This is a genomic window from Limnohabitans sp. INBF003, assembly GCF_055396645.1.
On sequence record NZ_AP029222.1, the window covers coordinates 1632439 to 1690109 of the forward strand.

Sequence of the window (57671 nt, forward strand, 5' to 3'; positions counted from 1 at the left end):
GGTTGCCAGCCAGCCCGGCAATGGACGCCACGTTCAGAATGCGGCCTTTGCCACGAGGGATCATGCTGCGCTTGGCCACTTCCTGCGACAGGATGAAATAGCCCCGCACGTTCAGGTTCATCACCTTGTCCCACGCCTCGACCGGGTGCTCTTCGGCAGGCGCTCCCCAGGTGGCTCCGGCGTTGTTCACCAGAATATCGATCGGGCCCATGCGCTCCATGGTCTCAAAGGCCAGCCGGCGGATGTCCTCTTCTTTGCCGCAGTCGGCGGCGATCCAGCGGGCATCAATGCCTGCGGCCTGCAACTCGGCGGCGGCTTCTTCAAGATCAGCCGCCTTGCGCGAGCTGAGCATGATCTTGGCGCCAGCCTCGCCCAAGGCGTGGGCCATTTGCAGGCCCAGGCCGCGTGAGCCGCCAGTCACCAAGGCCACTTGCCCAGTGAGGTCAAAAAGTTGTTGAACAGTGCGTGCCATGTTGTCTCCGTTTATTTCATCAAGTGCTTGGCCACAGCCATGTAGGCGGGCAAAGATGTGGGGTCGTTGAAAGGGTTGTTGGGCATCGGGAAAGAAGCGAAACGGGCAATCACCATTTCGGCCTTGGGATCGATGTAGATGGCCTGGCCGTGGATGCCGCGTGCGGAATATGCACCATGCTCGTTGCCCGAGACCCACCACATGTTGCGATATGACCAGCCGGGCAAGGTGGGGAACGCGGCTTGTGGGAAGGCGCTCTTGTCGCCACCTTTGGCGATGTCTTGCACAACAGACACCGGAATGATCTGCTGACCATTGAAGCGACCCTGGTTGCGCATCATCTCGCCAAAGCGGGCCATGTCGCGCAGGCTGGCGTTCAGGCCGCCTCCGGCAAATTCGGTGCCCAGCGAGTCCACTGCAAAGTAAGCGTCTTGCTCCATGCCCAGCTTGCTCCAGATGCGCTCAGTCAGGTTTTGGCCCACGCTCTTGCCGGTGACCCGGCTGATGACCCAACCCAACACATCGGTGTTGATGGTCTTGTAGGCGAACTCGCCACCGTGCTCACCCTGCTTTTTGACCGTCGGCATGTAGGCGTAAAAGTTGTCCGGCCCCTGATAGCCCGGTGGGCGCGGCAAGGTGCGACCGGCAAACATGTGCGTCCAGAACTCGGATTTCGGGTCGAGGTAAGCCTCGCTGTACTGGATGCCGGTGCGCATGTCCAGCAGGTTGCGGATGGTGGCATCGCCGAAACCGCTGTCCTTGAGCTCGGGGATGTACTGCGCCACTTTGGCGTTTTCGTCCAGCCGACCTTCGGCCACAAGGATGGCACCGATCAGTCCGAAAAAGGACTTGGTCACTGACATGGACATGTGCTGTTTTTGAGGGCTCAAGGCGCCGGCGTAACGCTCGTAGACCACTTTGCCTTTGTGCATCACCAGCACACCGTCGGTGTAGTTGGCATCAAAAGCCTGAGCCCAGGTCATGGGCTCGGTTTTACCGAGCGGCGTGAAGCTCACCGCATCCAGGTCTTTGCGTTCGGCGCGGGGCAAAGCCACAGCAAGGCCTGCACCACGGTTCACAGTGGTGGTGGGCGCGAGCTGACGGTAGTTCGAGAAGCTCCAGCGAAACTGGGGGAATTTGTAAAACGAGCCGTCGTGGAACTGGACGACCTTGTTGGCAGGCGGCGGCGAGCCCACCATCCAGCCCAGAGTCACGGCGTCGGTCTGTGCGGCGGTGGGCAACACTGGCGTTTGGGCCATCAAGCCTGCGCTGAGGGCCAACAAAGACGCCGCTGTTGCGGTGTGCCGTAGAGGTGTTTTTTTCATGCGTTGTCTCCAGTGAATGGTGAGGTCTGGTGACCTTCTATTTACAAGCTGTAATCCATGCAGCGTCGTTCTTTGACGACCGACTTCATGAAGGGTTTGATGGCCAGATGATCAGGATGATTCTGGTAAGCCGCTAGCACCTGCGCGTCATCGAGCAGCATGTGGAGCACCAAATCATTCGTGCAGTCCATGCCGGGCGTCGCGGTCGCGACTTCAAAGGCCCGGATGCCGGGCACCACGCTGGCGCAAGACAGCAACAAGGCTTTGGCTTTTTGCAAGTTAGTGGCCTTGTCGGCCCCTTCGGCGTGGTCTTGCAGGTTCCACATCACGATGTGCCGGATCATCAGAAAGCCTCTTCGGGCAAATCGGCACAAGTGGCGTCGCGGCTTTTGACCACGTTGAGCCAGGCACCGATCTTGGGCAGTTCGTAGCGGAAGAAATAGCGGCAAGCGGCGCGTCGGCCTTGGGCTGCCGGGCTGGTGTCAGCGCCCAAGCTGCTGGCCACGTCGAGCCAAATCCAGGCGATCACCGTGTGGCCAAAGGCCTGCAAATAAGGCACGGCGTTGGCCAGGGCCTGTGCAGGCTCAGCACCCGCCCAAGCTTGCTGGGTGGCTTGCCCCACTTGCTGAAGGGCATCGCGCAAAGCAGCGGCCTCAGGGCCCCATGCCGACTCGGCCTTGGCAGCCGTGGCCAGCATGCGCTCGGCCAGCAGTTGCAGGCCTCGGCCGTTTTCCATCAGCACCTTGCGGCCCAGCAGGTCCATGGCTTGGATGCCATGGGTGCCCTCGTGGATCATGTTCAGGCGGTTGTCGCGCCAGTATTGCTCCACCGGGAAGTCGCGGGTGTAGCCATAGCCCCCGTGGATCTGGATCGCCAGGCTGTTGGCTTCGAGGCACCACTCGCTGGGGAAGCTCTTGACGATGGGCGTCAGCACCTCCAGCAGCAAGCGCGCCACATCAGCGTCTTCCGCCGTGCCCGTGTGTTGCTCGTCCACCAGGCGGGCGCTGTACAAAGCCAGGGCCAGTGCGCCTTCGCTATAGGCTTTTTGCGCGAGCAGCATGCGTTTGATGTCCGCGTGCTCGATGATGCGCACCTGCGGGCGGCTGGCGTCCTTGCCCCCTGCCCCGCTCGGCCGACCTTGGGGACGGTTTTTGGCGTAGTCAAGGCTGGCGTAATAACCGGCCATGCCCAGCATGGTGGCGGCCATGCCCACGCCGATGCGGGCCTCGTTCATCATGTGGAACATGCAGCGCAGGCCTTCACCGGGCTTGCCGACGAGGTAACCCACGGCGCCGCTTCCGGCGCCGTCCAGACCCCCGCCTGTATTGCCGCGCACGGGGTACTTGCCCTCGCCAAAGTTCAGCAGCGTGTTGGTCGTGCCGCGCCAGCCGCACTTGTGGTTCAGGCCCGCCAACGCCACGTCGTTGCGTTCGCCGGTCAATTGGCCCTTCGCGTCCACCAGCTTTTTCGGCACGATGAACAGCGAGATGCCTTTGACGCCGGGCACCAACTGGCCGTTCGCGTCTGGGATTTTGGCCAACACCAGGTGGATGATGTTTTCACTCAACTCGTGTTCACCCGACGAGATCCACATCTTGTTGCCTTTGAGGCGGTAACGCGCCCCCAAAGCATCGGCTTCAAAACCTTCGCCATCGGGCGTGGCGCGGGTCGTCACGTCGCTCAACGACGAGCCTGCTTGCGGCTCACTCAGGCACATGGTGCCCGAGAAGCGGCCACTGAATTCGTTGGCAGCAAACACCTGTTTTTGCAAATCGGTGCCGTGCACCATGAGCAAATTGGCGTTGCCGCTGGTCAACATGCCCGAGCCGATGCTGACCGAGGCCATGGCAAAAAAGGCGTTGGCTGCCGCCTCGACCGTGTAAGGCAGTTGCATGCCCCCAACGTCGTAGTCTTGTGCAGCACTCAGCATGCCGGACTCGGCATAGGCTTTGTACGCATCGTGCGTGGCCTGGGGCAAGATGACTTTTTCGCCGTCAAAGTGCGGCTCCTGCGTGTCCACCAAGCGGTTGAAGGGGGCGTATTTCTCGCGGGCGATGCGCTCGCAGGTGTCGAGCACGGCGTCAAAAGTCTCACGCGAGTGGTCGGCAAAACGCTCGCGGCTTTGCAAGGTCTCCACCTTCAGCCAGTCGTGGAGCAAAAAATCAACGGTGGGGCGCAGGCTCATTGATCAGTCTTTCAGAGGCGCTTGGGTCGCCGATATGTAGGCGCTTGCCCTGCAAGCGATGGGAAGAAGCAGCCATCGCCAGCAGGGCTGGCTCCCACGGAAAACAAAAAAGGGCAAGAGGCATCATGCCTCCTGCCCCTGTTCGGATCAGCCATCCAGGCGACAGCCGATGCCGTTCAGACTCACAGCACTTCAAAAATGCCGCAAGCGCCCATGCCGCCGCCAATGCACATGGTCACTGCCACGCGCTTGGCACCACGGCGTTTGCCTTCGATCAGGGCGTGGCCGGTCAGGCGCTGGCCCGACACGCCGTAGGGGTGACCCACGGCGATCGCGCCACCATTGACGTTCAAACGGTCAGCCGGAATGCCCAGCTTGTCGCGGCAGTACAGCACCTGCACCGCAAACGCTTCGTTCAGTTCCCACAGGTCGATGTCGTTGACTGTCAGGCCCAGACGCGCCAGCGCTTTGGGCACGGCGTAAACAGGGCCAATGCCCATTTCGTCAGGCTCGCAACCGGCCACGGCAAAACCCAGGAATCGGCCCAGGGGCTTCATGCCGCGTTGCTCTGCCAGCTTTTCGTCCATCAGCACGCAAGCGCCTGCACCGTCCGAGAACTGGCTGGCATTGCCCGCAGTCACCAGGCCACCAGGCAGCGCCGAACGCAGGCCGCTGATGGCTTCCACCGTGGTGCCTTCGCGCAGACCTTCGTCACGGCTCACGGTCACTTGCTTGGTGGTCATGCCCATGACCTTGTCGATCACACCTTGCGTGACGGTGATGGGGGCGATTTCGTCGTCAAACTTGCCCGCTGCTGCTGCTGCACAGGCCTTTTGCTGGCTGGCCGCACCGTAAGCATCCATCACGTCACGGCCGATTTTGTAGCGCTTGGCCACTTGCTCGGCGGTTTGCAACATGTTCCAGTAAATCTCTGGCTTTTGTTTGGCCAAAGACAGGTCTTGCAGCATATGGGTGTTCATTTCTTGCTGCACGCAAGAGATGCTTTCGACACCACCGGCCACATACACCTGGCCTTCGCCCGCGATGATGCGTTGCGCGGCCAGCGCGATGGTTTGCAGGCCCGACGAGCAAAACCGGTTCACGGTCATGCCCGACACCGAAATCGGCAGACCGGCCTTGAGGGCGATCTGGCGGGCGATGTTGGCGCCTGTGGCCCCTTCGGGTGTGGCGCAGCCCATGATCACGTCTTCGACCTCGGCGGCGTCAATGCCGGCGCGGGCCACGGCGTGTTGCACCGCGTGGCCACCCAGCGTGGCGCCGTGGGTCATGTTGAAAGCGCCCTTCCAGCTCTTGGCCAGAGGGGTGCGTGCGGTAGAAACGATGACTACATTCGTCATGATGAAAACCTTTCATGCGAGGGACGAGCCCCAGGACCCGTCCGCTCAAAAATTAAAAAATCAGTTGAATGTCTTGCCTTCGGCCACCAAGCGTGCCAACAGGGGCGCGGGTTGCCAGAACTGGGCGTCGTCGTGCGGGTTCTTGGCGAAGCGCTTCATGGCTTCGGCCACGTTGAACAGGCCCACCGTATCGGCGTAGTTCATGGGGCCACCGCGCCAGAACGGGAAGCCGTAACCGGTGATGTAGACCATGTCGATGTCGCTGGCCTTGCTGGCAATGCCCTCTTCCAGGATGTGGCAGGCCTCGTTGACCAAGGAATACACCAAACGCTGCACGATTTCTTCGTCGGAAATCTTGCGCGGGGTGATGCCCATGGCGGCGCGGTGCTTTTCGATCATCTCGACCACCACGGCGCTGGGGATCGCGTCGCGCTTGCCAGCTTGGTAGTCGTACCAGCCTGCGCCGGTTTTTTGGCCATAACGGCCCATCTCGCACAGCAAGTCAGCGGTTTTGCTGTACTTGAGGTTCGGCTTTTCGGTGTAACGGCGCTTGCGGATTGCCCAGCCAATGTCGTTGCCTGCCAAATCGCCCATGCGGAACGGGCCCATGGCAAAACCGAATTTTTCGACCGCTTTGTCCACTTGCGCGGGGGTGCAGCCTTCTTCGATCAGGAAACCAGCCTGGCGGCTGTACTGCTCGATCATGCGGTTGCCGATGAAGCCGTCGCACACGCCGGAGACCACCGAGGTTTTCTTGATCTTCTTGCCGATGGCCATCACGGTGGCCAGCACGTCCTTGCCGGTTTGGGCACCGCGCACCACTTCGAGCAGCTTCATGACGTTGGCAGGGCTGAAAAAGTGCATGCCCACCACGTCTTGCGGACGCTTGGTGAAGCTGGCGATCTTGTTCACGTCGAGCGTCGAGGTGTTGGACGCCAAAATGGCACCGGGCTTCATCACTTCGTCGAGCTTCTTGAAGACGGCTTCTTTCACGCCCATTTCTTCGAACACGGCTTCGATCACCAAATCGGCTTGGCCGATGTCGTCGTAGCTCAGCGTGGTGCTCAACAGTGCCATGCGCTCGTCGTATTTCTCTGGCTTGAGCTTGCCTTTTTTGACCTGCGCTTCGTAGTTCTTGCGGATGGTGGCCACGCCACGGTCCAGCGCGTCTTGCTTCATCTCCAGCATCTTGACGGGGATACCCGCGTTCAAGAAGTTCATCGAGATGCCGCCGCCCATGGTGCCAGCGCCAATCACGGCAATCGACTTGATGTCGCGCTTGGGCGTGTCTTCGGGCACGTCCGGAATCTTGGATGCTGCGCGGTCGGCCATGAAGATGTGACGCAGTGCACGGCACTCGGGCGTCATCATCAGGTTCATAAAAATTTCGCGCTCGAAGACCATGCCGTCTTCAAACTTTTTCTTGGTGGCCGCCTCGACCGCATCCACGCACTTGGCGGGGGCTGGCAAGTTTTTGGCCATGCCCTTGACCATGTTGCGTGCGAACTGGAAGTAGGAATCGCCTTGTGGGTGCTTGCATGGCAGGTTGCGCACCAGTGGCAGCGGGCTGCCGTCGGCGTGGGCTGCGGCCACTTTGCGGGCCAAGGCCAGGGCTTCTTCGGGCAGGCTTTCTGCCGATTTGGCCATCGCATCAAACAGCTTTTGGCCCGGCAACATGGCCAGCATCTCGCTCTTGATGGCTTCGCCGCTGACGATCATGTTGAGCGCAGCCTCGACGCCAATCGCACGGGGCAAACGCTGTGTGCCGCCAGCACCGGGGATCAAGCCCAGCTTGACTTCGGGCAGCGCAATGCTGGCACCAGGTGCAGCGATGCGGTAGTGGCAACCCAAAGCCAACTCCAGACCGCCGCCCATGGCCACAGAATGGATGGCCGCGACAACCGGCTTGGCCGAGTTTTCGCAAGTGCGGATGACGCTGAGCAAATTGGGTTCCTGGATCGCCTTGGGCGAGCCGAATTCGCGGATATCGGCACCGCCCGAAAAGGCTTTGCCACCCCCGGTGATGACGATCGCCTTGACAGCAGCATCGTTGTTGGCTTTTTCCAGGCCATCGGTGATACCGATGCGGGTCGACAGACCCAAACCATTGACGGGCGGGTTCATCAAGGTGATGACCGCGACATCACCGTGGACTTTGTATTCAGCTGTCATGCTGCACTTCCTTTGCGTGAAATAAAGCTGGATGGCAAAAAAGAACGACCGTTCTTTTTTAAGGGATTGTAGTGGCTAGAACGGCAAAAGACAGCCCAAACTGTCTCGACCGGGACGAATGTCACACTTCCAGCCATTCTTTGCGGATGTAAGTGTTCTCGCGCAGGGCTTCGGGTGTGCCTTCAAACACGATGCTGCCATGGCCCATGACCAGGGCGCGGTCCGAGATTTTCATGGCGATGGTGAGTTTTTGCTCGATCAACAAGACCGAAATACCCCGGCTTTTCAGCTGCTCCAGGTACTGCCCCACCAACTCCACAATCTTCGGGGCCAAGCCTTCGGTGGGTTCATCGATGATGATCAGGTCAGGGTCGCCCATGAGGGTGCGGCACAGCGTCAGCATTTGCTGCTCACCGCCGGACAACACACCGGCTTCGGTGTGCTCACGCTCTTTGAGGCGCGGAAACATGGCGTACATGTCCTCAAAAGACCAACGGCCATTTTTACCGCTGCGCTTTTGGCCCAGCTGCAAATTTTGGTGCACCGTGAGCTTGGGGAAAATGTCGCGGTTTTCAGGCACATAGCCAATGCCCAGGTGGGCAATTTCATAAGTCTTTTTGCCTTGAATGGGCTGACCGTTCCAGTCAATGCGGCCCTGGCAATCCACCAAACCCATGATGGCCTTGGCGGTGGTGGAACGGCCGGAGCCGTTGCGTCCCAGCAAGGCCACAATTTCCCCCTGGCCGACTTCAAAGCTCACACCATGCAACACATGGCTTTTGCCGTAATAGGCGTGAAGGTTGTCTACTTGCAACATCAATGGCCTCCCGCCTGGCTGTCTGCAACGGATGAGCCCAAATAGGCCTCCTGCACTTTGGCATTGGCCCTGACCGCCTCGGGCGTGTCAAAGGCGATCACTTCACCATAAACCACCACCGCAATCTTGTCGGCGAGCCCAAACACCACGCCCATGTCGTGTTCCACCGTCAGCAAGGTTTTGCCCACCGTGACTTCCTTGATCAGGTGAATGAAACGCGAGGTTTCGCTTTTGCTCATGCCCGCCGTGGGTTCGTCGAGCAGGATCACGTCAGCCCCACCTGCGATCGTCACACCGATTTCAAGGGCGCGTTGTTCGGCGTAGGTCAGGTTCACGGCCAGCACATCGCGTTTTTTGTCCAGGCGGATCATCTCCAGCAACTGGTCAGCGCGCTCATTGGCGTCTTTCAGCCCCGACAGGAACTTGAAGAAGGTGTACTTGTACCCAAGACTCCACAGCACCGCGCAACGCAGGTTTTCAAAAACACTCAACTTCGGGAAGATGTTGGTGATCTGAAAGCTGCGCGCCAGCCCCATGCGGTTGATCTCATAGGGCGTCTTGTGCTGAATGGCTTGGCCGTTCAACAAAATGTCGCCGCTGGTCGGGCCAAAGCGGCCGCTGATCAGGTTGAACAGGGTGGACTTGCCCGCACCGTTAGGGCCAATAACGGCCACCCGCTCACCGGGCTCAACCGCCAGATTCACACCCCGGATGATTTCGGTCTTGCCGAAATTCTTGCGAACGTCTTTCAGTTCCAATGCGTAGGTCGTACTCATACTGCAGTCTCCCGGCGCTTGATTTCTTTTTCGATCTCGGTCTGGATCTCGCCCCATTCGATCATGTACTGACGGCGAGACAACTCAAACAAGCCCAAACCGGTCAGCATGACAAAGGCACAGCCAAACCAGCTGTCCAGCCCTTTGGCATTGAGTGTGGCCCCCATGAATTTGACCGTGTCACCCAAGGCCGAATTGAGCTGCAGGTGATAAACCATTTCGATCATCGCGCCCGCGCCTGCCAACATGACAAAAGCGGTCAGGCCCAGGCCCAGGTAACTGGTCCAGATCTGGCGCAGCTTGCCAAACTTGGCCACCCGCAGGTTCATCATGATCAGGCTGGCAATGCCGCCGGGTGCATACATGACCATGAACAGGAAGATGAGACCCAGGTAAAGCAGCCAGGCCTTGGTCAGCTCTGACAACAGAACAAAGGCAATGACCATCAAGATGGCGCCAATGATCGGCCCAAAGAAGAACGTGGCCCCCCCCAGAAAAGTGAAGAGCAAATACGCGCCCGAGCGCCCTGCCCCGACCACTTCGGCCGTGACGATCTCGAAGTTGAGTGCCCCTAAACCGCCAGCGATGCCTGCAAAAAAGCCTGCAATGATGAAGGCGATGTAACGCACGCGTTGGGTGTTGTAGCCAATGAACTCCACACGTTCGGGGTTGTCGCGCACCGCATTCAAAATGCGACCCAAAGGGGTCTGGGTGAAGGCGTACATCAAGGCCACACACACAAAGGTGTAGGCCGCAATCAGGTAATAAACCTGAATTTGCGGGCCGTAGGTGATGCCAAAGAAGGCCTCGCCTGCCACCCGGTTGCCCGACACGCCCGCCTCACCCCCGAAAAATTCGGAGAACATGAGCGACATGGCAAACACCAGCTCGGCCACGCCCAGCGTGATCATGGCGAACGGTGTGCCCGATTTGCGCGTGGTCACCCAGCCCAGCAAGATGGCAAAGCCCATGCCCGCCACGCCACCCACAATGGGCAACAGGCTGACCGGGATATGCCATTTGCCCGCACTCACCGCGTTCAACGCATGGATCGCGAGGTAAGAACCCAGCCCTGTGTAGACCGCATGGCCAAAGCTGAGCATGCCGCCTTGGCCCAACAGCATGTTGTAGGACAGGCAGGCAATGATGGCGATGCCCATTTGCGCCAGCATGGTGGTCGACAGGTTGCTGGTGAACACCAGCGGCGCCATCAGCAAGACCAGTGCGAACAAGCTCCAGATGACCCAGCGGCCGACGTTGTAAGGTTTGAATTTGTAAACAGCAGCCATGTCTTAACCCTCGCGAGTGCCCAAAAGACCCTTGGGCCGGAAGATGAGGATCAGCACCAGGAACAAATAAGGCAGGATGGGCGCGACCTGCGACAGCGTGAGTTTCGCAAACGAGTTGTCTTGCGTCGCGGCAGACAAGGCCCAGCCCATGTCTTTGGCCAAAGTGAGAAACGAGTAGTCAATGGCCACGGCAAAGGTCTGGATCACGCCGATCAGCACCGACGCCAAAAAAGCCCCGGATAAGGAGCCCATGCCCCCGACGACCACCACCACAAAGATGACAGAGCCGACGGTGGCGGCCATGGCCGGTTCAGTCACAAACGTGCTGCCGCCAATCACCCCCGCCAAACCCGCCAGCCCGGTGCCAGCGCCAAACACCAGCATGAACACGCGTGGCACGTTGTGCCCGAGAGACTCGGCCATTTCCGGATGCGTCAAGGCCGCCTGAATCACCAAGCCGATGCGCGTGCGCGTGAGCAAGAGCCACAAGGACATCAGCATCAAAAGCGCCACCAGCATCATGAACGCACGGGTGGCAGGAAACGGTGAACACACCACCCGAATGGCCGCATCGGCAGCCGCGCAAGCTTCGGCAGGTGCTGCACCCCAGACCAGACTCAGGCCGTTGGCCGAGTGGTTGATCAAGGTGAATGCGGCACTGCGCAGGATTTCGGGCGGAGCGAATTCGACGGCGGTTCGGCCCCAAACCAGCTGCACCAGTTCGAGCACCACGTAAGAGAGTCCGAAAGTGACCAGCAATTCAGGCACATGGCCGAACGGGTGCACCTTGCGCAAGGTCACGCGCTCAAACAGCGCACCGCAAGCGCCCACAAACAGCGGCGCCAACACCAAGGCGGGCCAAAAGCCGATCCACCCCGACAGGGTGTAGCCGAAATAGGCGCCAATCATGTAAAAACTGGCGTGCGCAAAGTTGAGCACACCCATCATGCTGAAAATCAGCGTCAGCCCGGAGCTGAGCATGAAAAGCAACAGCCCGTAACTGAGACCGTTGAGCATGGAGATGATAAAAAACTCCATAAATACTGCCACTTTCCAGGCTCTGAACGAGCCTTACTTCGTTACCGAAAGTGGGTTGCAATGATCAACCCGAGACTGACAAGGGCCACAACGCCCAAAAAAAGGCCCGACAACTTTCATGTTCATCGGGCCACCTAACCCTTGGGTTCATAAGACCAACCCTGGGCTCGGCTGAAACCTGCCGGTCAACCAAGCTGCCTTGGTTCACCAGCGTGGCAACAGCTTAGCCAGGACGTTTCATCTGGCAGCTGGTGGGCGTGCTGGACACATACGAAGGGAACTCTTTGACGGGCGCCAAAGTCATGCCGGTGTTCTCTGGGCTATAGGGGTACTTCTTGTCCGCCTTTTGCCAAACGGTCATGTACAGCGGTTGCTGCAGTTGGTGGTCGGCCTTGCGGATTTCCACTTCGCCGTGGTAGCTCTTGTATTTGAGGCCTTCCAATGCAGCCGCCACTTTGACGGGGTCAGTCGACTTGGCCTTGGCCATGGCCTCACCCAATGCGCTGTAGATCGAGATCACAGATCCTGTGTAGAAGTCGTCGTTGAACTTGGTTTTGAACTCGGCCATCCACTTGCCAATGTCACCACCCATGTTGTAGTGGCTGTAAGCAATCTGGTAAACGCGCCCAGCGCCACCTTGACCCAGCGCCGTGGGGGTGCCCGTCACGCCGGTATAGTAGGTGTAGAACTTGCCGTTGTAACCACCTTCATTGGCGGCTTTGACCAGCAAGGCCAGATCCGAGCCCCAGTTGCCGGTGATCACGGTGTCAGCGCCCGAAGCCTTGATCTTGGCGATGTAAGGCGAGAAATCACGCACCTGGGCCAGTGGGTGCAGGTCTTCGCCCACGATCTGCACGTCAGGACGCTTGCGGGCCAGGTTTTCCTTGGCAAACTTGGCGACCTGGTGACCGTGCGAGTAGTTCTGGTTGAACAAGTAGACCTTCTTGATGGAAGTGTCATCCTTCATGAAGGTGGTCATCGCCTCGATCTTCATCGAGGTGTCGGCGTCAAAACGGAAGTGCCAGTAGCTGCACTTGCTGTTGGTGAAGTCGGGGTCCACAGCCGAGTGGTTCAGGAAAATGATTTCTTTGCCGGGGTTGCGCTCGTTGTGCTTGTTGATCGCTTCGATCAGGGCACCCGCCACCGATGAGCCATTGCCTTGTGTGATGTAGCGCACGCCTTGGTCCATGGCGGCCTTGAGCGCGTTCAGGCTTTCGGCGGGGCTCAATTTGTTGTCAATGCCGATGACTTCGAACTTGACACCTGCAGGATTGGTCTTGCTGAATTTATCGGCAAAAAACTGGAAGCTCTTGAGCTGGTTGCTGCCCACGGGCGCCATCAGGCCCGAAAGTGGATCGATCCAGGCAATCTTGACGGTCTCGCCCTTTTGAGCAAAAGCGCCCATGGAGCAAGCGGCCAAAGCGGCTGCAGCGATCAAGCGGGTGGTGGTTTTCATTCAAAGTCTCCTGCGTTATGAATCAGAACAATGTCAGCGTAACCGGTGAAAACACAAATGTGCTCGGGGTTTGCCCCTAAGCCTTATCACCCGCGCGACTTTGCAATCGCGCGGGTTTGTTTTGAATCAAAGACCCGGCAAAACGTAGTCCGCCAACTGCTCGCGCAATTTGGTCTTGAGCATCTTGCCTGTGCCCCCCAAAGGAATGGCCTCCACAAACACCACATCGTCCGGAATTTGCCATTTGGCCGTCTTGCCGTCGTAGAAAGCAATCAGTTCGTCGCGGCTGACTTCGGCGCCTGGCTTCTTGACCACGCACACAATCGGACGTTCATCCCACTTGGGGTGGCGCATGCCGATGCAGGCCGCCATGGCCACAGCCGGGTGGGCCATGGCGATGTTCTCCACATCAATCGAGCTGATCCACTCGCCGCCGGACTTGATGACGTCCTTGCTGCGATCGGTGATCTGCATGAAGCCGTCGGCATCGATGGTGGCCACATCGCCCGTGGGGAACCAGCCGTCCACCAAGGGGCTGCCGCCTTCTTGCTTGTAATAAGAGGCGATGACCCAAGGCCCTTTGACCAACAAGTCACCCGCGGCCTTGCCGTCGTGGGGCAAGGCTTTGCCGTTTTCATCGACAATTTTCATGTCGATGCCGAAGATGCAGCGGCCTTGCTTGAGTCGCAGCTTCATCTGCGCTTCGGCGGGCAAGCTCAGGTGTTTGTTTTTCAGGGTGCACACGGTGCCCAGCGGGCTGAGCTCGGTCATGCCCCAGGCGTGCAGCACGTCCACGTTGTAGTCCTGACGGAAGGCGTCGATCATGGCGGGTGGGCAAGCCGAGCCACCAATCACGGTGCGGTTGAGTTGGCTGAACTTCAGGCCCGCGGGCTTCATATGGCCCAGCAGCATTTGCCAGACGGTGGGCACACCTGCCGCAAAGGTCACGCCTTCGTTCTCGATCAGCTCGTACACCGACTTGCCATCTAACGCGGGACCGGGAAACACCAGCTTGGCCCCCGTCATGGCCGCGCTGTACGGGATGCCCCAGGCGTTGACGTGGAACATGGGCACGACCGGCAAAATCGAATCACGGGCCGAAATGCACATGGAATCGGGCAAAGCTGCCGCATAAGCGTGCAACACGGTGGAACGGTGGCTGTACAAAGCGCCCTTGGGGTTGCCGGTGGTGCCGCTGGTGTAGCACAGGCTGCAGGCCGAGTTCTCGTCCAGTTGCGGCCAGGCGTATGTTTGGGATTGCTGGCCCATCCAGGCCTCGTAGCTGACCAAGCCCGGAATGCCGGTATCGGCAGGCAGTTTGTCGGCATCGCACAATGCGACGTATTGGGTGATGGTGCTGCAATGGGCATGCACCGCCTGCACCAAAGGCAAGAACGACATGTCAAAGCACAGGATCTGGTCTTCGGCGTGGTTGGCAATCCAGGCGATCTGCTCAGGGTGCAGACGGGGGTTGATGGTGTGCAGCACACGGCCCGAGCCGCTCACGCCAAAATAAAGCTCCAGGTGCCGGTAACCGTTCCAGGCCAGCGTGGCGATGCGGGAGCCCTGCGGCAGTTTGAGCGCATCCAAGGCGTTGGCCACCTGGCGCGAGCGGCCGCCCACATCGGCCCAAGTGTAGCGGTGGATGTCCCCTTCCACCCGACGCGACACGACTTCGCTGTCACCGTGGTGCTTCTCGGCAAATTCAATCATTGAAGAAATCAGCAGCGATTGCTGTTGCATCAGTCCCAACATGGGCATCTCCTGTCAGTGGGGTTGTTCTCAAGCAAATCATTGTGCACCCGCGAGATGACGCCTCGGCTCATAAAACCGGCTTTAAAACCCGCAATTACCCGGGTACTTGTCAAGAGCGTGACAATCGGGCCCTATGCATTCAGCCCATTTGAACCCGCTCAGCCGCGCCGACGATGCGCCATCCGCGCTCGTATGGACCCACCGCCTGACGCAATTGGGCCCCCGGTTTTTCACACGCTTGCAGCCCACGCCAGTGGCCGCACCCCGCTGGGCCGCCCGCAACGAGGCCCTGCGCGCAGAGCTGGGCTGGCCGACCGAGGTGTTCAATGACGATCACTTGCAAGCCCTGGCGGGCAACGCGACCATGACCGGCTCAGACCCCTTGGCCACGGTCTACAGCGGCCACCAGTTCGGCCAATGGGCCGGGCAACTGGGTGATGGCCGTGCCATCTGGCTGGGCGAAGCCGCTTCTGCCCAAGGCCCACAAGAAATCCAGCTCAAAGGCGCGGGCCGCACCCCGTATTCGCGCGGCGGCGATGGCCGAGCCGTGCTGCGCTCCAGCATCCGCGAGTATTTGTGCAGCGAGGCCATGCACGGCCTGGGCATTGCGACCACCCGGGCGCTCAGCCTTGTCGCTTCGCCAGAGCCCGTGCGGCGCGAAGAAATTGAAAGCGCCGCCGTGGTGGCGCGTGTGGCGCCCAGCTTTTTGCGCTTCGGGCATTTTGAACATTTTTCGGCGCAGGGCGACACCGACAGCCTGCGCACCCTGGCCGACCATGCCATCGCCCACCACTTGCCGCAATGCCATGACCGTGCGGCGCTTTGGCAAGGCAACGTCTATGCGGCCCTGCTGGATGAAGTGCAAGAGCGCACCGCCAAGCTGCTGGCGCAGTGGCAGGCTGTGGGTTTTTGCCACGGCGTGATGAACACCGACAACATGAGCCTCATGGGCCTGACCATTGATTACGGCCCCTTCCAATTCATGGATGGCTTTAACCCCGGCCACATCTGCAACCACTCGGACCACCAAGGCCGCTACGCCTATGGGCGCCAGCCCAACGTGGCCTACTGGAACCTGTATTGCCTGGCCCAGGCCCTGGCCCCTTTGATCGACGACCAGGAAATGACCCTGCAGGTGCTGGAGGGCTACAAAACTTTGTTCCCACAGTATCTGGGTGACGCCATGCGGGCCAAGCTGGGGTTGACGGGCAGCCTAGCCCCCGAGTCCGAGCGTGAAGCCGACTGGACGCTGGTGGAAGACCTGATGCAGCTCATGGCGGCCGAAAAAGTGGACTTCACCCTGTTTTGGCGGCAACTGAGCCAAGCGGTTGTGCAGCAATCACAAGCCCCCCTGTTGACCGATGCAGGCTGGAGCGCCGTCACGGACCAAGTGCTGGACCGCCCTCGCCTGCTGGCCTGGCTGGAACGCTACAGCGCCCGAGCAGGTCAAAACAACTTTGCGGTCATGGGCACACAGATGCTGCGCACCAACCCCAAATTTGTGCTGCGCAACCACTTGGCAGAAACCGCCATCCGCCAAGCCAAGGCCGGGGATTTTTCAGAAATCGAGACCCTCTACAACTTGCTAAAGTCCCCCTTTGACGAGCATCCGGGCTTTGAAGCCTATGCCGACCTGCCGCCCGACTGGGCGGGCCAACTGGAAATCAGCTGTTCATCATGACTTCTTCAAACTACAAATCCATCCAAAAAACCGACGCTGAATGGCGCGAACTGCTGGCCGCCAAAGGTGCCGAGCCCGTTGCCTTTGCTGTGACCCGCCAGGCAGCCACCGAGCGCCCCTTCACCGGCAAATACGAAGGCCATTGGGCCCATGGCATTTACCGCTGCATGTGCTGCGATGCGGAACTTTTCAAATCCGACACCAAGTTTGATGCGGGCTGCGGCTGGCCCAGCTTTTCGCAAGCCTCGGCAGACGGCGCGATTGAAGAGCGCGTGGACACCAGCCACGGCATGCGCCGGGTGGAAACCGTGTGCGCCCAATGCGGTGCGCACCTCGGCCATGTGTTCGAAGACGGCCCGGCCCCCACGGGCCTGCGCTACTGCATGAATTCGGCTTCGTTAGACTTCGAGGCTTCTTGATCCCACACGGCTGCGCCCAAAAGGCTTCTCGCGGCGCAGCCAACCGGCCCCATTCATGAAATTCATCCTCGACTTTTTCCCCATCCTGCTATTCTTTGGCGCCTACAAAACGACCGACATCTACACCGCCACAGCGGTCCTGATGGCGGCCACCGTGGTGCAAACCGCGCTGATCTACAAGATGGACGGCAAACTGCAGACCATGCACAAGATCACGCTGGTGCTGGTGCTCGGCTTTGGTGCCCTCACCTTGGGCCTGCACGACGAACGCTTCATCAAGTGGAAACCCACCTTGCTTTACGCAGGTTTGGCGATTGCACTGGCCGTGGCACACGGCTTCTTGAAGAAGAACTTTTTGCACATGCTGCTGGGCCAGCAGCTGCAGCTGCCACACGCGGTCTGGAACCGGCTGAACCTTTCGTGGATGCTTTACTGCATCTTCATGGCGTCGATCAACGCCTATGTCGCGGCCTATTTCAGCACCGAAGATTGGGTGAACTTCAAGCTTTGGGGCTACGCCTTCCCCCTGGTGTTCATCCTCGGCCAAGGCCTGTACATCGCCCGCTACCTGCCCAAAGAAGGCGCTGACCAAGAATGAGCGACCTGCCCTTGCCCCTGAGCGCGCAAATCCATGCCCGCCTGACCGAACGCCTGCAGCCAACCGAGCTGAGGGTCATCGACGAAAGCGCCGCGCACGCGGGTCATGTGGGTGCCAACGACAGCGGCCAAGGCACCCACATGCGTGTGTGCGTTGCTTCACCTTTGTTTACACCGCTCAGTCGTGTCCAGCGCCATCGCCTTGTGTATGATGCGCTGCAAGATTTCATTGACCAAGGGCTGCATGCCCTGGCCATCGAGCTGATCTGAACCCGGGCCGTCACCCACTGGTGGCAGCCCCTTTTTTTGAACCCTTGATTCAACCCTGACACAACGTCATTGAGGACAACAGAATGAAAAAGCAAATGCTCAGCGCCGCCCTGGTGGCCCTGCTGGCGGTTCCCGCCCTGGCGCAAAACCTGGCCGTGGTCAACGGCAAGCCAGTGCCTTCTTCGCGCGTCAATGCGCTCAAGCAGCAAGTCGAAGCCTCTGGCCGCCCTGTGACGCCTGAAGTGCTGGCCCAGATCAAGGAAGAGTTGATCGCCCGTGAAATCTTCATGCAAGAAGCCAAAAAGCAAGGCCTGGACGCCTCTGACGAGTACAAGACCCAGATCGAACTGGCCCGTCAGACCATCCTGATCCGCCAGCTGTTTGCCGACTTCCAGAAGAAAAACCCGGTGACCGATGCTGACATCAAGGCCGAATACGACAAGTTTGCGGCTGCCAACGGTGGCAAGGAATACCGCGCCCGCCACATCTTGGTGGAAAAAGAAGACGAAGCCCTGGCCCTGATCGCCCAGATCAAAAAAGGCGGCAGCTTTGAAGACCTGGCCAAAAAAGCATCCAAAGACCCAGGCTCCGGTGCCAACGGTGGCGACTTGGACTGGGCAGCTGCTGGCAGCTATGTGCCCGAATTCTCAGGTGCCATGGTCAAGCTGGACAAAGGCCAGATGACCGAGACGCCCGTGAAGAGCCAGTTCGGCTTCCACATCATCCGTGTGGACGATGTGCGTGAAGCCCAGTTGCCCAAACTGGAAGACGTCAAACCCCAGATTGCCCAGCAACTGCAGCAGCAAAAGCTCAGCACCTTCCAGGACAACTTGCGCAGCAAAGCCAAGATCCAGTGATTTGAGCCCTGCGCTCATTGCAGAAAACGCGACTTCGGTCGCGTTTTTTATTGTTGGGCGGTTATTGCAGGGCTATGAAGACGGTTGTGGTCAAAAGAGATTGGCGCGGCCAGGGCCCGCCGCTTCAGGCTTACCCGCACATGAACGGGCAAGCTGGGATAATCCCAGCCCATGCAGCCCCACCAACTCGAACTCCTCGCCCCCGCCCGCACCTTTGACATCGGCATCGAAGCCATAAACCATGGCGCAGATGCGGTCTACATCGGTGGTCCCTCGTTTGGTGCCAGGTCCACCGCCGACAACAGCATCCAGGACATTGCCAAGCTGGTGCAATATGCCCACCGCTTTCACAGCCGCATCTTCGTCACGCTCAACACCATCTTGCGCGACGACGAACTCGAAGGGGCCCGCAAATTGGCTTGGCAGCTGTATGACGCCGGGGTGGATGCGCTGATCGTGCAGGACATGGGCCTGCTGGAGATCGACCTGCCGCCCATCCAGCTGCACGCCAGCACCCAAACCGACATCCGCACGCCCGAGAAAGCCCGCTTTTTGCAAGACGCGGGTTTGAGCCAGATCGTGCTGGCACGGGAACTCACCCTGCCCCAGATCGCAGCCATCCGCGATGCGGTGGACACCGAGCGCACCGTGATCGAATTCTTTGTGCACGGCGCTTTGTGCGTGGCCTACAGTGGCCAATGCTTCATCAGCCACGCCCACACCGGACGCAGCGCCAACCGGGGCGACTGCTCGCAGGCCTGCCGCCTGCCTTATGAGGTCAAGGACGCGCAAGGCCGCATCGTGGCGCACGACAAGCATGTGCTGAGCATGAAGGACAACAACCAGAGCGAGAACCTGCGCGCCCTGGTCGATGCGGGCATCCGCAGCTTCAAGATCGAAGGCCGTTACAAGGACATGGCCTACGTCAAAAACATCACGGCCCACTACCGCAAGCTGTTCGACGAGGTGCTCAGCGAGCGTCCCGAGCTGGCTGCCGCCTCGCACGGCCGCAGCACCTTCAGCTTCGAACCCGACCCGAACCAGAACTTCAACCGAGAATTCACCGACTACTTTGTGCAAGGCCGCAAGGAAGACATCGGTGCGTTTGACACCCCCAAAAACCCTGGCCAGCCCATCGGCTGGGTCAGCAAGGTCACGGCCGAACACGTCGAAATCACCACCGACGACGCGGCCACCGAGCTACACAACGGCGACGGCATGTGCTACTACGACCTGCAAAAAGAGCTGGTGGGCCTGCAGATCAACCGCGTGGAGGCCCAAAAAACCAAAGGGGTTTGGAAGCTCTTTCCCAAAGACCCGATGGATGGCTTCAAGGACTTGCGCAAAGGCGTGCAGGTCAACCGCAACCGCGACATGAGCTGGGTGCGCACGCTGGACAAAAAATCGGCCGAACGCCGCATGGGGGTCTGGATGCAGCTGGCCGAAAGCCCCAATGGCCAGGGTGAAGGTCTGCAACTGACGCTGACCGACGAGGCGGGCCACACCGGCACAGCGCACATGGCGATTGCTTGGCAAGCCCCCAAAGACGCCTCACAAGCCGAAGGCATTCTCAAGACCGCTTTGGGCAAATTGGGCGACACCTTGTTTGAACCGCTCGATGTGCAACTGGATCTGCCCCGCCCCTGGTTCGTTCCGCCCTCGCAACTCAATGCGCTGCGGCGCGATGCCGTGCAAGCCCTCGAAAGCGCCCGCGCTGAAGGTCTGCACCGCCTGCCGCGAGCCGTGCCTGTCGAGCCACCTGCGCAATACCCTGAAGACACCCTGACCTATCTGGCCAATGTGTTCAACCAGAAAGCCCGCGACTTTTATGCCAAGCATGGCGTCAAGGTCATCGCTGCGGCTTACGAAAGCCAAGAAGAGTTGGGCGAAGTCAGCCTGATGATCACCAAGCACTGCGTTCGGTTCAGTTTGAGCCTGTGCCCCAAGCAGGCCAAAGGCGTGACCGGCGTGCAAGGCACCGTGAAGGCCGAGCCCATGCAGCTGATCAATGGCAAGGAAAAGCTGACCCTGCGCTTTGACTGCAAACCCTGCGAAATGCATGTGGTCGGCAAGATCAAAAAATCGGTGCTGAATGCGGTGCCCGAAAGCCCGGTGCAGTTTTACAAAACACGAACCATCGTGGGCATGCACTGATGGACGCAAAAACGCGACCTGAAACCAACTCAGAAAATCAGTCCAGCCAGCGCCAATCTGCCAAGCTGTAACGGCCATCGGGCTGGCGCCAGACCTTGGCTTGTGCGGTGCGACTGATACCGTCCAGCGTCACCTGAAGGCGCAACTCCAAGTTGATTCCGGCCACCAACTGCTGTCGGGCTTGGCTCACGTCTTTGTAAAGCACTCGGGCCTTGTTCTGAACTGCAAAAGTCTGAACCGCAAAACGTGCGGCTTCCTGCACATCCGGTTTGAAAGGATCCACTTCTGACCAGCCACCGGCAAGCGGTGCAGTGCTGGCAGGTGCCGTGGGTGCGGCAGGCGAAGCCCCCTCGGGCGTACAAGCGCTCAACATGCTCAAGGCCATGCCCAACCACAAAGAAATCAAGCGCATCGGCATGGGCTCAACCCAGCGGCTTGAGCAGTTCGTTCAAGTCGGACTCGCCAAACAGCGGCTCTTTGCGTTGCACCGCGCCTTCGTACATGTCTTGCGCCAACTGGGCCTTGCGCTCTTGCAGGGCCAGCATGCGTTCTTCGATGGTGCCCTGGGCCACCAGTTTGACAACCCACACGTTTTTGGTCTGGCCAATGCGGTGGGCACGGTCGGTGGCCTGGTTTTCCACCGCCGGGTTCCACCACGGGTCGTAATGGATCACGGTGTCGGCCTGCGGCAGGTTCAGACCCACGCCACCGGCTTTCAGACTGATCAGGAACAGGGGTACTTGCCCGCTGGTGAACTTGTCGATGATCGCGTCGCGGTTTTTACTTTGCCCGGTGAGCTTGACCCAAGGGATGCCCAAATCGGGCAAGGCTTTTTCGATCAGGCCCAACATTTCGGTGAACTGCGAGAACAGCAAAATCTTGCGGCCCTCGGCCACCATCTCGGGCAGCATGTCCAGCAGTTGCGAGAGCTTGGCCGATTCCTTGACCTGGCTGGCAGCGCTGAGCTTGAGCAGGCGCGGATCGCAACACACCTGACGCAGCTTGAGCAAGGCATCGAGGATGGTGATTTGCGATTTGCCCAAGCCCTGCGTACTCAAAGCCTCGCGCACGGTTTTTTCCATGCCCAAGCGGATGGTTTCGTACAGGTCGGCCTGCTGGCCTTCCAAAGGCACCGGCATCAGGGTTTCGATCTTGGGCGGCAACTCGCTGGCCACCAGGTCTTTGGTCCGGCGCAACATGAAGGGCGTGATGCGGGCGCGCAATTGTTCCATTTTTTCGGTGCTGCCCTGACGCTCGATCGGGTTGCGAAACAACTCGGTGAAGCGCCGCTGGCTGCCCAGAAAGCCGGGCATCAAAAAGTGGAACTGGCTCCAGAGTTCACCCAGGTGGTTTTCGATGGGTGTCCCTGAGAGGCAAAGGCGGTGCAAGGCTGGAATTTCAGAGACCACCTGCGCGGCATTGGTATTGGCGTTCTTGATGTTTTGCGCTTCGTCCAGCACCAACAGGTGCCAAGGCACTTGCAGCCACATCTCGCGGTCGCGAGACAGCAGTGAGTACGCGGTGATGACCACGTCAAACTGGCAAAGCTCTTGCGCTGTTTCGTGGCGCGACAAACCGTGGTGGATGTGGGTGGTCAAACCCGGGCAAAACCGTGCGGCTTCGCGCTGCCAGTTGCCCAGCAAGCTGACCGGGGCCACGATCAATGCGGGTTGCGTCAGCCGTCCGGCCTGCTTTTCAGTCAGGATGTGGGCCAGCGTCTGCAGGGTTTTGCCCAAGCCCATGTCGTCGGCCAAAATGCCGGCCAGGCGGTGCTGGCGCAAAAACTGCAGCCAGTTCAGGCCTTGCTGCTGGTAGGGCCGCAGCGTGGCTTGCAAGCCATCGGGCAAGGGCACATCGGCCAATGCTTCCGTACCGCGCATTTGCTGCACCAGAGCCAGCAGGCTTTGCGCGCCCTGCCAGACAGCGCCCTCGCCCAGCGAAGCGGCCGTGCGCAAAGCGTCCAGGCGCGACAGCCGCAGCACATCGCCATCCCAGTCGTGTCCGCGTTCCCCGTGCAACTCCATCAGCATGGACAGCCATGGCTTGATTTGGGCGGTGGGCAGTTTCACGTAACCCGGCCCCTGCAAATCAGGCAAATACAGGTGGTCAGGCACACGGTCCGAAGGTGGGCCGCTCAGCTCGCTGGCCAATACGCCCGCACGGGCCATGGCCTTGAGGATCTCGGGCACCCAGGGCAGGATGTTGACGCGTTGACCGTCGATGTTCATGCCCAGCGACAGGTCAAACCAAGGCGATGTGTCTTCGGTGCCCGCTTCGGCGTCTTGTCCGCTCATGCGCACCTGCACATCGTCGGCCAAGCGCAGCCAATGGTCCAAACCTTCGTGGCTGAGCACGTCCAATCCGGCCTCGTGCAGAGGCGCAAAGTCGGCTTCGAGCCAGTCCAACCAGATTGCCTGGCCCTCGATGCCGGGCATGCCCAGCATGTTGTTGTCCCACAGCTGCAAACCCAGGTCATCCAGCGTTTCCCAGATGGCCAGCTCGGCCGCCAGATCCCGCACCAACATGCGCGCTTGTGCGCCCTGCCCCACCAGCACGCGGGCCTGGTGGTGTGCCCAGTAGCCTGTGCAGTCGCCGTATTGGAATTTCAGCTCGGCCTGAAACAAGCCCTGCTCGCTGCGCAAATGCGCTGGCACCGCAAACAATTGCAGCACGCCCACGGGTACAACACCTCGGATTTCGGGCATTTTTTCGATCACGGGCGGCAGAGGCAACTCGCCCATGGCGTCCATCAATTGCTGCTGAAACTTGACCGCCACACGCTCGGGCACCACCGGGGCCTGCGTCAGCAACAGCAGGTGTTCGGCGCTCATGCCCTGGGTGTCAACCAGGCCGCAGGTGCCCAGTGCCGGGTTCACGTACAAAGGCGGCTCGTTCAGGCCGTGCAGCACGCCAGCCTGCGCCGACTGCATCTGCAGCTGCCAGCCTTCGGGGCTGTTGCCTTGCGCAGGCACGGCCTGCCAGCTGCCACTGAAGGCCACCGACTGATCGCTCCACACCAGAGGCCGCAAAATTTTGCCGTCCTCCCACATCAGGCGGCCCGTGTTGCTGCACATGCGCAGCAGCAATTGAGCGGCAGCACCTTGCAGTTTGACCGCACTTTGAAAGCCGTAAGAGCTGAAGCTGTTGGTCGCCGGGCAGGCTTTCATCAGGTCAAAAATGCCTTGTTCTCCAGGCTCACAGGCGCGCCAGATCGGGTCGCTGGGCAAAGGCTGGCTGGTGACCTTTTTGGGCTTGGTCCATTCCCCATTGGGCTTGGCCACCGCTTGCTTGATGGTCAGGTGAAACACGGGCCTGTGGCCCAGGGTCGCGGCCGACAGGCAATAGAGGAAGTGCTCATGGGCTTTGCCGGGTATTGAAAAACCGGCCGGTGCATCGGCCGCTTGCAATCGGCTCAGCCAATCACGCACCTGGTATTCGGCTTGTTGCAGCGCCCGTTCCTGACGCACCTGGCTTTGCTGCTCTGAGTTGTCGGCGTCCCCCCCCTCATGGGCCAAGGGATCGCGCATGGACACGCCCTGCATGGCGACCAGAATCCCCAAGGCCGCGCCATGCTTGCACATGCGCCCCGCAGGGCAAGTGCAGGTGGTGCGCCAGCCTTGCAGGTTGCCGCCTTCGGACACGCGGACATGGGCCGTCACCCGGTAGGCGTCTTGTGAAGAGCCTTGCACCTGCGCATCGACGCGCCAATCTTCGCCCTCAGGCGTCAATTGCGCAGACAGCACCTCGTTTTTGAGGTACAGCGCCGTGCCTTTGGCCCAGGAATTCGAGTCGAAATAAAACGCCAGCTGAGAGGGTGGAAACCACTGTTCAGACATCGTGGAACGCGCGGGTCATCGTCAACCCACCCACTTGCGGGCGTTTTGCCACACGCGCAGCCAAGGGCTGGTGGCGTTGATGTCACCACTGGTCCAGCTCATCTGCACATTGCGGAACACGCGCTCGGGGTGCGGCATCATGGCTGTGAAACGGCCGTCCGCCGTGGTCACCGCCGTCAAACCGCCCGCACTGCCGTTGGGGTTGAAGGGGTACTGCTCGGAGGCCTGGCCGTGGTTGTCCACAAAGCGCATCGCGCCAATGGCCTCGGCCGCATTGCCCCGGTGCTTGAAGTTGGCATAACCCTCGCCGTGCGCCACGGCAATCGGCAGGCGGCTGCCCGCCATGCCTTGCAGGAACAAGCTGGGCGATTCCAGCACTTCGACCATGGACAAGCGGGCTTCAAAGCGCTCGCTCTGGTTGGTGGTGAAACGCGGCCAATTTTGCGCACCCGGAATGATGTCGGCCAGCTCGGCAAACATCTGGCAGCCGTTGCACACGCCCAGACCAAAGGTGTCGGCGCGGCCAAAGAAGCCCTTGAACTGCTCGGCCAAAGCCGGGTTGAAGGTGATGCTCCGCGCCCAGCCAATGCCTGCGCCCAGCGTGTCGCCGTAGCTAAAACCCCCGCAAGCAACCAGGCCCTGGAAGTCGGCCAGTTGGGCGCGGCCCGATTGCAAATCGGTCATGTGCACGTCGTGCGACTCGAACCCCGCTTTGTGGAAGGCATAGGCCATTTCCACATGCGAGTTGACGCCCTGCTCGCGCAGGATCGCCACTTTGGGGCGCGACAGATTCAGGAACGGCGCGGCCACGTTGTCTGCCGGGTCAAAGCTCAGGGCCACGTGCATGCCGGGGTCGTCGGCGCGGCCAGCGGCGGCATGCTCGGCGTCAGCACAAGCGGGGTTGTCGCGTTGCTGGCAAATCTTCCAGCTCACGCTGTCCCAGACCTGGTGCAGGTCTTCGAGTTTGGCGGCAAACACCTCTTTGGTGTCGCGCCAGATGCTGAGTTCGCCCACGCCCTTGGCAATGGTCGAGTGGTTCGGACGAGTCTTGCCGATCACATGCGTATGTTTGGACAGGCCGTGCTCGCGCAGGGTTTGCAGCACCGCGTTGCGGTCGGCCGTGCGGACCTGCAGCACCACACCCAGCTCCTCGTTGAACAAGGCTTTGAGCGTGAGTTCTTCGCGGCGGGCGCTGACCTGACCCGCCCAGTTCTTGGCGTCACCATGGTCGGCGCGGCTGTCCGAGATGCCATCGCCTTCGGTGACCAGCATGTCCACATTGAGCGCCACGCCCACATGGCCGGCAAAGGCCATTTCGGCCACTGCCGCCAACAATCCGCCATCGCTGCGGTCGTGGTAGGCCAGGATTTGGCCTTGGGCGCGCAGGCTGTTGATGGCTTTGACCAAATTGACCAGCGCTTGCGGGTCTTCGAGGTCGGGCACACAGTCGCCAAACTGGCCCAGCACCTGACCCAGCACGCTGCCACCCATGCGGTTTTGGCCTTGGCCCAGGTCGATCAACAGCAAAGTCGTGTCATCGGTTTGCGCATCGAGCTGCGGCGTGAGCGTGCCGCGCACGTCGGGCAGGCTGGCAAAGGCGGTGATGATCAGGCTGACGGGTGAAGTCACCTTATGGGTCTGACCTTGTTCGGTCCACTGCGTGCGCATCGACAAGCTGTCTTTACCCACAGGGATCGAGATGTCAAGCGCCGGGCACAGTTCCATGCCCACGGCCTTGACGGTTTCATAGAGCGCAGCATCTTCGCCGGGCTCGCCGCAAGCGGCCATCCAGTTGGCCGACATCTTGACGCGGGGCAGCTCAATCGGAGCCGCCAGCAAATTGGTGATGGCTTCGGCAACCGCCATGCGGCCAGAAGCTGCGGCATTGAGCGAGGCCAGCGGGGTGCGCTCGCCCATGCTCATGGCTTCACCGGTAAAGCCTTGGTAGTCGGCCAAAGTCACGGCCACATCGGCCACGGGCACTTGCCAGGGGCCGACCATCTGGTCGCGGTGGGTCAGGCCACCCACGGCGCGGTCGCCGATGGTGATGAGGAAACGCTTGGACGCCACCGTGGGGTGGCTCAGCACGTCGATCACGGCTTTTTGCAGCGACACGCCGGTCAGGTCCATCGCAGGCGACTGGCGCACCACGGTGGTCACGTCGCGGTGCATTTTGGGTGGTTTGCCCAGCAGCACGTCCATGGGCATGTCGACGGGTGATTCACTGCCTTTGTCTTCCAGCACCAGTTGACGCTCTTCGGTGGCCACACCAATCACCGCAAAGGGGCAACGCTCGCGGTCGCAGAAAGCGGTGAATTGGTCCAGCGATTCGGGCGCAATCGCCATCACGTAACGTTCCTGGCTCTCGTTGGACCAGATTTCTTTCGGCGACAAGCCCGATTCTTCGAGCTTCACAGCGCGCAAATCGAAGCGTGCGCCCCGCCCTGCGTCGTTGGTCAGCTCGGGGAAGGCGTTGGACAAACCGCCGGCGCCCACGTCGTGGATGGCCAGGATCGGGTTATTGGCACCTTGCGCCCAGCAGTGGTTGATGACCTCTTGCGCCCGGCGCTCGATCTCGGGGTTGCCGCGCTGCACCGAGTCAAAGTCGAGGTTGGCGGCGTTGGTGCCGGTGGCCATGGAGCTGGCTGCACTGCCGCCCATGCCGATGCGCATGCCAGGGCCACCCAGCTGGATCAGCAAGCTGCCCGCCGGGAATTCGATCTTTTTGGTTTGCTCCGCGTCGATCTGACCCAGACCGCCCGCGATCATGATGGGCTTGTGGTAGCCACGCACCACGCCGTCCACGGTCTGCTCGTATTCGCGGAAATAGCCCAGCAAATTGGGCCGGCCAAATTCGTTGTTGAAGGCCGCGCCACCCAAGGGGCCTTCGGTCATGATCTGCAAGGGGCTGGCGATGTGCTCGGGCTTGCCGCCCGGTTGGTCACTCAGGCCGCCCCAGAGCTTGGACACAGTGAAGCCCGACAAACCCGCCTTGGGCTTGGAGCCGCGACCGGTCGCGCCTTCGTCGCGGATCTCGCCGCCTGCGCCAGTCGATGCGCCGGGGAAAGGCGAAATCGCGGTCGGGTGGTTGTGGGTTTCGACCTTCATCAGCACATGGTGCAGAGCTTGTTCTTGCTCATAAGCCGCGCCTTGGGCGGAAGTTCTGGCGACGAAACGCTCCACCGTGTGGCCTTCCATCACCGAAGCATTGTCCGAATACGCCACCACCGTGTGCTGGGGGCTCAGCTGGTGCGTGTTGCGGATCATGCCGAACAGGCTCTTGGGCTGGGCCACGCCGTCGATGGTGAACTCGGCGTTGAAAATTTTGTGGCGGCAGTGCTCGCTGTTGGCCTGCGCGAACATCATCAACTCCACATCGGTGGGGTTGCGCTTCAGGCCCGTGAAGGCATTGACCAAGTAGTCGATTTCGTCTTCGGCGAGAGCCAGGCCCCAGGTCTTGTTGGCGTCTTCGAGTGCAGATCGACCGCCACCCAGCACGTCCACATGCGCCATGGGCGCAGGGTCCAGAGCGGTGAACAAGGCCGCAGCTTCACCCCGGGTGGGCATGGCCGACTCGGTCATGCGGTCGTGCAGCACAGCGGCCACCTGGCCGAGTTGTTCGGCGCTCAGTTTGGCGGTGCTGAGCAGGCCGGATTTCAATGTCAAACGGTATTCGGTCAGGCGCTCCACGCGGCGCACGTCAAAACCGCAGTTGTGGGCGATGTCGGTGGCTTTGGACGCCCAGGGCGAGACGGTGCCCAAGCGGGGGCTGACGACGATCACGGGACCATCCAGCGGGCCTGCATAGGGCTCGCCGTAGGTCAACAGCGCTGAGAGGGTTTGTTTTTGGGCCTCTGCCAAAGGGGTGGCCGTGGCCACCAAGTGCACAAAACGGGCCGCAATGCCCTGAATTTGCGGCGAAATGGCTGCCAGACGTGGCAAAAGCTGGGCAATGCGAAAGTCGCTGAGGGCGCTGGCGCCTTCGAAAGTCGTGATGTGCAGGGACACGGGGTGGCCTTGTAAAGAGACGGAAAAACCGTAGCGCCGGGGCCGCTGACTGGGGCCGATCGACAAAGGCGGTATTTTAGCCGGGGAAACCCTGATTGGAGGCCTTCCGAATGGGCGGCCAGCATGTTTTAAGCGCACGCCACAAAACCCAATACGGGGTCCACGCGACAAGCCAAACGCTTGACTCAGACCAAATTCAGGCATAAATTCAGACCCAACAAACTCGGAGTGTCCATGCAAGCCACCCAACACATCAAGTCCATCTCTTATTTGAAGAGCCATGCCGCACAAATATCTGAAGAATTGGCGATGAATGGCACGCCCTTCATCATCACCCAGAACGGCGAAGCCAGCATGGTGATCGAAAGCGTCCAGCAATACCAAGACAAGGAAAGCCTGATCGCGGTGCTCAAATTGGTGGCCTTGGGGGAAAAAGACCGACTGGCCGGAAAAGGCCATTCGGTGCAAGAGGCCCGCGCCCTGCTGGCCCAAAAAAGAGCTGAGCGCAACGCATGAGCATCGTCCTCTTGCCGGATGCGCTAGACGACATGCTGGCGCTGCAGGACTACATGCTGAACCGATGGACGGTTGAACTTTGGCTGCAGGTAGAAGACGAGATTTTCAACAAGCTGGCCGACGTGGACTCTGGCTTGATTGACGGTGCACCCGTGGCAGAGCTGGCAGCCGTGGGCATTCGGGATTACAGAACGCTCATCACATCGCACCACCGCATCTTGTACCGGACGCTCCAAGACAGCACGCCAAGCAGCACCATCGTTTATGCCGTGGCAGGACATCAGCAAAATTTTCAGACCTTGTTGCTCCAACGCTTGTTCAAACGCTGAGGGTGATTCCCGCTGCTGCCAGCGCCCCAACAAACTGACTGACCCTGAGGTGATTGGCCCTCTGGGATAATCCGACCCCATGACCATCACCCTCAAAACCGCCGAAGACATCGAAGGCATGCGCTTGGCATGCCGCCTGGCCGCCGAAGTTCTGGATTACATCGAGCCCTTCATCAAGCCGGGCATCACCACCAACGAAATCGACAAGCTCTGCCACGCCTACATGGTCGATGTGCAGGACTGCATTCCGGCCCCGCTGAACTACGCGCCGGGCGGCTACAAGCCTTACCCCAAGTCGATCTGCACCTCGATCAACCACCAGGTTTGCCACGGCATTCCCAACGACAAGCCCCTCAAAAAAGGCGACTCGCTCAACATCGACATCACCACCATCAAAAATGGCTGGCATGGCGACACCAGCCGCATGTTCCATGTGGGCGAGGCCTCGATTGCGGCCAAGCGCCTGGCCGCGCTGACCTATGACGCCATGTGGAAAGGCATCGAGCAAGTCAAGCCCGGCGCACATTTGGGCGATATTGGCCATGCCATCCAGAAATTTGCCGAAGGCCACGGCTTTTCGGTGGTGCGCGAGTTTTGCGGCCACGGCATTGGCCGGGGCTTTCACGAAGAGCCGCAGGTGCTGCATTACGGCAAGCCCGGCACCTTGGTGGAGCTGGTGCCCGGCATGATCTTCACGATCGAGCCGATGATCAACGCGGGCAAGCGCGACATCAAGGAAATGGGCGATGGCTGGACCATCGTGACCAAAGACCACTCCCTCTCGGCGCAATGGGAGCACACCGTGGTGGTGACCGAAACCGGCTACGAAGTGCTGACCCTGTCGGCGGGCAGCCCACCGATCCCCGCGTTCATCACCGACAAAGCCGCTGCCTGAGATGGACGCTCAGGCCCCATCAGCAGATCTGGCCCTGCTGCGCGAAACGTACAAGCACGACAAAGCCGCGGTGTTGAACACCCTGGCCAACAGCGGTGCGGTCGCTCGGGGCTTGAAGCAAACGCTGCGGCAACTGTCCATCTTGGCCGACGGCCTGCTGATCCAGTTGTGGCAAAACGCGGGCTTTGCGCCTGAGCTGTCTTTGGTGGCCGTGGGCGGTTTTGGCCGCGCCGAGCTGTTTCCTTATTCCGATGTGGATGTGTTGGTGCTCTTGCCCGATGGACTGTCGCCAGAAAACTCGCCCGAGCTGCAAGGCCAGCTGGAACGCTTCATTGGCAGCTGCTGGGACACAGGCTTGGAGATTGGCTCCAGCGTGCGCACCCTGAGCGAATGCCTGGCCGAATCGGCCAAAGACATCACGGTGCAAACCTCGCTGCTGGAGTCGCGGCGCGTGACAGGCAACACCCGCTTGTTCATCGAATTCCAAAAGCAGTACCAAGCGGCCATGGACCCGCAGGCTTTTTTGGTGGCCAAAACGCTGGAAATGCGCCAGCGCCACACCAAGTTTGAGGACACGCCCTACGCGTTGGAGCCCAACTGCAAAGAATCACCCGGCGGCATGCGCGACTTGCAGGTGATTTTGTGGGTGGCCAGAGCGGCCAATCTCGGGCACAGCTGGGACGAGTTGGCCCGCAAAGGCCTGGCCACGGCGCTGGAGGCGAGGCAGATCAAGCGTAACGAAGCCCTGCTCGGGCTCATCCGCGCACGCCTGCACCTGCAGGCCAAGCGGCGTGAAGACCGGCTGGTGTTTGACTTGCAAACCAATGTGGCCGAGTCGTTTGGTTACAGCTCGGACGTGACGCCCGAAGGGCGCCTCGCCCTGCGCGCCAGCGAAAAGCTGATGCGCCAATACTATTGGGCGGCCAAGGCCGTGACGCAGCTCAACCAGATTTTGCTGCTCAACATCGAAGACCGGCTCAAGAGCGACCGGGGCGAATCGGTCAGTGACTTCCGCCCCCTGAATGAGCGCTTCTTTGAAAAAGCAGGCCTGATCGAAGTGGCCAGCGATGACCTCTACCAAAAGCACCCGCACGCCATTCTGGAAACCTTTTTGCTGTACCAAGCCACGCCAGGCGTAAAAGGCTTTTCAGCCAGAACCCTGCGGGCGCTGTACAACGTGCGGGCCATCATGAACGGGCGCTTTCGGGCGGACCCGGTCAACCGCCAAACCTTTCTGCAGATCCTGCAGCAGCCCCAAGGCATCACGCATGCGATGCGCCTGATGAACGAAACCTCGGTGCTGGGGCGCTACCTGTGGGTGTTCAGGCGCATCGTCGGCCAGATGCAGCACGACCTGTTTCACGCCTACACGGTGGACCAGCACATCCTGATGGTGCTGCGCAATGCGCGGCGCTTTTTCATGGCCGAGCACACCCACGAGTACCCGTTTTGTTCGCAATTGGCGGGCGGCTGGGACAAGCCCTGGATTTTGTACACCGCAGCCTTGTTTCACGACATTGCCAAAGGCCGTGGCGGAGACCACTCCAAATTGGGCATTGCCGAAGTGCGCACCTTCTGCCGTCAACACCAGATTGACAAGGCAGACGCGCAGCTGATCGAGTTTTTGGTGGGCGAGCACCTGACCATGAGCCATGTCGCCCAAAAAGAAGACCTGAGCGACCCCGAAGTCATTGGCCGTTTTGCTGGGCGCGTGGGCAATGAGCGCCGCCTCACGGCCTTGTACCTGCTCACGGTGGCCGACATTCGCGGCACCAGCCCCAAAGTGTGGAACGCCTGGAAAGGCAAGCTGCTGGAAGACCTGTACAAATCCACCCTGCGCGTATTGGGCGGCCGCGCGCCCGACGCCAACGCCGAAGTGGAAGCGCGCAAACGCGAAGCCCTGATCGAGTTGGCCCGCCACAGCGAACCGCACGAAGGCCAAAAAGCCTTGTGGGACACCTTGGACGTGGGCTACTTCATGCGCCACGACGCGTCCGACATCGCCTGGCACGCTCGCCAACTGTCGCGCCATGTGGCCAAACCGGCCGAAGGCCAAGGCCGCCCCATCGTGCGTGCACGCATCTCACCTGTGGGCGAAGGCTTGCAGGTGCTGGTGTTCACGCCCGACCAACCCGATTTGTTTGCCCGCATTTGCGGTCACTTTGACCAATCGGGCTTCAGCATTCTGGACGCCCGCATCCACACCACCCGCACAGGCTGGGCACTGGACACCTTCCAGATCGTCACCCCCATGCTGCCCGAGCATTACCGCGAACTGCTCAGCATGGTCGAGTCCGGACTGACGCAGACCCTGGAAAAGCAAGGCCCCCTGCCCGCCCCCACGCGCGGACGCGTGTCGCGCCGCGTGAAAAGCTTCCCTGTCACGCCCCGCGTCAGCCTCAAGCCCGACGACAAAGCCCAAAGCTGGCTGCTCAGCATCTCGGCCAGCGACCGCATCGGCCTGCTTTACAGCATCGCCACCGTGCTGGCGCAACACGGCATCCACCTGCAACTGGCCAAAATCAGCACCTTGGGCGAACGCGTGGAAGACACCTTTTTGATCAGCGGGGCCGAACTGCAGCAAAACAAGGCGCAGATCGAGATCGAGACGGAATTGCTGAAGGCGTTGCAGCCGGGTTGAAGCCATGTTTATTGACTCATGCGCGAGGAGTACCGGCACACGGCAGGGTCAAACCAAGTCCTGGAAAACTCGACGATTTGGTTTTCCTTGCTCCAAGACACCCGCTCGATGTAACCGGAGCAGGCACCCGGTTTCAGTGCCACAGGTTGACAAGACCAATCGGGCGTGGGCGCAGCGCTGATTTGATCTTCCACACGCGAAATCCAAACCCCCAGGCGCTGCTGATAGAACAGGTACATCGAGTCCCCCAGCTCCTGTACCGTCAAATCGGGACACGCTGCAGCAGAAAACCAGATCTCCTCCAATGCGACGGGCACCTGGCTCAAAAAACGCCATCGGCGCACCCGCCAACACAAACGCCCCGCACCCGTTGAATCTGACAGAGGGACTGGACTCGGCTCCAAGGACAGATCCACGATCTGAGCCGTGGGCAATCCAGGACCATCGGCCAGTTCCAAGCGAAACAATTCGTAGATTTGCTGCTTGCCTTGTACTTGACGCACATAAGTGCCTGAGCCCTGAATACGCTCCAGTACCCCCTGATCTTCCAGCAAAGCCAATGATTTGCGCAATGTACCCACCGCCACCGACAAGGTCTGAGCCAATTCGGCTTCAGTGGGTAACCGCTCCCCACTGTGCCAGTAACCCGCCTTGATTTGACGGGCCAACAATTCGGCAATTTGCAGGTAAACGGGCAGTGGTTTGGCGGGGTGAGCAGCGTTCATAGCCGACAGTATGACAAACACGGGGAAACCCGCATACCCATGCGCTTCAATTCATTTATGATTCATTTACTTTCAAAGAGGAGTCTTACATGAGCATCGTTCCCGTCAAAGGAGAAGACATACAGGGTGCAGAAGTGGCTTGGTTCGCTCCACTTTGCTCGGACGACTTTCGCCATCTGGGGGTACCCGATGGCGATTTGCGCAGCAACTGGGCCAACACCAGCCGCATCGTCGAACGAGCCGACGAACTCGGCTTTCGCAACATCTTGTGCCCCTCGTCCTACCAGGTCGGACAGGACACCCTGACTTTTGCCGCCGCTGTGGCGCACAAGACCAAACGCATGAACCTGCTGGCCGCCATCCGCTGTGGCGAGGTCCACCCCGCCATGTTGGCGCGCACCGTGGCCACGCTGGACCACATTCTGGAAGGCCGCCTCACGCTCAACGTGATTTCGTCCGATTTTCCTGGCCAACAAGAAGACAGCGCTTACCGTTACCGCCGCTCCTGGGAGGTGGTCGAAATCCTCAAGCAAGCCTGGACACAAGACGAAATCAATTACGACGGCGAAATTTACAAACTCAAGGGTTTGTCAACCGACCCCGTGCGCCCTTACCAAACCAATGGCGGCCCGCTGCTTTATTTCGGCGGCTACAGCCCCGATGCACTGGCCCTGTGTGGTGCCCATTGCGACACCTACCTGATGTGGCCCGAGCCCAAGGACATGCTGGCCCAGCGCATGCGCGATGTGCATGCCCAGGCCGAAAAACATGGTCGCTTGCTGGACTATGGCCTGCGGGTACACATGGTCGTGCGCGACACCGAGGCCGAAGCGCGTGAATACGCGGCCGAGTTGGTCTCGCAACTGGACGACGAAAAAGGCCGCGAGATTCGCCAACGTGCCCTCGATGCCAAGAGTCTGGGCGTTTCACTGCAAAGCGCAAACCGCGATCGTGCAGACGATGAGGGCTACATTGAGCCCCACCTTTGGACTGGCGTGGGCCGTGCTCGCAGTGGTTGCGGTGCTGCCTTGGTGGGCAGCGTTGATCAAGTGCTCAGTGAAATCGAGGCCTACAAAAAAATGGGCATCCGGGCCTTCATTTTTTCGGGTTACCCGCACCTACAAGAATGCGAAATCTTTGGCACCAAAGTGCTGCCACAGCTCAAAACGGTTTCCCTCGCCCAAGAATATGGCCGTGTTCCGGCCCAAACACCGCCCACACCGCTGGGCACAGGAGTACGCAAATGAATTCAAACGACATTGGCCGCATCACGCTGCCCAACGGGCGCAGCCTGAGCCGCATGGCCTATGGCGTGTGGCGTCTGTCAGAAGCACAAGACACATCGGTCAACGCCAACCTGGCGCGCATTGACGCGTGTCTGGCCCAAGGCATCACCACCTTCGACCATGCCGACATTTACGGCGATTACAGCTGCGAAGAACTGTTCGGCCAAGCCATCAAAGCGCGCCCCAGCCTGAAAGACCGCATCGAGATCGTCACCAAGACCGACATCATGCTGCTGTCGGACAAATGGCCAGATACCCGCGTCAAGCACTACGACACCAGCCCGGCCCATGTGAAGGCCAGCGTGGACCGCTCGCTGTCGCGCATCGGCGTGGATGTGATCGATTTGCTGCTGATCCACCGCCCCGACCCCTTGATGGACGCGCAAGCCCTGGGCGCTTGCCTGGACCAGCTGATCGACAGCGGCAAGCTGCGCGGCGTGGGCGTGTCCAACTTCATGCCCTGGGATGTGGACCTGCTGCAGTCGCGCATGAAGCACAAGCTGCAAACCAACCAGCTGGAGCTGAGCTTGCTGAACACCGAGCCGTTCATCAACGGCCAGCTGGCGCACGCCCAACAACACCACATGCCCGTCATGGCGTGGTCACCTTTGGGCGGTGGACGGCTGCATTCGCAAGCGAGCACAGCAGGCACAGCAGCCGCCCGTCTGGCCCCCAAACTGGCTGAGCTGGCCCAAGCCTCAAGCACGGACACCACTGCCGTGGCCATGGCCTGGCTCATGCACCATCCCGCGCAAATCTTGCCCGTGATGGGCTCCAACCAACTGGAACGCATTGCCCAGTTTGCCAACGCCGGTCGTGTGCCAATGGACCGTCAGACCTGGTACGAGCTGTACGAACTGGCCAACGGTCACGAAGTGCCTTGAAGGGAAGCCCACATGCGCCACATGCCTGATGTCATGCCTGCAGTAGACGGCGAGCCCCCCAGCCATGACCCGGCTGAATACCGCAAGGCCCTGTCCTGCTTTGCCACTGGGGTCACAGTAGTCACAGCCCATTGGCAAGGCATGGACTGGGGCATGACCTGCAATTCCTTTGCATCGGTCTCGCTCGATCCTCGCATGGTCTTGTGGAGCATTCGCAAAGCGGCCAGCAGCCTAGAGGCGTTCACGCAATCCGGCGGGTTCACCGTCTGCGTGTTGTCACAACAACAAGAAGCCATTGCCCGGCAGTTCGCTACCGGAGACATGGCTTCGCGTTTTACCGGTGTGCCGCTGCAGCGACAGGCCAGCCAGCGACAACGCTTGACCGACGCCATGGCCTGGTTTGACTGCCAATTGCACCAACTGGTCGATGCTGGCGACCACCACATAGTCATTGGACAGGTCCAGGAATTTGGCTGGCACGAGGATGCTCAAGCGCTGGGCTTTTGGCGCAGCCGTTTTGGGAAATTCGAGGCACTGTCCGCATGATGCCGCTGTGGATGCTGTTCCTCCTGGTGGGTGCCGCAGGAGGGTTTACAGCGGGACTTTTTGGCGTAGGTGGAGGCCTGGTGATCGTGCCCACCCTGTACTTTCTGTGGCGAGGTGACCCGATTCTCGGCCCAGAAGTCATGCATTTTGCAGTGGCCACTTCACTGGCTTGCATCGTCATCACCTCGGTCACCAGTTCCTGGACCCACTGGCGTGCGCGCCGTCTGCAATTTGACCGCTTCTACTGGCTGGCTGGCTCGGTCAGCTTGGGTGCGTTGTCGGCTGTTTTGCTGGCCAACTGGGTGCCGACCCAATGGCTCAAATTGGGTTTTGGCTTGTTTGCCTTGGGTACCTGCGTGACCTTGCTAGGCCAAAAAACCCGAGAAGTGAGCCAACCCGCGCCTGCCCGCAATGAACTGGTCGGAGCGGGCACCTTCATTGGCCATGTCTCCACCTTGCTTGGCGTCAGCGGTGGTGCCATGACCGTGCCTTACTTGGTTCTACGTGGTGTGGACATGCGCCAAGCCGTGGTCGTGAGCTCGGCCATTGCAATCCCCATTTCACTCATCGGTGCCATCGGCTTAGCTATCACTGGCCCACACACCGCCCAAACCTTGGGTTATGTGCATGTGCCCGCGTTCGCGGGCATCAGCGCAGTCAGCATGCTGTTCGCCAACTGGGGGGCTCGCCTGTCACAGCGAATGAACAAACGCAAACTGCAACTGGCGTTTGCCGGTTTTCTGGCGCTGGTCGCAATGCACATGCTGGGCTTTTGAATCGCCTACCGATAACGCCTCAGCGCTTCTTGTTCACCGCGGACTTGAACGCTGCACCGGCAGAGAACTTGGGCACGCTGGCCGCAGCGATCTTGACGGCTTCACCCGTGCGTGGGTTCTTGCCCATGCGGGCTGCTCGCTTGGTTGACTTGAACGTGCCAAAGCCAATCAGCTGCACGTCTTCCTTTTTGGCCACCGCCTTGACGATGGTTTCCAGCACCGCATTGAGGGCCCTGCCCGCTGCGGCTTTGGTCATGTCGGTTTCATGGGCGATGGCTTCGATCAGTTCTGCTTTGTTCATATTGAATTACTGAATATCAATGGATGGATGTTGAAGTCAAACGATAAAACGCATTACTCGACCTGAATGACGACGCCCTTGACGCTTGACGGCTGGACATCCAGACGCTCTTTGGCTGTGGCCATGCCAATCAATGCCAAACTGCGGTCGTCGGATGACGCCTTCATCGCAGCCGGCACCTTAACCACCAACATGCCATCCGCAGAAACTCCCACGCTCAGCTGATTAGGAGCGCCCGAGGGCAACTTGAAGTCCACATTGACAAAGCGCATGCCTGCCAAGTTGACGTTCAAAGACTGGGCCGTGTCAGCGGTTGTCACAGAAGCCCGCATGTTTTTGCCTTGCTCCACGATGCTCAGTGCGCCACCCGCAGCGACTTTGTCACCTGTTTGGTTGAACAAGGCCACCGAATTCGTTTTGACCTCGGTGTCTTCGGCATTGCCCGCCTTGGCTGGCCCTGCGTCGACTGTCGTCAAGCTTGCGGCGTTGGAGGAAACAACCAACTCCATGCCCAAACTGTCAGCTGCACCGAAACTCAATGTGGCTGCGATCTTCATCTGCGGTACTTCCGTCGCGACCTTGGCGGACGCAATCACGTCTGCAACGGCCACAACCTTTTCTTTTTTCATTTCCACATTCAAGTCAACGCTGGTATTGACTGCATTGGACTGTGGTGCAGGGGGAATCGGCGAGTTCTGAGCGGGCTTTCTACCAATCTCTCCCGCCACATCGGCAATGACAGGGTCGGTGAAGCTGTAATCTGAAGCCACACTGCCGGACAAAGTTTGATCAAATCGCAACCCTGAACGTCCAGATGTCCGAATCATGCTGACACCTTCAATACCACCATAAGCCAACGTCATGCCCGAACCATCAACACTCAGCGTATCGCCTGCAATGGCTCCTGTCACCGTACCTGACACGCGGGCACCTGTTGCAATGGCATTACCGTCATAAGCTTTGTTCAAAGCACCACCAATGCTGGCCGTCACCGTGAGCGTTTTCGGCGTGATGGTTGCGGCAACATCTTTGCTACTGACATCCAAAACATAATCACCCGGCAAAGAACCGATGCTGCCGGTGACACTGGAGATGGAAAGACCAGAAACTGTCACTTTATTTGCAGCTAAAACGTGTGCACTGTTGTACGCGAAACCTGCGTTAGACAAGGTCACGGCATCACCACCAGCACCACTGACACTGTATGCCGGCGAAAAGCCAGCAGGTGCTGCATTCGAGCCGTCATATGTTTTCGTCACACCAGTGTTGGTCAATGTCACGGACAGCACAGCAGGATTGATCGTCAAGTCTGCAGGGACATAGGTCAAAGCATAGTTGCTGGTGGCAGCAAGCGACCCGATATTGATCGGAAACGTGCCCGCATGTGTACCTCCAGTCCGACTCAGTGTGCCCGAGAGGGTTTCGTTATTGACCAAATTCCCAGAGGAAATCTGGTAAGTCAACGCAGGGTCAGCTGCGCCATAAAACTTAGACAATGGATTTGCAGTCACGGTGATAGGACGAGGATTGATGGTGAGTCCATTCACATAGGTGATTGTGTAATCGGATGCGCATGCAGCCCCTCCAGCAGAGCATGCAAACGTTGGACTCAACAAATTGGCAGAGCCGTAAGCATAGGTGCCAACCGCTTTATATTGTGTAGCCGCAGAACCCCATGCAATAGCGCTGATCGAATCACCCGAATTAAAACTTCCACTGGTCAATGAGTAGTTGGGCAAGACCGGATTCAAATCACCATAATCTTTGGTTGTTGCCAAAATGATCAGAGTAATGGGCGTAGTGTTTTGTCGGTAAATGGCGTACTTACCCGCCCCTAATACAGGACTCAGCGTCGTCGTTTCATCAGAGCTGAAACGCGATCCTGAGGTCGCGATGACAGACAGGCTCGTGCTGTTAACTGCACTGCCTGAGTAAAAGCGAGCGGTCCCTCCAGTCCCCATAGCGATCACTGGCATACCATTAACCGTGCCCGACACGGTGATGTCACCGCCGGCAGTTGTGCCAGCCGACGCAGCTGCACCTGCGTTCAATCGAATGGCCGATCCAGAGGTATTGGTGGTACGTAGGTCTCCTGCCAGTGCGATGTTCCCATAGTCAGCAGCGATATCGATAGCGCCAGAAGCATTCAAAGTGCCGCTGATATTTACTGCAGAACCAGTTGTGGTGCCGCGGTTAAACACCGACAGACTTCCGCTGGTAATGGCCTTGAGACTGATGTGTCCAGATGCTGTATCGGTGGTCAAACCCGTTCCATCCATGATCGATATATTGACGACACCCGTGCCTGTTGCAATCGTTCCTAATGTGCCCATTGTGATTTCTGCAGGGCCTGTGAGTCGGTTAGCACCAACAGCAGCGGCGCCATCATAGTGATTGGCCTTGATCATCAGTGAACCGTTTTTGGTATCGATTGACTGATTCAGCAACACAGAACGGCCCGCCAACAAGGTGAGGCCACCTGTTGATCCTGATGGTGCAGTGGTCGCCGAGGTCAGCGTGATGTCATCACGTGCGACCAAAATTGCGGAACCAGCCCCAGCCATGATGTTGCTGGCTGCAACCGTGACACTGCCTGCATCCGCCTCCAGTCGCAAGGAACTGGCAGCAGTGATGTTGTTGTTGGAGGTAATGCTGGAACCACTGGTGGCTCCAGCATTGACCACACTGATGGCATTTCCCGTCAGCGTTCGCAAGGTGATGTTGCCCGAGGTCGATTCGGTCAGGCCTGTCCCAGCACCCAAAGATAAAGTGATGTTGCCATTACCCGCATTGAGAGTTATACCGGAAGCCATATTGATTTCGGCTGCGCCTGCATCGCGCTGCGCGTCGACAACGCCAGACGCAAGTGGCTCGTTGGCTTTCAAGGTCAGATTAGCGCCACCCGTTGTGATGTTGGCATTCACAAGAATCGAACGACCTGCTTGCAAGGTTAAATGGCCCGCCGAATTGGTACCAGTGATGGCCGATGAGACCTTAATGTCGTTGCTCGCCTGAAGCGTCACCGCGGCACCAGCACTCATGGCATTGTTAATGGCGGAGGCAGAGACCCCCTGAGACAAGCTCGAATTGGTGGCATATGCGCTGGCATCACTCAACGTTGGCATAGGTGACAAATAAGAAATGATGTCCAATCGACCAGCGGAGTTAACAACCCCTGATTTACCAGTATTGGAAAATACCAGTGCACGGCCGTCTGAAAGAGCCAAGGCATCACTTCCACCTATGCTTTCAGCAGCAACGCCACCCAAACCCAACAAGCTATTTTGGTCAGTGACAGCCCCAACAGTTCCTGTGACACCGTTGCCCCAAGAAATAGCGCCACCACTAATGGTCAACACTTTTCTCAAGGGTGACAGAACAACATAGTTACCCGTGGTTAACGCTTTAACACCTTGCAAACCGATTTGGTCATTTGATACTGTTCCGACAAGGCTGTTAGCAGATGAAATTTCACCCGCCACACCCGCAGTACCTGAACCCCACGTTGCAGCACCTGCGCTATTCGCTGCGCCGTTGTCCCAAGTCGGGGTGGAAACCACATAATTACCGTTGGTCAATGCTTGAAAAGGACTTGCTGATGAGTTGGCCCCGACCTTGTCGTTGGCATTGGAACCAATGAGGCTGTTGGCAATGCTGACCGCCCCCGTAACGCCCACAGTACCGCTCCCCCACGTGACTGCGCCAGCGTTGGCAGCGATTCCCGTGCCGACTGTACCGGGATCAACGGCGAAATTTCTATCCCAATTAGGAGAAAGAACAATGTAGTTGGATGTGGTTGCGCTTTGAGGAAGCGCATAAATAGTGCCGCCAACGTTGTCGTTTGCAATACTGCCCACGAGGCTGTTGGCGCTGCTGACCACCCCTGGATTACCCAGTGTGCCATTAGACGCTCGGCCTGTTGCACCATCAACCAAAGTGACTGCCCCAACACTGCTGACCGACCCATTACTCCAGTATGGTGAAGCCACAACATAATTACTGTTGTTCAAAGGCAAAATGGTAGCGCCAACAGCATCAGTAGCAGAACTACCAACCAAGCTGTTACTGGGACCAATCGCCCCTCGAACGCCTGTTGCACCATCGCCCCAAGTCACAGCGCCTGCACCACCGCTCCAGGCAGAGGAGGTGACGTAATTTCCATTAGCGAGCGCATAAACACCCGCGCTACCAGCTTGCTCACCTGTCGTTGTTCCATATAGGCTGTTGGCAGTGGAGACGACCCCGACCAATCCGCCAGGACCCACCCAGGTGACTGCGCCACCGTAGGTGACTTGACCGCTCCAAAAGGGTGATGCAACGACAAAGGTATCGTTCAACGCCAATGGCGTAACGCCAGACTTGTATGCCGAAATCGACCCAGCCATTGTGCCGATACGACCGACAAAATCGCCTCCTTGGCTAATGCTCACATAACCAGTGCTGCCGACCAGGCTATTCGTTTGATCGATGTACCCAAAATTAGCTTGAACGGATGTTGATGTCGTTGGCAATCGCGTTATCGCTCCCTTGTTCGAGTCGCTAGCAGCCGTACCTGTTCGCCAATCGGGGGAGGCCACTACAAAGAAATTACCTCCAGTTAGTTCAGTGATGCCTTTAAAGGTGTAATCGCTTTTTGTTGCCCCTAAATAGGTTTCAGCATATCGGCCAATCAAACTGTTGTTGACGCTAACAGCCCCAACCACAGAGCCATTGGATCCATTGCCCCAGGTCACAGCCCCCACGTTGGTCGTGGCACCATTGTCCCAGTCACTGGAAACAACCACATATTTGCCATTGCTCAGCGGCGTTACACCCCTCGAGCCGACAAAGTGGGTGGCAGCTGATCCGATCAAACTGTTGCTGCTGCTGACGCTGCCCGCATTACCTGCTGTGCCACCGACAGGAAGACCCGTAGCACCATCGAACCAGGTCACAGCCCCCATACCACCAGACCAGTAAGGAGAAGTCACCACATAGTTCCCATTGGTCAATGCGGTGATGCCCTTGGAGGCAGCATAAGACTCAATGAGTGAACTGCTACCCATGTATGTTGAAGAGGGGGTACCACCAACCGTCGAGCTGTAAATCAATCCTGAGCCAATCAAGTCATTCGAACTGGTTCCAACAAAACTGTTCGCGCTACTGATGCTGCCACTCACTCCCAGAGACCCACTGCCCCATGTCACTGCACCTGCATTGGTGTAAGTTCCATTTTTCCAAGTGGGTGTACTGACCACGTAATTGCCATTCGTCAAAACCTTCACTGTGACTGCATTGGCACCACCAAAGCCAACGCGGTCACCTGCGCTGCTGCCAACCAAACTGTTGGCGTTACTGACCACCCCATTCAGACCCGTTGTGCCATTGACGAAAGTGACTGCTCCCAATCCAGTTGTGACATCACTTGATTTTGTGACTGCGGGCGATGTTTGGCTGTTGGTCCAGGCTTGCGACCGCACCACAAAATTGCCATTGCCCAAAGAAACAATAGGCAATCCACCCACAAAGTCGTTGGCGTTCGAACCCGTCAGGGTCGACATCAGCGCGCCCGTTTGCGAGTTGTACAGACGCACGGCGCCCGCTTTAGACGCTGTGGTGCTGTCATAAGGTGATCGAAAAACAATTCGATTGGTTCCAACGCCTGCATTCAACAATTCCGTTGCCAGGCCTGATGTTGTCAATGTTGGGTCACTACTGGGGTAATCACTGCCGATCGGCGTTGGATCGAGAAGCGACAAAACCTGTATTGGCGAAACGGTAGTCACGATCTCAATATTTTTCGGGTCCAGCAACAAGCGGCCATTTGTTCCAGCTGGTGCGGTCACATTCACTTGACCGGCAAACGTCAGCTTGTCATGACTGGACACTTCGACCAAGCCGCCGTTACCACCTTGCTGCCCCCCCGAGGCTTTGACGGTTGCGCCAAACACGGTTTCACTTTCAGACCAGACAATGGCTTGGCCTGCCGAGCCACGCTGGCTCACGCTCACATCCAGTTCACTGGCCACCACACGGGTGGTTTGTGCATTCACGATGTCCGTGTCTTTGCCCTGGTAACCACCACCGATGCGAATGCTGCCACCATTAGCCGTCTGACCTGTGGCCGACACTTTGGCTGCAGCCAAGACGATGCTGGGGGCTTCGACGGTAACGTCGCCACCTTGTGCGCCATTTGCAGAAATTTGTCCGGAAACCCAAACATCCTGCCCAGCACTCAATTTCACCGATCCACCCTGACCCGCACCACCATCGGCATTGATTCGCCCTGAGTCGGTTTGCTCTACGTGTCCTGTGGCTTGAATGGCGATGCGACCGCCTTGTACCGTGGCATTGCTTGCCGCGCTGGCATCCCAAGTGCCGCTGGCGATCAGATTGTCAACTTTGGCGTTGATGTCGGGAGCCATCACCGTACCAGTCTGAACCAATGCATGGCCTTCCAAAACAATCCGCCCGTCGCGGTTTTCCAGCCGCTGCGCACGAACCATGCCGGTGTTGTTCACCACGCCTTGCGTGATGCTGTCCACCGATTGGGCAGACAACACGGCCATACCGCCGTCAGCCATCACTGTGCCCGTGTTTTCCACCAGTGCGCTGGCGGCACCCGCGTTGACGCGGTAACCGATCAAGCCGTCACCCGCAAAGTCAACCGTGATGTCTTGTGCCGCCGCCAGCAATGTGCTGCCTTTGGATGTGGTAATTTGTCCTTCGTTTTTGACCACCGGCGCCAAAAAAGCCACAGCCCCACCATTGGCGGTGGTGATTCGGCCTTGGTTGACCACAGCGCCCAACGCGGTGAGGCCATCGGCAGCAAAGCGGTAGTTGCCGTTCAAGAAATTGGCATCGCTGATGGCCAAGCTGGAGGCCACCAAACTGCCCACGTCCACCTGGCTGCCACGGCCAAACACCACACCCGCAGGGTTGACCAGCATGACTTGGCCGTTGGCCGTCAGGCGCCCCATGATTTGCGTGGGGTCTTGCGATTGGATGCGGTTGAGCGCCACAGCCGATGCCGAAGGCTGCACAAAGTTCACACTGGCATTGGCACCAATGTTGAAGCTGCTCCAATTGGCGATCATGCGGGCGGTGTTTTGGTTCACCGTCATGGCAGCACCCTGAGCGCTGATGGTGCCACTGCCCGACAGGATTTGCCCGCCTGTAGGCAATTGTTGGGTGCTCACGGTCTGCGCCATGGCCACACTGGCAACAGCCGTCAGCAACAAAGCCCCTGCAGAGCGTTTGCCACGTGATTTGGCGTTTTCGGCCACAGCCACCCAGGTGTTGGCCAGTTCGTTCCAGATGAGTCGGTAGGTATTGTTCATGGTGATGTTCTTGGAGTTGTTATGGGAAGCGGTGAATCAATACCACCAAGTGCCTTGAACCCACAGGCGCGAAGCGCTGGCACGGCCATCCGAGTCCATGCCTTCCGTTGTGCGCCCTGGGTTCGATCCGGATTTTTGAGCCCAAGTGACCCGAAGGGCATGGCTACCCGATTTGCTCAAGTTGGCACCCAAGCCCCAACCTGCCAGGCCATACTTGTTGCGGCCCGTAGCAGTGGAAATCGAAGCGCCTTTGTCGTCGTGGTGCAAGCTGATGCGGCCTGCATCGTAAAAAGCCACCAGTTGCACTTGCCCTGCATCAGAAGACAGGCTTTGCCAGTCATAGCGCACCTCGATATTGGCGACCCAGCCAGAGTCACCCGTGGCTTCGCCCCCCACATAGGCGCGAACCCCACTCGGGCCACCCAAGCCAAATTTCTCGGAGGAGTCGAGGTTTTTGCCTGCAACTTGCCCATAAAAATTGGCCAACAAGGTGAACTGGTTGCCCAGTTTTTGCAGACGATTCGCGCTGTAGTTGAGCTTTTGAAAATGGCCCTGCGAGTTGTACCCAGAGGCATCTGCTTCTTTGTCAGCCGTCAAGCGCGACAAGTCGATCTGCCCAGCCGTTAAACCCAAACTGACATTGCTGAGCCCCCCGCCCGCAAAATTGTCAAGTTGGTCTGCAGACACACTGGCATTGAGCGTGTTGGCCCGCTTGTCTTTCAAGAGACCGCTGTTGGAGTCGTCTTTCAGCGCTTTGTGATTCAGGGCCAAACTGGCGTACACGTTCTGTGCGCGACTGCGCTGAATCGGATACGTCAATGACACCGCAGTTGTCTCTGAAGACCCCTTCAACCCCGCATCCACTCCAACCCCCTGAACAATTTTGTAGTTCATGGGACTCCAGGAGGCGCTGAGTCTCAGCCCATTGGAGCCAATTGGCAACGAATAGCCCAACCGCGCCAGATCCAGGCCTTGGGTGTGTGTGACGTTGAGGCTGTATTGATCACCCAAGCCTTGTGGGTCATTGATCTGCAAGCCGGCATTGATTTGGGCATTGCCCGTAAACCGGCTGCCATAGTTGTCGGCAATGGCAGAGCCCGACCACACAGGGCCCTCTTCCACATTCAGAACAATGCGTGTAGCCCCCGGGTTGGCACCTGGCTCCAGCTGGGCCCGGGCCGTGACCCCCGGCAAATCACCTGCGACCAGCAAGGTGCGCTCTAGGTTAGCCTCATTGGCCAAGGCACCCGGCTGCAGGTTGTAGCTTGCAATCGCTTCGATTTGGCTTTTGCCGATGCGCGTTGGCTTTAGCGCGTCCATCACCACCGAAAAAGCCCCGCCTTGACCATTGGCACCATCCAGATAGCCCGGTTGAATAGCAATTTCGATGTGTCCTTCTGTCACGTCTTGCTGCGGCAAGTAAGCTTGTGCCAAAAACCATTGCCGACTGCGCAGCAATTCGGTGGTTTGTTTTGCCAGGCGATCAAGCCCCGCAAAATCGACTTCCTGGCCCACCCAACGGGCCATCAAGGTCTGCATTTCCGGCGTTGACACCAGGGTTTCGGGCCCTGTGAACTTGAGTGTTTTGATGGTCACCCGTGGACCGCTCAACGGAGCTTCTGTTGTCGGGGCTTCTTGCTTGGGAAACTCGGGGATCCGATCTGCCTGGCGCATTTCTTGCCGGTTTTGCTGCTGCAAGATCGTGCCTGCATCAGTTTGGGCACACACGCCCGAACAGGCCAATGCGCTTTGTACAGCCATTAATTTCAGACCGTAATTTGTAATTTTTTGCATTTCATACCTTCAAATTATTGAGATGAGGATATGAACCGAATGGACTTTTAAAACTGCAATAAAGTCAAGATACAAGTTCCAAAATGACATTTATAGTATTTAAAACATCCAAAATTCTGAAAAACTACAATTTGAACGCACAATAAACTGCCAATTAGGCAGTTTTAAAAAGACATCAACGCCATATGAAAGACTTGGACCTGACCACGCTGCGGCTGTTTGTGGAGGTGTGCGATGCCAAAAGCATCAAGCGCGTGGCCGAACGCGAGCAGATCGACCCCTCGGCCATCACCAAACGATTGGCCAAAATGGAAGAACAATTGCAAACCCCTTTGCTCAAGCGGGTGAGGCAAGGTGTCGAGGCCACACCCGAAGGGGCTTTGTTCAGCGAACAAGCCAGACGACTGGTCAACGATGCACGCAAACTGTCTGACACCTTGCGGCAACGAAAAAGCGGCCTGAGCGGCACGGTCACGGTGGCATCGCACATGGCCAGCGCATCATCGGTCTTGACCGATGATCTGGCCTTGTTCATGCAGCTGCATGCACGCGAGGCAGTGCGGCTGAGCGTGAAAGAAATGATCAGTAAAGATGCGGTCCAAATGGTGCGCGATGGCCGAGCCCAGTTGGCGGTGGTGTGGGACAACACAGAAACCAGTGACTTGCAACATATGGACTACTACACCGATGTCGTGGCTGCAGTGATGCACAAAACGCATCCCTTAGCCCACAGATCAGAAGTAAGTTATGAAGAACTAATGCCCTACGATTTGATTGCAGACAAGCACACCCAGCACTCGCAGGCTTTGCTGCAAAGATCAGGGGGTATCAGCTGTGAAGATGCCCGCTTGGTTGTGCTGGTGGAGACCAACCAAAGTGCCATCCGTATGGCGGCGCACGGTGTTGGCATTTATGTCTGTCAAACAAAGATTGCCCAATTGCAAAGCTCGAACTTGGGTCTTGCCATTGTTCCGATCAGCAATATTTGGTCGCGCGTGAGGGTTAAATTGGTCTACAAATCCAATTTATTCAGTCCGTTGGCAAAAGCTCTGATCGACCATTTGGCCCACCAACACAAGGCACCACCCAAAAGCATCAGTCCAATGACACCTTGATGTGAGCCAGTTGGCCCGAGGTTCGATGCCAATCATCGCGCAACAGGTTTTCAAACTGCGCCACAGGCATGGGGCGGATCGTCACGCCCAATTGCTGCAAACGGGCTTTGGTCTCAGGCTCTTCAAACACCTTGGCCACCGCCCGGTTGATGTCTTGCACCGCAGTGACTGGCGTGCCGGCTGGTGCCAATAACCCCGTCCAAACTGTCCATTTGTAATGGGGATAACCAGATTCGTTCAGCGTGGGGACAGCGTGGACTTGGTCAGAGCGGCGGGTGTCGGTGCTGGCCAACATTTTGAGTCGGGCATCGGCTTTGTAAGCCTGCATGCTGAACGAAGAGACCATGGCGGCCTGAACGCGCTCGGCCAAGAGTTCGTGGATGATCTCGCCCGTGCCTTTCAGCGGCAGATGCACCATTTGCAAACCTGCCCGGTCCAAAAAAGCAGCCATGCCCACGTGCGTGGTGCTGCCGTTGCCAGCAGAGGCGAAATTGAAAGCAAGAGGTTGCGCCCGCACGCGAGCCACGAAAGAGGCGAGGTCTGGTGTTTTAAAACTGGTGGGCGTGACCAGCACAAAATCGGACGAGCCTGTGAACGCCACGCCCCGGAAGCTGTTGACCGGGTGGTAACTCAGCTTGGGGTAAAGCGCACCCGACAAGTGGTGACCAGATGCCGCCATCAACAAGGTATCGCCATCGGGCTTGGCATGGGCCACAAAGGCCGCGCCCAAAGTACCGCCTGCACCCGCTTTGTTGACCACCAGCACACGTGCATGCAACTCTTTCGCCAGCGGCTCGCTGATCATTCGCGCGAAAACGTCTTGCGCCGAACCGGCCGAAAATGGGACAACCAGCGTGATGGTGCGAAGGTCTTGTGCGCTGGCCGCAGCCAGGCCCACGGCCAGCCACAGCACACAGCGCACCAGAAACACCAGCACTTTCATCAACTCTTTTTGCGCGGCGGCAAACCCGTGTGCTGCGTGAGCAACTGGCCTTTTTTCGGCTGCCCCAAGCGCTTGGGCGCGGTGGACAGCGACACCGACGACTTCGCCCCGGCACCCGTGCTGTTTTTGCGCCGAGCGCTTTGGTAGCCCTCTTCGGCCAGTGGTTGCCAGTTCGGGATCAAATGGTGTTTGCCATTGCCGATCAAATCAGCCCGGCCCATGGCTTTGAGGGCTTCGCGCAACAGTGGCCAATTGTTTGAGTCGTGGTAGCGCAAAAACGCCTTGTGCAGGCGGCGGCGCTTGTCGCCTTTGACCACGTCCACCTTTTCGCTGTCGCGGGTGATCTTGCGCAGCGGGTTGCGGGTGGAGTGGTACATGGCCGTGGCCGTGGCCATGGGGCTGGGGTAGAAGGTTTGCACCTGGTCGGCACGAAAGCCGTTCTTTTTGAGCCAGATGGCCAGGTTCATCATGTCTTCGTCGCTGGTGCCCGGGTGGGCGGCAATGAAGTACGGGATGAGGAACTGTTTTTTACCGGCCTCTTCACTGTATTTGTCGAACATCGACTTGAAGCGGTCGTAGGTGCCGATGCCCGGCTTCATCATCTTGGACAGCGGGCCGCCCTCGGTGTGCTCTGGCGCGATTTTCAGGTAGCCGCCCACATGGTGCTGCACCAGCTCTTTCACGTATTCGGGTGACTGCACGGCCAGGTCGTAACGCAGACCTGAGCCAATCAAGATTTTCTTGATGCCCTTGAGGTTTCGCGCCCGGCGGTACATGTTGATCAGCGGGGCGTGGTCGGTGGTCAGGTTCTGGCAGATGCCGGGGAACACGCAGCTGGGTTTGCGGCAGGCCGATTCGATCTCGGGGCTGCGGCAGCCCAGGCGATACATATTCGCCGTGGGGCCGCCCAGGTCAGAGATGACGCCGGTGAAACCTTTGACCTTGTCGCGGATGTCTTCGACCTCGCGGATGACGGACTCTTCGGAGCGGCTTTGGATGATGCGGCCTTCGTGCTCGGTGATGGAGCAAAAGGTGCAGCCGCCAAAGCAGCCGCGCATGATGTTCACGCTGAAGCGGATCATTTCCCATGCGGGGATCTTGGTCGCGTGGTCGTGGCTGCCGTTTTCGTCGGCATAGCGTGGGTGCGGGCTGCGGGCGTACGGCAGGTCGAACACATGGTCCATCTCGGCGGTGGTCAGCGGGATGGGGGGCGGCGTGATCCACACGTCGCGCGCTGTATGACCCTCGCCGTGCGCTTGCACCAGGCAGCGGGCGTTGCCGGGGTTGGTTTCGAGGTGCAACACGCGATTGGCGTGGGCATAGAGCACCGGGTCGGACTTGACATGCTCGTAGCTGGGCAGACGGATCACGCTCTTGTCACGCGGCGGCACTTTGTGGGTGCCTTTGCCACGCAGTTCTGGGTTGGTCGAAATACCTTCGCGAGCAGGGGCTCGCTCCCACGAAGAAACGCCTTGCGCCCCTGTGAGCCCATTTTGAGGTTCCCCTGTGGGAGCTTGCCCCTGCAAGCGAATATTTGAACTGGCAGCCAGCGCGGCGTTCGGCACAAACTTCAAAGGCTGCACCTTCTGGTTTTCGCCATCGGCCACCGCATTGGCTTCATCCTCGCGGGCGCAAGTGGCACCCTGCTCCCGCGCTTGGTCCGAAATCATCAAATACGGGTTGATGTGCGCTTCCACATGGCCGGGCGTGTCCACGCTGGTGGAGTCGATCTCGAACCAACCCTCGGGCGTTTCACGCCGCACAAAGGCGGTGCCGCGCACATCGGTGATCTGCTGCACCGGCTCACGCGCGGCCAGGCGGTGGGCAATCTCGACAATCGCCCGCTCGGCGTTGCCGTACAAAAGCAGGTCGCACTTGCTGTCCACCACCACCGAGCGGCGCACTTTGTCCGACCAGTAGTCGTAGTGCGCGATGCGGCGCAGGCTGCCTTCGATGCCGCCCAGCACAATGGGCGTGTCCGGGAAAGCCTCTCGGCAGCGCTGGCTGTAAACGATGGCCGCGCGGTCGGGCCGTTTGCCGCCCACATCGCCCGGGGTGTAGGCGTCGTCGCTGCGGATTTTGCGGTCCGCTGTGTAGCGGTTGATCATGGAATCCATGTTGCCGCTGGTCACACCCCAAAACAGGTTGGGTTGGCCCAAGGCCTTGAAGGCGTCGGCACTGGTCCAGTCGGGCTGGGCGATGATGCCGACCCGAAAACCTTGGTTTTCCAGCATGCGGCCAATCACCGACATGCCAAAGCTGGGGTGGTCCACATAAGCGTCGCCCGTGACGATGATGATGTCGCAGCTGTCCCAGCCCAGTTGGGTCATTTCCTCACGGCTCATCGGCAAAAACGGGGCCGTGCCAAAGCGCTGCGCCCAGTATTTGCGGTAACTGGTCAGCGGTTTGGCGTCGCGCGGGAAGAAAGAGACGTCGGTGAAGGCGTTCATGGGCTCGGTATCGGGATAACCCGCTAGTGTAGGCGTTCGGGGGTGGGCTTGAACATCGAGCGGGTATTCCGACTGGGCGTGTCCGGGCGCCTCCTCACCCGCATGTGCATGATTGAATGAGGCCAACGCCGCTTGCCTGACAATCTCGAACATGCCGTTTTCTCTCGCCGCCCCTGCCCACCATGAACTGGTCATCAAGAAAAGCCGTTTCATCGCCTGCATCGAGCCCGTGGCCGGGCGCGAAGAGGCGCAGGCTCGGGTGGCCCAGCTGAAGGCCGAGCACCCCGATGCCGCCCATGTGTGCTGGGCCTTGTTGGCGGGTGGGCAGTCAGCGGCCAACGACGATGGCGAACCCGGCGGCACCGCAGGCCGCCCCATGCTGGAGGTGCTGCGGCACCAGGATCTGGAAGGGGTGATGGCATCGGTGGTGCGTTACTTTGGTGGCGTCAAACTGGGTGCGGGCGGGCTGGTGCGGGCCTACACCGATGCGGTGGCGCAAGCGCTGTTGACGGCCGAGAAAATCCCGCTCATCAAGCTGACACAGCTGGCCTGCAGCGTGCCCTATGCACTCGAAGGGCTGGTGCGCCGCGAAGTGGAGTTGGCCAACGCCCAGCTGCAGGATGTGAAGCACGGCAGCGTGGTGAGCTTGCACTTTGCGTTGCCCGAAACCCAAGCCGCCGCCGTGGTGGAACGCCTGAACGAAAGCGGCCGCGGGCAGTTGGTGTGGCTGAACACCGAGCTGACGGTGTAAAACCACACGGATAATGCCGGCCATGCCTGAAATCGCCCCTCTGAACCAACCCCGCTCCAAAACCGACCTCTTTGTGTCGTTCACCCTTCTGGCCCTGCAGGGCTTTGGCGGGGTGCTGGCGGTGGTGCAGCGCGAGCTGGTCGAGAAAAAACGCTGGATGACGCGTGAGCAGTTCGTCGAAGACTGGGCCGTGGCCCAGATCATGCCGGGCCCGAATGTGGTCAATCTGTCGCTGATGATTGGCGGCCGCTACTTTGGTTTACCCGGTGCTTTGGCCGGGCTGGCGGGCATGCTGGCCGCACCGCTGGTGGTGGTTTTGTTGCTGGCCGTGGCATTTGGTGGCGTGTCGGATGCCCAGTGGGCGCAAGGCGCTTTGCGTGGCATGGGCGCGGTATCGGCGGGGCTGATTGCCGCGGTGGGCCTCAAGTTGATCGGTGCCTTGCGCGGCAACCCCATGGGCATGCCGGTCTGCATGGCCCTGGCAGCCGCCAGTTTTGCGGGTGTAGGCTTGCTGCGCTGGCCCTTGGCCTATGTGTTGCTGGGTACGGGTCTGATGGCCTGTGGCTGGGCTTACTGGCAACTGGCCCAACAAGTCACCCGTGCCGGAGACGCGCCATGAACCCCGTATTGCAACTGTCGACTCAGGACTGGTTGAGCCTGTTCAACCATTTTGCTTCGCTGTCGCTGCTGGCCGTGGGCGGTGCCATCACCGCCGCGCCCGACATGCACCGCTATTTGGTGGACGAAACGCATTGGCTGAGCGATGCACAGTTCACCTCGTCGATCGCGCTGGCACAAGCTGCGCCGGGTCCCAACATCTTATTTGTGGCCTTGATGGGCTGGAACGTGGGGCTGAACGCCGCAGCCGGTTTGGGTGGCGGCTGGACAAGTGCGGCACTGGCGAGCTTGGGCGTGGTGCTCAGCATGGTGGGCATCATGCTGCCCTCTTCCATCTTGACTTACACGGCCACGCGCTGGGCGCACCAGCACCGCGAAAAACTCGGCATTCGGGCTTTCAAATCGGGCATGGCGCCCATCGTGATCGCCCTGCTGTTGGCCACAGCATGGCTTTTGACCGCCAGCCACAACCAGCCTGCACGCGACTGGCCGCTTTATGTGCTCACGGCACTGACCACACTGGTAGTCTGGCGCACCAAGCTGCACATGCTCTGGCTGATTGGGCTGGGCGCCCTGCTGGGTGCTTTGGGCTGGGTCTGAAGCTGAGTTCAGTCCGCCTCAGCGCGGGTTCTCGAAGAACACCGTATTCGAGTAATCGCTGACCTCGAAATACACTTTTTTCTCGCCGGGATCGGCAATCATGTTCAGGTTTTCATCCAGCACGCCGTAACCATAGCGGTAGGCACGCGGGGCCTTGTCGTCGGTACCCAAAGCCGTGCTGACCTTGTCCACCTTCAAGAAGCGACGAACCACTTTGTCGCCTGCATAAACCTCCATCACGCCGTTGGTGCCGGTCCAGTTCTGGATGTCACGGCTGATCTTGTTTTGCTGCTCTTGGGTGCAGGCGGTCAGCAGCGACAAGCCCATCAGGGCGGCGGCAAGCGTGGTGCGGGTGAACAGGGTTTTCATATGGGGGTCCTTTTTGTCAAGAATGCGGAATGGTGTGGGAGCGAGCCCCTGCTCGCGAATGTCTGCGCTGCCGCAGGCGATCGTGCTGAACCAGCATTCGGCCGCAGGGGCGGCCTCCTACAGAAATCCGCAAGCCGCACCAACGATCACGTGGGTCATGTACGCTGACGCAAAGCCTCGTAAAGGCAAACGCCACTGGCCACCGACACGTTCAGGCTCTCTACCGCGCCGCGCATCGGGATGCTCACCAGCTCGTCGCAATTCTTGCGGGTCAGCTGGCGCATGCCGTCGCCCTCAGCACCCAAAACCAGGGCTGTGGGCACTTTCAGGTCCGCTTGGTAAATGCTCCGTGGCGCGTCGCCGCTGGTGCCGATCACCCAGATGTTGCGCTCCTTCAGTTCGCCCAGGGTGCGCGCCAGGTTGGTCACCATGAAATACGGCATGGTTTCGGCCGCGCCGCTGGCCACTTTGGCCACGGTGGCGTTGATGCCTGCGGCATGGTCTTTGGGGGCGATGACCGCGTGCGCGCCTGCACCATCGGCCACGCGCAGGCAAGCGCCCAAGTTGTGCGGGTCGGTCACGCCGTCGAGCACCAGCAACAAAGGTGGCCCTTCCACGGTGTCGAGCAGGTCGTCCAGGGAATGGTTCTGGGGAATGGGCGAGACCAAGGCCACCACGCCTTGGTGACCGTGACCACCGGCCAGCTTGGCCAGTCGTTCACCATCGGATTCGATCATGCGCATGCCCGAATCACGGGCTTTGTCGATGAACTGCCGCATGCGGGCATCGCGACGCGTGACCTCGTAATGGATTTCAACAACGGATTGGGGGGCGATCTTGAGGCGAACGCCTACGGCATGAAAGCCGAACAGCACTTTGTGGGATGACATGTGTGGATTATCGTTGGTCCGCCATGCGCCGCTGGCCGCTTGCGGCAAACCAGCTTGATATTCAGGGCCGAGAGATGGCAGATTCAGACAGACGCCCTGCCTGAATCACCAGGCTGCGCTCGCAGCGGGCGGCCAATTGGCGGTCGTGCGTGACCAATACCAAGGTCGTGCCTTGCTCGCGGTTGAGCGCAAACATCAAATCCATGATGGCCTCGCCCGTGGCGTGGTCCAGGCTGCCGGTGGGTTCGTCGGCCAACAGCAAATCGGGTTGCACCACAAAAGCACGGGCCAAGGCCACGCGCTGCTGCTCCCCCCCGGACAGCACTTTGGGCAGGTGCTTGAGGCGCTCGCCCAGACCCACGCGCTGCAGCATGGCCGTAGCCTGGCTGCGGGCATCAGGTCGATCGGCCAGTTCCAGCGGCAGCATCACGTTTTCAAGCGCGGTCAGATTGGGCATGAGCTGAAAGCTCTGGAACACAAAACCCACGTGTTGGGCGCGCACCGACGCACGGTCGTCCTCGGACAAATCAAACAGCGATTGCCCCGCCAACACCACCTGTCCGGCGCTGGGCGTGTCCAGCCCGGCCAAAATGGCCAGCAAGGTGCTTTTGCCCGAACCGGAAGCACCGACAATAGCGGCTGTTTCCCCTGCGTTCAAAGAGAAATCGATATCGCGCAAAATGTCCAGCTGACCGCTGGCATCCTGCACACTTTTCGAGACGCCACGCACGGCAATGATGGATTCAGGCATGCACAAACCTTTGTTAAGACGACGTCACTTTAACTGGACCCTGCTGGCCCTTGCCGGCTGGGGCTTTGTCGCGCCCGTGAATGCCGCGCGCGCTCAGCGCATTCTGGTGGTGGGTGACTCGCTGAGTGCCGAATACGGCCTGGCCCGAGGCACGGGTTGGGTGGCCTTGCTGCAAAAGCAACTGGCGCAAGACAAACCGGGCGTGGAGGTGGTCAATGCCAGCATCAGCGGCGAAACCACCTCGGGTGGCCGATCACGCATGCCCGCCCTGCTGCAAAAGCACCAACCCAGCCATGTGGTGATCGAGTTGGGCGGCAACGACGCTTTGCGCGGCCTGCCCCTGAACATGACGCAAGACAATCTGCAAGCCATGACACGCCAAGCCCAGGCGGCGGGTGCACAGGTCACGCTGCTGGGCATGCAAATGCCCCCCAATTACGGGCCCGACATGGCCCGCCAATTTGAAGCCGCTTACGCCCAAGTGGCCAAAAGCCAAAAGGCGGCGCTGGTGCCTTTCTTTTTGAAAGGCATTGGCGACGACCCCGAGCCGCTCAAATGGTTCCAGGCCGACCGCATCCACCCCAATGAAGCCGCGCAGCCGCGCATGCTGGCCAATGTCTGGCCCACTTTGAAGAAACAACTGAAATGAGCGTTCACCTGATATCGGCCTTGGATGCCATGGCAAAACTGAACCAGTTTGACGCCATCCTCGACGCGCGTTCTGAAGGCGAACATGCCGAAGACCACCTGCCGGGCGCACAGAGCTGGCCATCGCTCAACAACGAAGAGCGCATCCGCGTGGGCACGCTGTACAAGCAGGTCAACCCGTTTGAAGCGCAAAAAGTCGGTGCCGCACTCGTGGCCAAAAACATCGCCCGCCACATCGAAACCCATGTGATGGACAAGCCGCGCAACTGGCAGCCGCTGGTGTATTGCTGGCGCGGGGGTAAGCGCAGCAACTCGCTGGCACTGATCCTGGGGCAGATCGGCTTCAAGGTACACCTGATCGAAGGCGGCTACAAGGCTTTTCGCAAAGAGGTGATGGAAGACACGCCGCGTCAGGCACAGCGCTTGCAGTTTCAGGTGCTGTGCGGTCCGACCGGTTCAGGCAAAACCCGTTTGCTGCAGGCATTGGCGCAAGAAGGCGCCCAGGTGCTGGACCTGGAGGCCATTGCATGCCACCGCAGCTCGGTGCTGGGCCTGATCCCCGGCACGCCTCAGCCCACCCAAAAAGCCTTTGACACGCAAGTGTGGGATGCGCTGCGCGGTTTCAGCGCAGACCGCCCCGTGTTTGTGGAAGCAGAAAGCAAAAAAGTGGGCAACCTGACGGTGCCCGCCGAGCTGATGGTGGCCATGCGCGCCAGCCCATGCTTGCGCGTGGACCTGTCGCTGGAGAACCGGGTGAACCTGTTGCTGGAAGACTATGCGTTTTTCACACAAGACCGCGCCCTGTTTGCGGACCGGCTTGAACGCCTGACCGCCCTGCGTGGCAAGGCCGTGGTGCAAGGCTGGCAAGAAAGAATCGAGCGGGGTGAAATGCGCGAGGTGGTGACCGAATTGCTGTCAGGTCACTACGACCCGGGCTACGAAAACTCGACAGGGAACAACTTTGTGCATTACGCCAAAGCCCCCCTGATCGCGCCTGCCAGCCACAGCATGACTGACATGCTGGCACTGGCCCGCAAACTGGTGCAGGCGCCGAAGTAACACGGCGGCAACTGCGGTTGCGGTTGAGCCGACGTGGCTGCTCTCAGGCTGGCGGGTTTTGCGGGTTGGCAGCGTCTGCGGCCGAAGGCTCGACAGAGGCCTCCTGTGCGTCGTCTGCACCCTCCGATTCCGAGCCGTCTTCAAGCAGCAGGCCTGATTTGCGGTCGGACTTGGCCTTGAGCTTGTCTTCTTTTTTGCGTTTCTTGGCCAGTTCTTTCTGGCGCTTTTCGAATCCGTAGTTGGGTGTGGCCAAGATGGCTCCTTTAATTTGAGCTGCCCAATGTAACAGCTTCTTCGGGGCTTTCTGCCCACTCGACACTGCCACGGTACGCGTGCCAGCTGGCATGACCCAACCAAGGTCCGACCACGATGATGCCCAAGGCCCATGGCCACAAGGCCGCCAGCACCAGAACGCTGAGCAACAAGCCCCACAGCACCATCACACCCAGATGCGAAAAAACCACCCGCATGCTGGTCAGCACCGCCGAAATGGCATCGGTGTCGCGGTCCAAAATCATGGGAATGGACACCACCGACAGGCCATAAACCAGCGCGGCAAAAGTGCCACCCACCGCCAGATAGACCAGCAGGAATTCGATGTTCTGCGGGTTGAACACCGCTTCGATCACCCCCGTGGTCGAAGGCATGCCGGTGTTGAAGAACACCGCGAACACGACCAGCGAAGCCCTGCCCCACAGCAACTCCAGCACCATGAGCACCAGGATCAACATGGCCATGCTACGGATATGCCGGTCCCAGCACATGAGCGATGTGGCCATATCGGGCACTTCGCCGCGCTCTCTTTTGCGGCTGACTTCGTACAGGCCCATGGCCAGAAATGGCCCCACCAGCAAGCAGCCCGACACCAGCGACAAGGTGTATTCGGGCTTGTGTTTGAACACCAGGGCCAGCACTTGGGCCATGCCCCAAAAGCAAAGACCATAAAACAGCGCAATGCCGGGATGACGGATCAGGTCTTGCCAGCCACGGGCCAACCAGC

46 protein-coding genes (2 of these 46 only partly in view) are annotated in these 57671 nt (G+C 59.3%); 20 read left to right on the plus strand and 26 right to left on the minus strand.

Annotated features, from left to right (window positions below):
• From ACZ5VE_RS07455 to ACZ5VE_RS07510, 12 genes are all read right to left on the minus strand, one after another.
• Nucleotides 1-472: the 5' portion of an SDR family oxidoreductase gene (locus tag ACZ5VE_RS07455; protein ID WP_464457364.1), read on the minus strand. 320 nt of this gene lie to the left of the window's left edge; only the first 472 of its 792 coding nucleotides appear in the window; it begins with the start codon at nucleotides 470-472; its stop codon lies off the left edge, out of view.
• An 11-nt stretch (nucleotides 473-483) separates the two neighbouring features.
• Complete coding sequence (locus ACZ5VE_RS07460; protein WP_464457365.1) at nucleotides 484-1797, minus strand: serine hydrolase domain-containing protein; 1314 nt, start codon at nucleotides 1795-1797, stop codon at nucleotides 484-486.
• A gap of 41 nt (nucleotides 1798-1838) precedes the next feature.
• Entirely contained in the window at nucleotides 1839-2141 is a 303-nt protein-coding gene (locus tag ACZ5VE_RS07465) for a Dabb family protein (RefSeq protein ID WP_464457366.1), read from the minus strand.
• The gene (locus ACZ5VE_RS07470; protein ID WP_464457367.1) at nucleotides 2141-3982 is read right to left on the minus strand and encodes an acyl-CoA dehydrogenase; all 1842 of its coding nucleotides are present in this window, start codon (nucleotides 3980-3982) and stop codon (nucleotides 2141-2143) included. Before ACZ5VE_RS07470 ends, ACZ5VE_RS07465 begins: the two co-directional genes overlap by 1 nt.
• Nucleotides 3983-4164: 182 nt before the next feature.
• A complete protein-coding gene (locus ACZ5VE_RS07475; RefSeq protein ID WP_464457368.1) occupies nucleotides 4165-5340 on the minus strand; it encodes an acetyl-CoA C-acyltransferase in 1176 nt (391 codons plus the stop codon).
• Between the two features lie 60 nt (nucleotides 5341-5400).
• The gene (locus ACZ5VE_RS07480) at nucleotides 5401-7512 is read right to left on the minus strand and encodes a 3-hydroxyacyl-CoA dehydrogenase NAD-binding domain-containing protein (RefSeq protein WP_464457369.1); all 2112 of its coding nucleotides are present in this window, start codon (nucleotides 7510-7512) and stop codon (nucleotides 5401-5403) included.
• Nucleotides 7513-7633: 121 nt separating this feature from the next.
• The gene (locus tag ACZ5VE_RS07485) at nucleotides 7634-8329 is read right to left on the minus strand and encodes an ABC transporter ATP-binding protein (RefSeq protein WP_464457370.1); all 696 of its coding nucleotides are present in this window, start codon (nucleotides 8327-8329) and stop codon (nucleotides 7634-7636) included.
• Complete coding sequence (locus ACZ5VE_RS07490; RefSeq protein ID WP_464457371.1) at nucleotides 8329-9105, minus strand: ABC transporter ATP-binding protein; 777 nt, start codon at nucleotides 9103-9105, stop codon at nucleotides 8329-8331. Before ACZ5VE_RS07490 ends, ACZ5VE_RS07485 begins: the two co-directional genes overlap by 1 nt.
• Nucleotides 9102-10394: a branched-chain amino acid ABC transporter permease gene (locus ACZ5VE_RS07495; protein ID WP_464457372.1), complete on the minus strand. Its 1293-nt coding sequence runs from the start codon at nucleotides 10392-10394 to the stop codon at nucleotides 9102-9104. The genes ACZ5VE_RS07490 and ACZ5VE_RS07495 overlap by 4 nt, the downstream gene beginning before the upstream one ends.
• Nucleotides 10395-10397: 3 nt before the next feature.
• Complete coding sequence (locus ACZ5VE_RS07500; protein ID WP_464457373.1) at nucleotides 10398-11432, minus strand: branched-chain amino acid ABC transporter permease; 1035 nt, start codon at nucleotides 11430-11432, stop codon at nucleotides 10398-10400.
• 223 nt (nucleotides 11433-11655) lie between these two features.
• Complete coding sequence (locus ACZ5VE_RS07505) at nucleotides 11656-12888, minus strand: branched-chain amino acid ABC transporter substrate-binding protein (protein ID WP_464457374.1); 1233 nt, start codon at nucleotides 12886-12888, stop codon at nucleotides 11656-11658.
• A gap of 126 nt (nucleotides 12889-13014) precedes the next feature.
• A complete protein-coding gene (locus ACZ5VE_RS07510; RefSeq protein ID WP_464457375.1) occupies nucleotides 13015-14643 on the minus strand; it encodes a 3-(methylthio)propionyl-CoA ligase in 1629 nt (542 codons plus the stop codon).
• A gap of 133 nt (nucleotides 14644-14776) precedes the next feature.
• Here ACZ5VE_RS07510 and ACZ5VE_RS07515 point away from each other — a divergent pair, with 133 nt between their 5' ends.
• The 6 genes from ACZ5VE_RS07515 to ACZ5VE_RS07540 all read left to right on the plus strand — a co-directional run bounded on the left by ACZ5VE_RS07515 (nucleotide 14777) and on the right by ACZ5VE_RS07540 (nucleotide 20621).
• Nucleotides 14777-16324, plus strand: coding sequence for a protein adenylyltransferase SelO (locus ACZ5VE_RS07515; RefSeq protein WP_464457376.1), 1548 nt, complete (start codon nucleotides 14777-14779; stop codon nucleotides 16322-16324).
• The gene (gene msrB / locus ACZ5VE_RS07520; protein ID WP_464457377.1) at nucleotides 16321-16743 is read left to right on the plus strand and encodes a peptide-methionine (R)-S-oxide reductase MsrB; all 423 of its coding nucleotides are present in this window, start codon (nucleotides 16321-16323) and stop codon (nucleotides 16741-16743) included. Before ACZ5VE_RS07515 ends, msrB begins: the two co-directional genes overlap by 4 nt.
• A gap of 55 nt (nucleotides 16744-16798) precedes the next feature.
• Nucleotides 16799-17341 carry a septation protein A gene (locus tag ACZ5VE_RS07525; RefSeq protein WP_464457378.1) on the plus strand — a complete coding sequence of 181 codons (543 nt, stop codon included), beginning with the start codon at nucleotides 16799-16801 and terminating at the stop codon, nucleotides 17339-17341.
• Nucleotides 17338-17610 (plus strand): BolA family protein, encoded by a 273-nt coding sequence (locus ACZ5VE_RS07530; protein ID WP_464457379.1) that lies wholly within the window; start codon nucleotides 17338-17340, stop codon nucleotides 17608-17610. The genes ACZ5VE_RS07525 and ACZ5VE_RS07530 overlap by 4 nt, the downstream gene beginning before the upstream one ends.
• Before the next feature lie 83 nt (nucleotides 17611-17693).
• A complete protein-coding gene (locus tag ACZ5VE_RS07535) occupies nucleotides 17694-18467 on the plus strand; it encodes a peptidylprolyl isomerase (RefSeq protein ID WP_464457380.1) in 774 nt (257 codons plus the stop codon).
• 171 nt (nucleotides 18468-18638) lie between these two features.
• Nucleotides 18639-20621 carry a peptidase U32 family protein gene (locus ACZ5VE_RS07540; RefSeq protein WP_464457381.1) on the plus strand — a complete coding sequence of 661 codons (1983 nt, stop codon included), beginning with the start codon at nucleotides 18639-18641 and terminating at the stop codon, nucleotides 20619-20621.
• Nucleotides 20622-20658: 37 nt separating this feature from the next.
• On the opposite strand, the gene ACZ5VE_RS07545 is transcribed toward ACZ5VE_RS07540, so the two are convergent.
• Genes ACZ5VE_RS07545 through purL form a run of 3 tightly spaced genes read right to left on the minus strand, consistent with a single transcriptional unit; the run spans nucleotide 20659 to nucleotide 28465 of the window.
• Entirely contained in the window at nucleotides 20659-21033 is a 375-nt protein-coding gene (locus ACZ5VE_RS07545) for a cystatin domain-containing protein (RefSeq protein ID WP_464457382.1), read from the minus strand.
• Nucleotides 21034-21043: 10 nt separating this feature from the next.
• Complete coding sequence (locus ACZ5VE_RS07550) at nucleotides 21044-24457, minus strand: DEAD/DEAH box helicase (RefSeq protein ID WP_464457383.1); 3414 nt, start codon at nucleotides 24455-24457, stop codon at nucleotides 21044-21046.
• Nucleotides 24458-24478: 21 nt separating this feature from the next.
• Nucleotides 24479-28465 carry a phosphoribosylformylglycinamidine synthase gene (gene purL, locus ACZ5VE_RS07555; protein WP_464457384.1) on the minus strand — a complete coding sequence of 1329 codons (3987 nt, stop codon included), beginning with the start codon at nucleotides 28463-28465 and terminating at the stop codon, nucleotides 24479-24481.
• A 234-nt stretch (nucleotides 28466-28699) separates the two neighbouring features.
• Here purL and ACZ5VE_RS07560 point away from each other — a divergent pair, with 234 nt between their 5' ends.
• From ACZ5VE_RS07560 to ACZ5VE_RS07575, 4 genes are all read left to right on the plus strand, one after another.
• A complete protein-coding gene (locus tag ACZ5VE_RS07560) occupies nucleotides 28700-28981 on the plus strand; it encodes a type II toxin-antitoxin system Phd/YefM family antitoxin (RefSeq protein ID WP_464457385.1) in 282 nt (93 codons plus the stop codon).
• On the plus strand, nucleotides 28978-29310 hold the full coding sequence (locus tag ACZ5VE_RS07565; protein WP_464457386.1) for a type II toxin-antitoxin system RelE/ParE family toxin: 333 nt from the start codon (nucleotides 28978-28980) through the stop codon (nucleotides 29308-29310). The genes ACZ5VE_RS07560 and ACZ5VE_RS07565 overlap by 4 nt, the downstream gene beginning before the upstream one ends.
• Before the next feature lie 79 nt (nucleotides 29311-29389).
• A complete protein-coding gene (map, locus tag ACZ5VE_RS07570; protein WP_464457387.1) occupies nucleotides 29390-30205 on the plus strand; it encodes a type I methionyl aminopeptidase in 816 nt (271 codons plus the stop codon).
• A gap of 1 nt (nucleotide 30206) precedes the next feature.
• The gene (locus ACZ5VE_RS07575; RefSeq protein ID WP_464457388.1) at nucleotides 30207-32846 is read left to right on the plus strand and encodes a [protein-PII] uridylyltransferase; all 2640 of its coding nucleotides are present in this window, start codon (nucleotides 30207-30209) and stop codon (nucleotides 32844-32846) included.
• 8 nt (nucleotides 32847-32854) lie between these two features.
• On the opposite strand, the gene ACZ5VE_RS07580 is transcribed toward ACZ5VE_RS07575, so the two are convergent.
• Nucleotides 32855-33571, minus strand: a complete 717-nt coding sequence (locus tag ACZ5VE_RS07580) for a GntR family transcriptional regulator (protein WP_464457389.1) — start codon at nucleotides 33569-33571, stop codon at nucleotides 32855-32857.
• 89 nt (nucleotides 33572-33660) lie between these two features.
• Between ACZ5VE_RS07580 and ACZ5VE_RS07585 the strand changes: the two genes are divergently transcribed.
• From ACZ5VE_RS07585 to ACZ5VE_RS07600, 4 genes are read left to right on the plus strand one after another with little or no spacing between them, the layout of a single operon-like run.
• On the plus strand, nucleotides 33661-34818 hold the full coding sequence (locus ACZ5VE_RS07585; RefSeq protein ID WP_464457390.1) for an LLM class flavin-dependent oxidoreductase: 1158 nt from the start codon (nucleotides 33661-33663) through the stop codon (nucleotides 34816-34818).
• The gene (locus ACZ5VE_RS07590; RefSeq protein ID WP_464457391.1) at nucleotides 34815-35741 is read left to right on the plus strand and encodes an aldo/keto reductase; all 927 of its coding nucleotides are present in this window, start codon (nucleotides 34815-34817) and stop codon (nucleotides 35739-35741) included. The genes ACZ5VE_RS07585 and ACZ5VE_RS07590 overlap by 4 nt, the downstream gene beginning before the upstream one ends.
• Before the next feature lie 12 nt (nucleotides 35742-35753).
• The gene (locus ACZ5VE_RS07595; protein WP_464457392.1) at nucleotides 35754-36287 is read left to right on the plus strand and encodes a flavin reductase family protein; all 534 of its coding nucleotides are present in this window, start codon (nucleotides 35754-35756) and stop codon (nucleotides 36285-36287) included.
• Entirely contained in the window at nucleotides 36284-37063 is a 780-nt protein-coding gene (locus ACZ5VE_RS07600; RefSeq protein ID WP_464457393.1) for a sulfite exporter TauE/SafE family protein, read from the plus strand. The genes ACZ5VE_RS07595 and ACZ5VE_RS07600 overlap by 4 nt, the downstream gene beginning before the upstream one ends.
• Nucleotides 37064-37082: 19 nt before the next feature.
• Here ACZ5VE_RS07600 and ACZ5VE_RS07605 read toward each other — a convergent pair whose 3' ends face one another.
• From ACZ5VE_RS07605 to ACZ5VE_RS07615, 3 genes are read right to left on the minus strand one after another with little or no spacing between them, the layout of a single operon-like run.
• On the minus strand, nucleotides 37083-37364 hold the full coding sequence (locus ACZ5VE_RS07605; protein WP_464457394.1) for an HU family DNA-binding protein: 282 nt from the start codon (nucleotides 37362-37364) through the stop codon (nucleotides 37083-37085).
• 53 nt (nucleotides 37365-37417) lie between these two features.
• The gene (locus tag ACZ5VE_RS07610) at nucleotides 37418-44683 is read right to left on the minus strand and encodes a two-partner secretion domain-containing protein (RefSeq protein ID WP_464457395.1); all 7266 of its coding nucleotides are present in this window, start codon (nucleotides 44681-44683) and stop codon (nucleotides 37418-37420) included.
• Nucleotides 44684-44719: 36 nt separating this feature from the next.
• Nucleotides 44720-46477, minus strand: coding sequence for a ShlB/FhaC/HecB family hemolysin secretion/activation protein (locus ACZ5VE_RS07615; RefSeq protein WP_464457396.1), 1758 nt, complete (start codon nucleotides 46475-46477; stop codon nucleotides 44720-44722).
• A gap of 185 nt (nucleotides 46478-46662) precedes the next feature.
• On the opposite strand from ACZ5VE_RS07615, the gene ACZ5VE_RS07620 reads away from it, so the two are divergent.
• Nucleotides 46663-47592 (plus strand): LysR family transcriptional regulator, encoded by a 930-nt coding sequence (locus ACZ5VE_RS07620; protein ID WP_464457397.1) that lies wholly within the window; start codon nucleotides 46663-46665, stop codon nucleotides 47590-47592.
• Here the strand turns inward: ACZ5VE_RS07620 and ACZ5VE_RS07625 are convergent.
• Together ACZ5VE_RS07625 and ACZ5VE_RS07630 are read right to left on the minus strand one after the other, a co-directional pair.
• A complete protein-coding gene (locus ACZ5VE_RS07625; protein ID WP_464457398.1) occupies nucleotides 47573-48535 on the minus strand; it encodes a Bug family tripartite tricarboxylate transporter substrate binding protein in 963 nt (320 codons plus the stop codon). The two genes, ACZ5VE_RS07620 and ACZ5VE_RS07625, sit on opposite strands and share 20 nt — an antisense overlap.
• The gene (locus tag ACZ5VE_RS07630) at nucleotides 48535-50985 is read right to left on the minus strand and encodes a YgiQ family radical SAM protein (protein WP_464457456.1); all 2451 of its coding nucleotides are present in this window, start codon (nucleotides 50983-50985) and stop codon (nucleotides 48535-48537) included. The genes ACZ5VE_RS07625 and ACZ5VE_RS07630 overlap by 1 nt, the downstream gene beginning before the upstream one ends.
• Nucleotides 50986-51136: 151 nt before the next feature.
• Here ACZ5VE_RS07630 and ACZ5VE_RS07635 point away from each other — a divergent pair, with 151 nt between their 5' ends.
• From ACZ5VE_RS07635 to ACZ5VE_RS07645, 3 genes are read left to right on the plus strand one after another with little or no spacing between them, the layout of a single operon-like run.
• Complete coding sequence (locus tag ACZ5VE_RS07635; protein WP_464457399.1) at nucleotides 51137-51736, plus strand: IMPACT family protein; 600 nt, start codon at nucleotides 51137-51139, stop codon at nucleotides 51734-51736.
• 13 nt (nucleotides 51737-51749) lie between these two features.
• Nucleotides 51750-52355 (plus strand): chromate transporter, encoded by a 606-nt coding sequence (locus tag ACZ5VE_RS07640; RefSeq protein WP_464457400.1) that lies wholly within the window; start codon nucleotides 51750-51752, stop codon nucleotides 52353-52355.
• Nucleotides 52352-52954: a chromate transporter gene (locus tag ACZ5VE_RS07645; RefSeq protein WP_464457401.1), complete on the plus strand. Its 603-nt coding sequence runs from the start codon at nucleotides 52352-52354 to the stop codon at nucleotides 52952-52954. Before ACZ5VE_RS07640 ends, ACZ5VE_RS07645 begins: the two co-directional genes overlap by 4 nt.
• 18 nt (nucleotides 52955-52972) lie before the next feature.
• Here ACZ5VE_RS07645 and ACZ5VE_RS07650 read toward each other — a convergent pair whose 3' ends face one another.
• The 3 genes from ACZ5VE_RS07650 to ACZ5VE_RS07660 form a co-directional block, all read right to left on the minus strand.
• The gene (locus ACZ5VE_RS07650; protein ID WP_464457402.1) at nucleotides 52973-53323 is read right to left on the minus strand and encodes a hypothetical protein; all 351 of its coding nucleotides are present in this window, start codon (nucleotides 53321-53323) and stop codon (nucleotides 52973-52975) included.
• Between the two features lie 155 nt (nucleotides 53324-53478).
• On the minus strand, nucleotides 53479-54213 hold the full coding sequence (gene rlmB, locus ACZ5VE_RS07655; RefSeq protein ID WP_464457403.1) for a 23S rRNA (guanosine(2251)-2'-O)-methyltransferase RlmB: 735 nt from the start codon (nucleotides 54211-54213) through the stop codon (nucleotides 53479-53481).
• A gap of 61 nt (nucleotides 54214-54274) precedes the next feature.
• Complete coding sequence (locus ACZ5VE_RS07660) at nucleotides 54275-54964, minus strand: ABC transporter ATP-binding protein (RefSeq protein ID WP_464457404.1); 690 nt, start codon at nucleotides 54962-54964, stop codon at nucleotides 54275-54277.
• Between ACZ5VE_RS07660 and ACZ5VE_RS07665 the strand changes: the two genes are divergently transcribed.
• Together ACZ5VE_RS07665 and mnmH are read left to right on the plus strand one after the other, a co-directional pair.
• Nucleotides 54963-55613, plus strand: coding sequence for an arylesterase (locus tag ACZ5VE_RS07665; protein ID WP_464457405.1), 651 nt, complete (start codon nucleotides 54963-54965; stop codon nucleotides 55611-55613). The genes ACZ5VE_RS07660 and ACZ5VE_RS07665 overlap by 2 nt on opposite strands.
• Nucleotides 55610-56671, plus strand: coding sequence for a tRNA 2-selenouridine(34) synthase MnmH (gene mnmH / locus ACZ5VE_RS07670; RefSeq protein WP_464457406.1), 1062 nt, complete (start codon nucleotides 55610-55612; stop codon nucleotides 56669-56671). Before ACZ5VE_RS07665 ends, mnmH begins: the two co-directional genes overlap by 4 nt.
• A 43-nt stretch (nucleotides 56672-56714) precedes the next feature.
• Here the strand turns inward: mnmH and ACZ5VE_RS07675 are convergent, their stop codons facing one another.
• Nucleotides 56715-56924 carry a hypothetical protein gene (locus ACZ5VE_RS07675; RefSeq protein WP_464457407.1) on the minus strand — a complete coding sequence of 70 codons (210 nt, stop codon included), beginning with the start codon at nucleotides 56922-56924 and terminating at the stop codon, nucleotides 56715-56717.
• A 10-nt stretch (nucleotides 56925-56934) separates the two neighbouring features.
• A protein-coding gene (locus ACZ5VE_RS07680; RefSeq protein ID WP_464457408.1) for a DUF2189 domain-containing protein crosses the window boundary here: on the minus strand, nucleotides 56935-57671 show its 3' portion. The gene runs 139 nt beyond the window's last position; only the last 737 of its 876 coding nucleotides appear in the window; its start codon lies off the right edge, out of view; its stop codon occupies nucleotides 56935-56937.

Bases quoted from the DNA above. Each gene is read 5' to 3' on its own strand.
- ACZ5VE_RS07460 (WP_464457365.1), bottom strand. From the start codon at position 1,797: ATGAAAAAAACACCTCTACGGCACACCGCAACAGCGGCGTCTTTGTTG.
- ACZ5VE_RS07650 (WP_464457402.1), bottom strand. From the start codon at position 53,323: ATGAAAACCCTGTTCACCCGCACCACGCTTGCCGCCGCCCTGATGGGC.
- ACZ5VE_RS07480 (WP_464457369.1), bottom strand. From the start codon at position 7,512: ATGACAGCTGAATACAAAGTCCACGGTGATGTCGCGGTCATCACCTTG.
- ACZ5VE_RS07600 (WP_464457393.1), top strand. From the start codon at position 36,284: ATGATGCCGCTGTGGATGCTGTTCCTCCTGGTGGGTGCCGCAGGAGGG.
- ACZ5VE_RS07640 (WP_464457400.1), top strand. From the start codon at position 51,750: ATGCCGGCCATGCCTGAAATCGCCCCTCTGAACCAACCCCGCTCCAAA.
- ACZ5VE_RS07665 (WP_464457405.1), top strand. From the start codon at position 54,963: ATGCACAAACCTTTGTTAAGACGACGTCACTTTAACTGGACCCTGCTG.
- ACZ5VE_RS07595 (WP_464457392.1), top strand. From the start codon at position 35,754: ATGCGCCACATGCCTGATGTCATGCCTGCAGTAGACGGCGAGCCCCCC.
- ACZ5VE_RS07465 (WP_464457366.1), bottom strand. From the start codon at position 2,141: ATGATCCGGCACATCGTGATGTGGAACCTGCAAGACCACGCCGAAGGG.
- ACZ5VE_RS07490 (WP_464457371.1), bottom strand. From the start codon at position 9,105: ATGAGTACGACCTACGCATTGGAACTGAAAGACGTTCGCAAGAATTTC.
- ACZ5VE_RS07575 (WP_464457388.1), top strand. From the start codon at position 30,207: ATGGACGCTCAGGCCCCATCAGCAGATCTGGCCCTGCTGCGCGAAACG.
- ACZ5VE_RS07605 (WP_464457394.1), bottom strand. From the start codon at position 37,364: ATGAACAAAGCAGAACTGATCGAAGCCATCGCCCATGAAACCGACATG.
- ACZ5VE_RS07525 (WP_464457378.1), top strand. From the start codon at position 16,799: ATGAAATTCATCCTCGACTTTTTCCCCATCCTGCTATTCTTTGGCGCC.
- ACZ5VE_RS07485 (WP_464457370.1), bottom strand. From the start codon at position 8,329: ATGTTGCAAGTAGACAACCTTCACGCCTATTACGGCAAAAGCCATGTG.
- ACZ5VE_RS07530 (WP_464457379.1), top strand. From the start codon at position 17,338: ATGAGCGACCTGCCCTTGCCCCTGAGCGCGCAAATCCATGCCCGCCTG.
- ACZ5VE_RS07510 (WP_464457375.1), bottom strand. From the start codon at position 14,643: ATGTTGGGACTGATGCAACAGCAATCGCTGCTGATTTCTTCAATGATT.
- ACZ5VE_RS07630 (WP_464457456.1), bottom strand. From the start codon at position 50,985: ATGAACGCCTTCACCGACGTCTCTTTCTTCCCGCGCGACGCCAAACCG.
- ACZ5VE_RS07580 (WP_464457389.1), bottom strand. From the start codon at position 33,571: ATGAACGCTGCTCACCCCGCCAAACCACTGCCCGTTTACCTGCAAATT.
- ACZ5VE_RS07660 (WP_464457404.1), bottom strand. From the start codon at position 54,964: ATGCCTGAATCCATCATTGCCGTGCGTGGCGTCTCGAAAAGTGTGCAG.
- ACZ5VE_RS07625 (WP_464457398.1), bottom strand. From the start codon at position 48,535: ATGAAAGTGCTGGTGTTTCTGGTGCGCTGTGTGCTGTGGCTGGCCGTG.
- msrB (WP_464457377.1), top strand. From the start codon at position 16,321: ATGACTTCTTCAAACTACAAATCCATCCAAAAAACCGACGCTGAATGG.
- ACZ5VE_RS07475 (WP_464457368.1), bottom strand. From the start codon at position 5,340: ATGACGAATGTAGTCATCGTTTCTACCGCACGCACCCCTCTGGCCAAG.
- ACZ5VE_RS07550 (WP_464457383.1), bottom strand. From the start codon at position 24,457: ATGTCTGAACAGTGGTTTCCACCCTCTCAGCTGGCGTTTTATTTCGAC.
- ACZ5VE_RS07535 (WP_464457380.1), top strand. From the start codon at position 17,694: ATGAAAAAGCAAATGCTCAGCGCCGCCCTGGTGGCCCTGCTGGCGGTT.
- ACZ5VE_RS07500 (WP_464457373.1), bottom strand. From the start codon at position 11,432: ATGGAGTTTTTTATCATCTCCATGCTCAACGGTCTCAGTTACGGGCTG.
- ACZ5VE_RS07495 (WP_464457372.1), bottom strand. From the start codon at position 10,394: ATGGCTGCTGTTTACAAATTCAAACCTTACAACGTCGGCCGCTGGGTC.
- ACZ5VE_RS07635 (WP_464457399.1), top strand. From the start codon at position 51,137: ATGCCGTTTTCTCTCGCCGCCCCTGCCCACCATGAACTGGTCATCAAG.
- ACZ5VE_RS07545 (WP_464457382.1), bottom strand. From the start codon at position 21,033: ATGCGCTTGATTTCTTTGTGGTTGGGCATGGCCTTGAGCATGTTGAGC.
- ACZ5VE_RS07615 (WP_464457396.1), bottom strand. From the start codon at position 46,477: ATGCAAAAAATTACAAATTACGGTCTGAAATTAATGGCTGTACAAAGC.
- ACZ5VE_RS07620 (WP_464457397.1), top strand. From the start codon at position 46,663: ATGAAAGACTTGGACCTGACCACGCTGCGGCTGTTTGTGGAGGTGTGC.
- ACZ5VE_RS07565 (WP_464457386.1), top strand. From the start codon at position 28,978: ATGAGCATCGTCCTCTTGCCGGATGCGCTAGACGACATGCTGGCGCTG.
- ACZ5VE_RS07505 (WP_464457374.1), bottom strand. From the start codon at position 12,888: ATGAAAACCACCACCCGCTTGATCGCTGCAGCCGCTTTGGCCGCTTGC.
- map (WP_464457387.1), top strand. From the start codon at position 29,390: ATGACCATCACCCTCAAAACCGCCGAAGACATCGAAGGCATGCGCTTG.
- ACZ5VE_RS07645 (WP_464457401.1), top strand. From the start codon at position 52,352: ATGAACCCCGTATTGCAACTGTCGACTCAGGACTGGTTGAGCCTGTTC.
- mnmH (WP_464457406.1), top strand. From the start codon at position 55,610: ATGAGCGTTCACCTGATATCGGCCTTGGATGCCATGGCAAAACTGAAC.
- rlmB (WP_464457403.1), bottom strand. From the start codon at position 54,213: ATGTCATCCCACAAAGTGCTGTTCGGCTTTCATGCCGTAGGCGTTCGC.
- ACZ5VE_RS07590 (WP_464457391.1), top strand. From the start codon at position 34,815: ATGAATTCAAACGACATTGGCCGCATCACGCTGCCCAACGGGCGCAGC.
- ACZ5VE_RS07585 (WP_464457390.1), top strand. From the start codon at position 33,661: ATGAGCATCGTTCCCGTCAAAGGAGAAGACATACAGGGTGCAGAAGTG.
- ACZ5VE_RS07560 (WP_464457385.1), top strand. From the start codon at position 28,700: ATGCAAGCCACCCAACACATCAAGTCCATCTCTTATTTGAAGAGCCAT.
- ACZ5VE_RS07515 (WP_464457376.1), top strand. From the start codon at position 14,777: ATGCATTCAGCCCATTTGAACCCGCTCAGCCGCGCCGACGATGCGCCA.
- ACZ5VE_RS07470 (WP_464457367.1), bottom strand. From the start codon at position 3,982: ATGAGCCTGCGCCCCACCGTTGATTTTTTGCTCCACGACTGGCTGAAG.
- ACZ5VE_RS07540 (WP_464457381.1), top strand. From the start codon at position 18,639: ATGCAGCCCCACCAACTCGAACTCCTCGCCCCCGCCCGCACCTTTGAC.
- ACZ5VE_RS07610 (WP_464457395.1), bottom strand. From the start codon at position 44,683: ATGAACAATACCTACCGACTCATCTGGAACGAACTGGCCAACACCTGG.